A 57,671-nucleotide genomic window follows, 5' to 3' on the forward strand; every position below is an offset into this window, starting at 1 on the left:
TGTTTATACCTACCCTTACTGCCCACCACCTGACCGGCTGGGCAATATGGGCGTTGGCTACAACGCTGTACGGCCCGCTCCCTCAGCCGAGGAAGCGGGCCGTACAGCGTTACGGGTGGTCGGGGCTACTGCTTCGGACCCGACATGACTTCTACTATGTTCGCCGGTGAGAAAGCACTCAGTTATACTACCCGTAAGAATATGCCTTCTAGGTAAAAAATGTTGTGAGGCTGTTCGATTTCATAGTCGGCTGCTTCTTCTCCATCTTCCTGCACATTTATATCAAAGGGTTGTTCCTCCTCTTCCTCTTCCCCGAATAGGTCATCGGCTGGATAAGTGCAGGAGAGCTTTAGTGCCACGCTTGGTAATGGAATAGGGGCGCTGTCTTCGGTAGTATATTCTAGCAGACAGGGCCACTCCTGAACCGTGGCCAGTGCTTCTGCTATGTCCTCTTGCAGTACCGAGGAGCGAGGGCCTGCCAGGCGCAGAAGCGAATCGAGCTGCTGAAAGGGTAGGCCTAAGTGAAAGAAGTGCGTATCCCCATCGAAATCAGTAGTTGCCCAGATAGTTACGTCGTCGGAGTTGTCGAAAACGATGGCAGTCAGGTGTACCTGTTCGATAAAGAAATCCGTGTCATCGGCCAGCGCATCAATCAGTCTTCTCATCTTTTTTAGGTTGGCGGAAGGAAGCAACTGGTCAATGTTGCCGGTTACTCCTTTCAAAGAAATAACAAAAGAGGCAAAGCAGTGCTACTGCCCCCCAGAATGCCGGGGTAGTATTTCGTGCGTTAGTACCTGATGTGCGTTATCAGACTGCCTGAAACAACTCCAATATAATATGATCGGCCAAGAGCTTACCCGCATCAGTCAGCCGTAGCCAGCCGGCACTTAATGTTGCCAAGCCGGTAGTTTGAAGCTGGGCCAAGTAAGTGGCGCGGGTGGTCAGAAGGTCTACGCTCAACTGGTCGCGCAGGCGGTTCAGGTCGCAGCCGTGAGATGTACGTAGGCTGGTCATGAGGTATTCGTTGGCTTGGTCCAGCTGGCTGAGGACCTCTACAGTGGCTGGTACGGTACCTTCGTCGAGCACAGCAGCTACGTAGCGCGGGTTGTTGGCCAGCGTAGCGTGGCGGCTGTGGCCGTTGTATGAATGGGCGCTGGGCCCTAAACCCAGATAGGGTACCCCGGCCCAGTAAGCCGAGTTGTGGCGCGCTTCGCGGCCGAGCCGGCAGAAGTTGCTGATTTCGTACTGCTCGTAGCCGTGGCGGGCCATTTCGGTTAGCAGCATCTCAAACTGTCGCGCCACAAACTCGTCGGGCGGCGCCAGAAATTTCCCCTTGCGCAGTTGGCGGCCGAATACGGTATCGGGTTCGATGGTGAGGGCGTAGCAGGAAAGGTGCGGTACCTGGAGCGCAAATGCCGCTGCCATATCGATTTCCCAGATGCTGTGGTCGGACGCAGGGACTCCGTAAATCAAGTCTACCGATATGTTTTCGAAGCCGGCTTCCTGGGCCCGGCGTACGGCCTCGCCCGACTCCTGGGCCGAGTGTGCCCGGTTCATAAGACGTAGATGCGGCTCGTGGAAACTTTGTAACCCAATGCTCAGCCGGTTGACGGGCGAGGCTGCCAGCTCGCGCACTTTGGCAGCGGTCAGGTCGTCGGGGTTGGCTTCGAGCGTGATTTCTGCATCGGTGGCCACTGTAAACCGTTTGTTGATGGCCGTAAGCAGCTGGTCCAGCTCCGCCGCCGAAAGCAGGGAGGGGGTGCCGCCACCGAAGTAAATTGTTTCAATGGTTGCTCCCGGTTCCAGGTAAGCGGCCCGCAAGTCCATCTCAGCTACCAGCGCATCTACCAGACGACTCTTCAAGCCCATGCTGGTGCTGAAGTGGAAGTCGCAGTAGTGGCAGGCCTGCTTGCAGAAGGGAATATGGAGGTAGATGCCGGACAATGGGAGGAGACGGAAGGCTGCTGAAAAATGCACGAAACGGGCCTGTCGAGGCTCCACCCCGGTCGTATCACTCGTTATGCGGAGCCGCTCTGTAAGGCGGTGCCAACGATGGCAGAGGAGGTTCCGCTACCCAAAAAGTATCTTCGGGAAATTAAACGTCGCGGTTCGCGTTGCACTGGCACAAATGTACGTCCGCATCCTTGCTTTCTGGTATTTGCTGCTGAGCGCGGTCGGGTGGGCGGCGGCCCAGGGCAGCACGCCCCTGAACCCGGCTGCCCCGCCAGTTTCGGCTGTGCCCGCTATACCCCTACTACCCGATTCGGCCGGCAAGGCTGCACCCGCCCCGCTGCGCCCGGTGCGCCCAGTAATATTGCGCCTCGAAATAGAAGCCGCTGACGAGGGCCTATTACGTTCCTATCGTTACCGTCGGCAGTTGCCCGACTCGCTGGCGGCTCTGCGCGAGGTGCGTGCACTGGTGCTGGCTCTGCAGGCCGATGCCTACCTGACGGCCTCGGCTGATGAGCTGCGTTGGGGTGCCGCTGATACGCTACGTGTGCGCCTGTACGTGGGCGAGCAATTCCGATGGGCCCGGCTGCGCAACGGCAACCTCGGCGACGCACTGCTTGAGCGGGCCGGTTTCCGCGAAAAACTCTACCAGCAACAACCGTTGCGGCCCCAGGAATGGGTGAAATTCCAAGAGAATGTGCTTCATGAGGCTGAAAATCAAGGCTTCCCCTTTGCCACCGTCGGGCTCGATTCGCTGGCTCTACGTGGCTCCGATATTGAAGGTCGGGTAGTGCTGCGCCGGGGGCCGGCTATTCTATTCGATTCTATCCAGATTATTGGTCAGACCAAAACTAAGGCGCGCTTCCTGAGCAAATACCTGCAGATTGAGCCCGGCGAGCCGTTCAGCCAGCAGAGGCTGCTGGAAGCCGACCGCCGCCTGCGCCAGCTGCCGTATCTGCAGGTGAAGGCCGCGCCCGAAGTACGCTTTGCAAGAGGGCGGGCGCGCATATATTTTCTGCTCGATGACCGCACGGCTAACCAGTTTGATGCCATTGTGGGCGTGCTACCCAACCCCAGCCCGGGTCTGGGCCAGAAAAAGGTGCAGATAACCGGCGACGTAACCCTGAACCTGCGCAATATTGGGGGCGGAGGTAAGGGTATAGGTGTGCAGTGGCGCAAGCTCGATGCTACTTCCCAATTGCTCGACGCCCAGTACCTGCATCCCACCTTTTTTGGCACTCCGCTGGAAGTCAGTGCCTCCTTCAATTTGATCAAGCAGGGCGAATTGTTCCTGACGACCAAGCCACGGGTGCAGGTGGCCTATCCTACGGCCCAGGCTGGCCGGCTGGCCGTGTTTTTCGAGCAACGCAACTCCCGTCTGCTCAACCAGGATTCAACCCTGCAGCAGGCAAACCGTCTGCCCGACAACATCGACTCGCGCTTTGGCTCCTACGGCCTCGACTACACCTGGAATACGCTCGACGACCCGTATTTCCCACGCCGGGGGCTGCTGCTAAGCGGCCAAGCCGCCATCGGCACCAAGCGCCTCAGTCCTAACTCCGATGTGAAGCCCGAGCTCTACGACGGTTTGGCCCTGCGCACCCGCCAAGTGAGCCTGGGCCTGCGGGCCGAGCGCTACTTCCGTATTGGGCGGGCTGGGGTGCTGCTCACGCGGCTGCGAGGCGAGGCCTTGCTCAACGACCGGCTGTTTCTCAACGACCTGTTCCGACTGGGCGGGCTGGCGACGCTCCGTGGTTTCAACGAGCTGAATTTCTACGCCAGCCAATATGCAGTCGGCACGGCCGAGTTTCGCCAGTTCACTGGCCCCGATACCTACCTGTTCGTGTTTGCCGACCAGGCCTACCTGCGCCGCGACCTGCCTAACGACCCGTTTCCGCGCGACACGCCCACCGGACTGGGGGCGGGCCTGAGCTTTCGCACAGGCGCGGGCCAGTTCCAGTTCGTGTATGCCCTGGGCCGCAGCGAGCAGCAGCGTTTCGGGTTGGGCTCGGGCAAAATCCACTTCGGAATTACCAGCCGGTTTTAGTCTTCATAGAAAGAGCGGCCACCTAGGGTAGGAGGGCCGCTCTTTCTATGAAGACTCAAGAAAGCTATTTCAGTGCTTTCTTGAGTTCGTTGGCAGCCAATTCTTCGGCCTCGCGGGCTTGAGGTACCACGGCCCCCATTCCGAAGAACTCGTGCGTGACGTTGGGGTAGAGCTGGTAGGTAACGGGCACCCCGGCATTTTTTAGGTTATCGGCCAGCGTTTTGCCCTCGCTCATCAAGGGGTCGATACCAGCACCAATGATGGTAGCGGGCGGTAGGTTTTTTAGATTGGCGTTTACCAGATCAATCATAGGATTCTTGCCATCGGCAGGGCTACGCAGGTAGTATTTGAAGAACCAACCCATGAAGTCCTTGTAGAGCGGCTTGGCCTTGGTATATTCCTGGTAAGAGGGCGTGTTCATATCGTAGCCCGCAATTGGGAAGACGAGCAATTGGTGTTTAGGAGCTTGTATGCCTTTGTCGCGGGCCATCATGCTCACGGCGGCGGCAAGGTTGCCGCCGGCACTCTCGCCAGCTACCGCCACGCGCATCGGGTCGCCGTTAAAAGAGCCGGCATTTTTCAGCACCCATTGATAAGCGGTGAATGAATCATTGTGGGCAGTTGGAAATTTATGCTCGGGGGCTTGGCGGTAGGCTACCGAAGCCACAATAGCGCCGGTTTTAGCCGCCAGGGCGCGAGCCGAAGCATCGTAGGTATCGAGGTTGGCAATTACCCAGCCACCGCCGTGGTAATACACCACCACGGGCAGGGGGCCAGTGGTGCCGGCTGGCGTATAGAGGCGCACTTTCAGGCCTGGCTCCACCATTTTGCTCATCGTATCCACGTTGGCGTAAGGTGCCGGGATATTATATTTCTGCATTACGGCCATCAGGGCCTCCCTAAATGAAGGAGCCTTACGGACTTCGGCGGGCGTGAGCTTATGGGGCGGGGTGGAAGCGCTGAGGCTGTCGAGCTTTTCGATAACAGCCAGCATTTCCGGAGCAATGTTGGGTGCCCAGGCCGGGGCCGGGCCGGTAGGCGTAATGTTGGCAGTTCCGTCGCTGCTGGCTGCGGGTGTATTATCGGTAACGGCCCCTGCGTCACTTTCTGCGCTAGCGGTGGTCGTTTCAGCGGTTTGGTTAGGACCACAGGCGGTCAGGCTTAGGCTGGCAAGCAAGATGGGGGCCAGCCAGAGCCGGTGCGAATAAAGCGAGTTCTTCATCATACAGAGCGTCATCAATAAGAAAGAATGAATTTGGATTGGTGTCGTTTGGTACGTAATCCTTATTTAATTGGAGCGAATGTGACTGAATTGTGTACACCGCTGAAACGATACTGGTACTACGCAATAACTTTATGGCTGATAATCAACCGACAGGAGCCATTTCTGCGTTATTTAGGCCTGTTACTGGTAGGTTTCCGAAAAAACCCTGCTACATTTGTATTACCAAACAGTGCGGGGTGGAGCAGTTGGTAGCTCGTTGGGCTCATAACCCAAAGGTCACTGGTTCGAGTCCAGTCCCCGCTACCTAAAAGGGCGTTTCCATACCGGAAACGCCCTTTTCTTTTGTTCAGAGCAGCAGTTAGTATGCTATAAGATGGCCGGCTCAGCAGGACGGTCCGAACAGCTTCCCCGACTGGTGAGGTATTCCAGAAATGCAACAGGCCGCAACTGTAAGTTGCGGCCTGTTGCATTTTGGTAGTGGATATACTTTAAAACCAGACGGCAACCAATTGTGCCAGCTGCTCCAGGTAAAGCTGATCGGTGGTATCGAAGTCGTTGAGCTGGTCGCTGTCAACGTCGAGGACGGCTACTACGTGGCCATTCTGGATGATGGGTACCACGATTTCGGACTTTGAGGCGGAGCTACAGGCAATGTGGCCGGGGAACTGCTCCACATCGGGGACGAGCAGGGTAGTGGCCTGGGCCCAGCTGCTGCCGCACACGCCTTTGCCGTGTCGGATGCGGGTGCAGGCAATGGGCCCCTGGAACGGGCCGAGTACCAACTCATCATCTTTCACCAGATAGAAGCCTACCCAGAAGAAGCCGAATGCTTGTTGCAGGGCCGCGGCGGTGTTGGCCAGGTTGGCTATCAGGTCGGGTTCGCCGGTGGTGAGGGCCGTGAGTTGGGGCAGCAGCTGGCGGTATTGGTCGGCTTTGCTGAGGGTGGTATCGAGCAGGAGTTCTTCGGCCATAAGGAGGAAAACGGAAAATAACAGGTAGCAGGCATGGGGGTAGCCGCGCACCGGGCTAGTGCCGCCGCAAAGGTAAGGTATGCTTCCCCCAGGCTACACTTGATTTCGGGAGTTGCTACAAAATGTGGGCTTAAAAATGGAAATTAGCCTAACTGTAACAGGTGGCGGGCCGTTTGTGCCCATGCCTCGCCAATAATTTACGGCGCAGCGCCACCGGGCCCATACTAGCTGTGCTAGCATTGGGGCCGGTACGCCCTGCTTTACCAAGTTCTCGCTCTCCTCACCATCCAAACCCACTTTTGCATGCGTAAAGTTGTACTCTACATTGCGACCAGCCTCGACGGTTACATTGCCTCACCCGACGGCTCGGTGGAGTGGCTGCCCACGGCCGGCCAGGATTATGGCTATGCCGAATTTCTGGCCAGCGCCGATACGACGTTACTAGGCCGTGCCACCTACGAGCAGGTGCTCGACTCGGGCCCCTGGCCTTATTCCGGGTTCACCAATTACGTGTTCACCAATTACGTGTTCAGCCGCAAGCCTCCGGTCCTGACGCCCCACGCGTCGGTGCAGTTCGTTAGCGACGAGCCGGTAGCGTTTGTGCAGGCATTGCGCCAACAGCCTGGCCGTACCATCTGGTTGATTGGAGGGAGCACCCTGGCCTCACCGCTGCTCACGGCCGGATTGGTCGATGAACTGATGCTGCTGGTGGTGCCCCGCGTGCTGGGGTCGGGTATCCCGCTCTGGCGCCACCAGGCGCAGCCGCAGACGCTGCAGATGCTGCGCACCCAAACATGGCCTGATGGCACCGTGCTGCTGCACTATCAGCTGCCCAAAAAAGAGTAACTTCACCTTAACCCGATAAACGGAAAAACCGGCTAGCTTCACGGCTCCAGCCGGTTTTTCGTTTCTATGCTCTTCCGATTTCTCTGCCTACTCGCCGCCTCCGCCTTGGCCCACCCGCTCCAAGCGCAACGCGTCCTCACTGGCACCGTGCAGGATGGGCAGAGGGCTGCGGTGCCCTTTGCCGTGCTGGAACTGTCGGCCCAGAAACTGGGCGTGCAGGCCGATGACGAAGGCCACTTCTCCCTGCCACTGCCCGCCGGCCTCACGCCCACTGATTCGCTGACCATTTCAGCCTTGGGCTATGCCCGGCGGCGCGTACCGGTGCCCGCCGGGGCTACCGCCACGTTGCAGCTGGCCGCGTTGCCTGTGCCCTTGAACGAGGTGGTCGTGCGGCCGGGCGTGGCGCAGTGGGTGGGGTCTGAGGGTGAGTTGAAAAAGCGAGGAGGAGGTTTTGGCCAGAACAGGCTTTCGCAGGAAGTAAATACGGGCTGGCAAATAGCTCGACTCTGCCAGCCACCGACCAATGGCTACCTGACGGCCGTGCGCTTCTTCGTGAATCCCAGCTATAACTGTGGCAAGACGGGGTTACGTGCCCCTTTCCGGGTGCGCGTGTATGCAGCTGACGGGCCTGACAACGCGCCGGGCAGCGACTTGCTACCTGTTTCCGTGTTGGCAGCGGCCGACAACAGAGGATGGGTTTCTGTGGATTTGAGCCGCTACGAAATAATATTTCCGCTGCAGGGAGTGTACGTGGCAATGGAATGGGTCCATACTTCCGACGAATTTCTCTGCTCTTACACCTCCACCAGTCTTGAAACTCAACAGAAGACGCAGTCATTCTCCTACGGTCAATCATTGGCAGCAACCCAGTTGCCGGAAACAGTTGCTCAGACCTGGTATTACACCTTTAAATACGGCTGGCTGAAATTCAGTAGCCGCAACAGTGGCCAGAATGAGGTTCCCGATGCCGCCATTCAGGCACAGTTCCAACCCTAACCCTTAAAACAGCAGTGGCGGCCTCCGAATAGGGAGCCGCCACTGCTGTTTAATGCACCACCAATTGCCTAAAAAAGGCTTGGCGGTGGGGTTTTAAGCTGGGCTATAACAGTCTGGCCACCCTTTACTTTCTCGCCAATCTGCACCTTTACTTCGGTGTCGATGGGCACGAAGATGTCGACCCGCGAGCCGAACTTGATGAAGCCGAACTCCTCGCCTTGGCTTACCTCGTCGCCCTCGTTCACATACCACACAATGCGGCGGGCCATGGCGCCGGCAATTTGCCGGAACAGCACCAGTGGGCCGGCTTCCGACTCGACTACTACCGTGGTACGCTCGTTTTTAGTGCTGCTTTTGGGGTGCCAGGCTACCAGGTAGTTGCCGGGGTGGTACTTGAAGTAGCGCACGATGCCCGAAATCGGGTTGCGGGTGATATGCACGTTGATCGGCGACATGAAGATGCTGATCTGCATACGCATATCGTCGAAATACTCGGGCTCCTGCACGTTCTCAATCACCACCACCTTGCCGTCGGCGGGGGCGATAATCAGGTCTTCGTGGGTGAAGAGGCGGCGGGCCGGGCTGCGGAAAAACTGCAGCAAAATCAGGAACATGATAACCGAAATGCCGGCGAAAACCTTGTTGAAACCGCCGTTTTCAGCGTTGTAGCGGAACAGCAGCAGGTTCACGGCCAGCAGGGCCAGCAGCGTAAAAAACAGAATCCGTCGTCCTTCCTTGTGGATTTTCATACATCACTGATTTGCGCTTATCAACCTGATTACACTGATTCAGATGGCTCGCGGCCGGTCCGTAAGTGGACCGTTGGAGCATAGCGCGGATTATTGCTTACGTTGAGTTAGCCAATTTCGATGGTAGAATAGCGCTCAAAGCAGCTAGGCTACACAAAGATAGCCCGAACCAGCGGCTCGGGCTATCCGAAAACAAATATACGTGCGCAAGCCATATGTCGCGCCAGGGCCCGAAAACTGCCTGGCGCAGGCTGTTAACGGTCCGTCGGCCCGGTATGCCTGCACCAGCGGCAACCAGACACCCACGAGGCCAGGGCTTTAATAGCCGCCACGGAACTTGTAGGTCTGGGCTACTTTATCAATGGCTACCACGTAGGCGGCGATGCGCATGGGCACATCGTACTTCTTGCTGGTCTGATACACCTTCTCGAAGGCGTCATTCATGATGCGGTCGGCGCGCTCGGTTACCATTTTCTCGCTCCACTTGAAGCCCTGCTTGTTCTGCACCCACTCGAAGTAGGAAACGGTTACACCGCCCGAGTTGGCCAGAATATCGGGCACCACCATAATGCCCTTTTCGTTGATGATAGGGTCGGCTGAGGCCGAAGTAGGGCCGTTGGCACCTTCCACAATCAGCTTGGCCTTAATGGCGTGGGCGTTGTGTTCGGTAATCACGTCCTCCACTGCGGCTGGTACAAGCACATCCACGTCGGTGGTGAGCAGGTCGTCGGCGTTTTCGAGCATCGTGGCACCCTGGAAGCCGTCGAGGCGGCCGGCGTGGGCGTTTTTGTAGGCAATAGCCTCGTCGATGTCGATGCCGTTTTCGTTCCAGTAAGCGCCGCTCACATCCGAAAGACCCTTGATTTTTACGCCTTTCTCGCTGAGCAGCTTGGCCGCCCACGAGCCCACATTGCCGAAGCCCTGCACCGCCGCCGACACCGTGTGCGGGTCGAGGTCTAGCTTCTTGAGGGCCGCCATAGTGGCCACCATCACGCCGCGGCCGGTGGCCTCGGTGCGGCCCAGCGAGCCGCCCATTACCAGCGGCTTGCCCGTTACCACGGCTGGCGAGGTGCCGCCTACGGTCTTCGAAAACTCGTCCATTAGCCAGGCCATCTCGCGCGGGCCGGTACCCATGTCGGGAGCCGGAATGTCGCGGTCGGGGCCAAATACGTCCTTCATGGCCAGCGTGTAGCCACGGGTGAGGCGCTCAATTTCGCCGGCACTCATTTTGGTCGGCTCGCAGATGATACCACCCTTCGCGCCACCGTAGGGAATATCGACCACGGCGCATTTCCAGGTCATCCAGGCCGCCAGGGCCTTTACCTCGTCGAGGTGTACGTTCTTATCGTAGCGAATACCACCCTTGCTGGGGCCCAGAATGGTGTTGTGAATCACGCGGTAGCCCTCAAATACGCGCACCTTGCCGTTGTCCATCGTGACGGGAATATGCACGATGACCTGCTTGTCGGCCGCCTTGAGCACTTCGTACGTTTCTTCGTCGAGGCCGAGGATTTCGGCCGCCACATTGAAGCGCGACATCATCGATTCGAGCGGGTTTTCGGCATCAACGCGGGGAGCCGGCTCTTTGTACTTGTAGACCGTGGTAGCAGCCATACGGGTGGGGATTGGGTGGGGGGGAATAAGATAGCGGCCCCGAAAAAACGGAGCCGCGGGTGGAATTCGCAAGCAAAGGTAGGCCTTTACTTTGGAGTGGGGAAGGGGGCGGCAATGCAGGCGGGCGCGCTCCGCTTAGGGGCTGATTACGAACCGAAAACCAGTTGCAGCACGGCCAGCACGGGCAGGATAAACAGGAAGGCATCGAAGCGGTCGAGCAGGCCGCCGTGGCCGGGCATGATGCGGCCCGAATCTTTGACGCCAACGCTACGCTTGAGCATGGATTCAGCCAGGTCGCCGAGCGGCCCGAACACGGCTACCACGCCGGCCACTACCAGGCGGTAAGCCAGCGAGAGTTCGGGCAGCAGCCAGCCCAGGGCCGCACCTACCAGCAGCGTGAGCAGAAAACCACCAACGGCCCCTTCCCAGGTTTTACCGGGCGAGATTTTAGGCGCCAGCTTGTGCTTGCCCATGCTTTTACCCGCCGCGTAGGCCCCGATATCGGAAGCCCAAACCATGAACAGCAGCGCAAACACGCGGCGGTAGTCATAGCCGCCTGATCCGCTGAAGGCTACTATCGTGAGCAAGCTCATGGGCAGGCTCACGTAGAGCAGCCCCAGCAGCGCAACGCCCACGTTGGAAAACGGCGCAAACGGCTGGTTAGCGCGGGGCCAGGAGTACATTTCGCGCAGAATCAGTAGTACCGGCAGCAGCACGATGAGGCCCACCGCCGAGCTGCGCAGGTAGCCCATGTCGGCCACGGCCAGCGGGACGGTTGCGTTGGCCAGCGTCCGGAAATCGGTGAGGGCGGCCACGCTGGCAAATAGCAGCAGGCTGATGCCCACACCCAGTCCGGCGGCCGGTTTGTAACCTGCTTGGCGCATCATGCGGTAGAACTCCAGCAGCATGCGGGCCTGCACCACGGCGAAAAGCAGGGCAAACGTCCAGACGCTGAACCACACGCTGCCTAGCAGCAGCGCGGCTCCCAGCACGCCAAAAATAATGCGCTGGCTTAGGTTGGACATCGGGGCTTTGGCGGCGGCGGGCTCAGACAACGGTTTGTAGGCTATTAGCTGACAGCCAGTAGCTGTTCGCTTTTGAGGAATAGAAGAGTGAAATGCCAGGGAGGCAAAGCAATGGTCGGCGGCTCAATCTCCGCACAAAATCTGAAACCTGACCGGCATTATCTGGCGAAAATAGGATTTCAGCGCGAAAGCTCTCCGCTAATAGTTAAGGGCTCGATAACACTACTCTCGCGTTGTATCCACACCCGCGTGGCTGAGGGTGCGGGCGGGTGGTGGCGGGACGTCGGCGGCCTGCACCACGGAAACCCCACGGCGGCCCAGGGTGTGCATTTCAGTGGGCGGGCCGTCGGAGAAGGGGCGCTGCATGCGCTGGTAGAGGTACCAAAGCAGGAGCGTGCTTAGCAGCAGCGAAGCCAGCACCCAAGGCAGGGGCAGGGCCTCGGTCGAATCGGGGTCGAAGTCGGTGGCCGACCATTCGCGCTGCTGAGCATAGAGTAACACCAACTGGAAGGCGTTCTGGGCGAAGTGGGCCGCTATGGGCACCAGAATGTTGCCGCTCCACTCATATAAGTAGCCCAGCACTAGCCCCAGTACGAAGCGCGGGAAAAAGCCCAGAAACTGGAAGTGAATGGCGCTGAAAATGGCCGCCGCCAGCCAGATGCCCACGTGCCGCGAATTGGTCCACTGCACGAGGTTGCGCTGAATCACGCCCCGGAAAAACAGCTCCTCACTTACGGCGGGTATCACGGCAATAACCAGCAGTGCCACCACAAAGCGGGCCGGCGACGAGAACCGGGTCAGATACTTAATGGTATTCTGGGCCGTGGCTTCGGCCTGCCGGGCCAGCTCCTCCCAGTGGGCCAGGGCCTCGGGCAGGTGCAGCTTGGCATTCCAGGAAATCAGGACCGACATGGCCGGCATACTGGCCACAATGAGCACTGCCGCCAGCAGCAGCCAGCCAAGCGGTATCTGGCGGCGGGGAGTAAAGTAATCGGGCAGCTCGTAGCCCGTAAGCTTGGCCAGCGCTACGGCTGCCCCCCCAAACCCACCGAGTAGCAGCAGGCCCTGGCTGAGCATCGAAACTTCCCAGCCGTTGGCGTAGTTGCTGGGCTGCTGCTGCACATTGCCCAGCGCCGTGAAGCCCACCCCGTACAGCAGGTTGCTGATAATGGCAATAAGGAGTGTGCTAAGCACGCCCATTACGGCCAGCAAAATCAGCAGCAGACCCAGGTTGGCCAGCGGGTGCAGCCGGCTCGAAACGAAACCTTTCATGTCGGGGGCAAGGTTGGGGTGAATGGGGCTGGGCCCCTAACTAATCGTAAATTTGCGCAAAATACCAGTGCCGGCTCCAACCAGCCTGCGCCGGTGCCTTTTTCGTCATCAATCAAAAGCTACCAGCTAACCGCTGCCAGCTATCAGCTCAAAAATAAGTGGTCCATATCCGCAACATTGCCCTGCCCGATTTTCCGCTGCTGCTCGCGCCCATGGAGGACGTGTCGGACCCGCCGTTCCGGGCCGTGTGCAAGCAGGGTGGGGCCGATTTGATGTACACCGAGTTCATTTCGTCGGAGGGCCTGATTCGGGCCGCCGCCAAAAGCCGCCAGAAACTCGACGTGTTCGACTACGAGCGGCCCATCGGCATCCAGCTGTTCGGCTCCGACGTGGCCACGATGGGCGAGTGCGCCCGCCTCAGCACCGAGGCCGGCCCCGACCTCATCGACATCAACTACGGCTGCCCCGTGAAGCAGGTGGCCTGCCGGGGTGCGGGCGCGGCGCTGCTGCGCGACATCCCGAAAATGGTGGAAATGACGGCCGCCGTAGTGCGCGCCACCCACTTGCCCGTAACGGTGAAAACCCGCCTGGGCTGGGATGAGGACACCAAAAACGTAGAGGAAGTAGCCGAGCGGCTGCAGGACGTCGGCATCGAAGCCCTCACGGTGCACGGCCGCACCCGCGTGCAGATGTACAAGGGCGACGCTGACTGGCGGCTGATTGCGGCCATCAAAAACAACCCGCGCATCAAAATCCCCATCTTCGGCAACGGGGATATCGACTCGGCTCAGAAAGCCGTGGAGTACAAAAACCGCTACGGCGTGGATGGCATCATGATTGGCCGCGCCGCCATCGGCTACCCCTGGATTTTCAGGGAAGTGAAGCACTATGTGGCTACGGGCGAACTGCTGGCTCCGCCCACCGTGGAAGAGCGCGTGCAGGCCTGCCGCATGCACTTCGAGAAAAGCCTGGAGTGGAAAGGCCCTCGGGCTGGCGTGTTCGAAATGCGCCGCCACTATGCCCAGTACTTCCGCGGCCTCGAAGGGGCCCGGCAGTGGCGCAGCCGCCTCGTCGACACCAACGACCCGCTGGAAATCCACCGCATCCTCGACGAAATAACCGCCGCTGAGCCGGTGCTGGTGGGGTAAGGCTACGTGCTTATCAGAACGTCATGCTGAGCTGGCCAAAGCATCGCTACCGCTTCACTGAGGTTGTTCAGCGAAGCGGTAGCGATGCTTCGGCCAGCTCAGCATGACGTTCTTTTATTGCTTTCTTCATCCGTCCCGCTTCTACTCCTGCCCCTATGCCCACTACTACCCCCGCCAGTCCTACTGCCGCTCCATCCGTCGTTGCCGCGTCGCCGCCGCCCGCCCCAACGGCTACGGCATGGGCGTTGCTGCTGGTGCTGGCGGCCATCTGGGGTACGTCGTTTATTCTGATGAAGAAGGGGCTGCTGGTGTTTTCTGCGCTGGAGTTGGGGGCTGCCCGGGTGAGCGTGGCGGCGTTGCTGCTGCTGCCATTTGCCTTGCGCCACCTGGGGCGGGTAAACCGGGATAAGCTGAAGTGGCTGCTGCTGAGCGGCGTGGTGGGCACGTTGCTGCCGGCTTTCCTGTTTGCTTACGCCGAAACCCGGCTGGCCTCAGGACTTGCGGGCGTACTCAATGCCCTCACGGCCGTGTTTACGCTGGTGGTAGGGGCGGCTTTTTTCGGCCAGAAGCTTACCGGCCTACGGGTGCTGGGCATTGTGCTGGGCCTGGCAGGCACGTTGGTGCTGATGATATTAGGCGGTAGCGCCGCGGCCGGCACGGCCCCCGCCGGCGGGGCGGGCAACGCCTGGTACGGCCTGTTCATTGTGGCTGCCACGCTGGGCTACGGCGTGAGTGTGAACGTAATTAAGCGCCACCTGAGCGACATTCCGGCCTTGGCTGTAACCGGGCTGCTGCTGCTCTTCATAGGTGGTCCGGCGCTGGCGTTTCTACTGGTGGGTACCGGGTTTCTGGGCAAGCTGGCCACCGTGCCCGGGGCCTGGACGGCCTTCGGCTATATTGCGTTGCTGGCTACTATGAGCACGGCCGTGGCTATGGTGCTGTTCAACAAGCTCATCCAGACCTCTACGGCCCTGTTTGCCGCCTCCAATACCTACCTAATTCCAGTAGTAGCCCTGGCCTGGGGCGTGCTCGATGGCGAGGAGTTCAACCTCTGGCACCTGCTGGGCATGGTCATCATCCTAGTCAGCGTCGCCATTATTCACCGGGCTAAATAGACGATAGGCCTACTCACTCCGGCACGTACGGCCACTCGTGGAACCGTTCAGGCAGGCCCAAACGGGCCGGGTGGGCGGCCAGGTAGGCCAGTACGCGCTGCTGTTCGGCCTCATCCTGAATAGGTAATTCGTGGGAGCCGGGGTGCCAGAAGTCGGCCTCGGGCGGGAGCTGGCCGCGCAGCAGGCGGCGGGCCTGGGCGGCGGTGCGCTGGTGCAGCAGCTCAATGGTTTTGTAGAGCGAAAGGTCCGCGTCTGCTGGCAGTACCAGCACGGCATGCAGGTGGTTGGGCAGCAGCACGAAGCCCGGAACCCGCAAACCCTGCTCCTCCAGCATCAGCAACTCGCCGGCTACCAGCTCGGCAATTTTCTCGCGACTCAGATAATCGGGCCCCACGGAACGCGTGTCCAGGAGGGCATCGAAGGCGGCGAAGAACTGCTTTTCGGCGCGGCGGCCGGCGGCGGCGGGGTTGGGGGCGGTTCGGGCAGCGGCCTGGGCCGCCAGATAGTGGGCATGCAGCTCGCGGCCGGCGCGGGCGGGTACCGAGCCGGCCAGGCGTAGCGTCAGCAGAATGGTTTCGTTGGCGGCCACGGCAGGTGTAACTGGTTTTCAGGCAGGAAGATAAGCCGGAATGCCAGGCGTGCAAAACCGGTTTGCCTGCTTGCCGCCTGGTATGCCTCGGCCACCGGTCTGTTCTGCGCAGCTACCCCGCTGCTGGGTGGCTGAGCCGTCGGTCGAGGCACAGGCGGTTGTGCTGGGCGTGCAGGAGAAGGGCGAAAATGAACAGGCCGTAGAGCATCTGCGAGCCGACTGTTGCCCATTCTTCGAGCAGGCTGCTGCCCATCACCAGGCTCATCATCACCAGCATAGCCGCTACCAGCGCCGGGCGGGTGCGCAGGCCCAGCAGCAGCAGGCCAATACCGCCCTCCACGAAGGGAAGCGCCGCGGCGAATACATCTACCAGTGCCGTGGGCAGGGGTGTAGCGGCAAACTGCTTCACCAGCCCTGCCCGGAAGCCGGCCAGCTTGGGTAGGCGCACCAGGCAGTGCATCAGAAAATTCACACCCAGCAGCAGGCGTCCCAGCACAAAGGCTAGTTCGGGGTTGGTCAGGTTCGGCATACGTACCCATACGGCTAAATGGGCTCCAGAGTATGTAGCGGGGTAGCACGCAGGATATCTGCCAAAACCGATAAAGCTAAGTTCTGACCGGATTTATACCATGTTCATCGAAAAATACAGCGCCCCTGCTTAGCTGCAGCCTACGTTTGCGCCCCATTACACACCACACCCCCGGGCACTCTCACCTGTATGAAGTCTTATTACCCCTCCTTGCTGGTTACCACGGCCTTGTTGCCACAACTGGCTTCGGCTACCGCATTTCCTGCTGCAACCACCCCTTTCACTCCCCGTGTCGCCGTTGCCCCAAATCTGGTCGAAACGACTGTATCCGGCAAGGTGCTGACCGATAAAGGACAGCCTCTGCCGGGAGCTACCGTTTTCATTAAAGGCACCTTCATCGGTACCAGCACCGACCAGCAGGGTAGCTTCCGGGTAAGCGCCGACTTTGCCAATGGCCCGGTAACGCTGGTGTTTTCCTACGTAGGGTTTGATACCCGGGAAGTACTGCTTCAGGCGCCCGATCAGGCCCTGAATGTGGGCCTTTCGCCCAGCGCCACCCTGCTGAACGAAACCATCGTATCGGCCTCGCGCATCGAGGAAAGCATTTTGCGCGCGCCGGTAACCGTCGATAAGCTTTCGACCCGCCAGATTGAGCGTATTACCACGCCCGAGGTGCTGAGCGGTCTGGGCCAGGTAAAGGGCATCGATGTGAGTTCGGCCTCCATGTTGTTCACCAGCATAAGCACCCGCGGCTTCAATACGGCCAAATCGGAGCGCGTAATTCAACTGGTAGACTACATGGATACCCAGTTGCCTTCTCTCAACCTAAGCCCGGGCAACCTGGTAGGTATTCCGGAGCTGGATATGGAAAGCATCGAAATTATCCATGGCCCGTCTTCGGCCCTGTATGGTTCCAATGCCCTGAGCGGTGTAATCCTGTTCAACTCCAAAGACCCCTTCGTGTACGAAGGACTGAGTGTACGCCTGCGTGCCGGCCAGCGCGACCTGTTGGACGGGCAGGTACGTTACGCGAAAAAAATAACGGACAAACTCGCTTTCAAGGTCAATGCCAGTGCCTTCCGGGCCGATGACTGGCTGGCAATGAACTACGAAGCCACCCAAAGCTCGGCAAATCCGGCGGGCTCCACGCTGGGCTACAACGCCGTAAACCGTTACGGAGAAGGAGGCTACGCGTTCAATCCTTTTCAGCAGTTGCCGGGCGGCACCAACCCGGAGTTGTACGGAAAAACGGCCTACCTGCCGGGCTTCACGGAGCAGGAGCTGATTGCCAACGATAACCGGACGTCGTCGTACCGCCTGGGGGGTACTGTATCCTATCTGCTGCGCGACGACTTGAAATTAAGCATAGAGGCCAAACGCGCCGAGGGTACTGCCACCTACCAGAACCTGAGCCGTTTCCGGGTGAAGGGGCTGGGCTCGAACCAATACCGCGCCGAGCTAAAGAGCAATAAGGGCTTTATCCGCCTGTACAGCACAGAAGATTTCTCGGGCAACTCCTACGAATTCAATCAGTTGGGCTCCCTGATTCAGCAGGCACCCACTACCGAAGGCGGGAGCGTAAGCTACCAGAACCTGTTCTACGCCACCTACAACGCGGCCTACAGCCAGGCCCGCCAGGCCGGCCTGGCGCCCGATGCGGCGCTGGCGGCGGCTCAGTCGGCGGCCAATAGCACCCAGCTCAAAACCTCCGATCCACGCTTTGCCACCCTGCGCAACCGAATTATTGGCGACCGGAACCCAAGCACAGGCGCTCAGCAGTACTTCAACTCCTACCTGCACGATATCAGTGCTCAGAGGCAGTTTACCCTTGGGGAGGCGACCAACCTGGTAGTAGGCGGTGCCTACCGCCAGTACCGGCTGGGTTCCGATGGCCTGCTGTTCTCCGATCGGGATGGCAAGCGCATCGTCAACTACGAGTATGGCGCTTATGGGCAGCTCACCCAAACCGTATTCCAGGAGCGCCTGAAACTGGCGCTGGCCGGGCGGGTAGACGAGTTCAAGAACTTCAAGCCGGCTTTCTCGCCTCGAGCATCAGCCGTGTATTCGCTGGGCGAAAACAAGCAGCATAACTTCCGGGCCAGCTACGGACAAGCCTTCCGTGCTCCTTCGCAGCCCGAGCAATACCTGTACAGCGACATTCGAAACGCCATACTGGTGGGCAATGCCGCCAACGGATTCCGGGGGTACAACGAAGCGTTGTTTGCCTCGCCCCAAATCTTTGGCGCGGCTACCTCCAATCCCGATCTGCTGAGAACATACGAGGCCAACATCGACCCATTGAAGCTGGAGCAGGTGAAAACGGCCGAAATTGGCTACAAAGGCGCGCTGATTGCTAACCTGTACGCCGATGTAAGCTATTTCCGGAGCCGGTACGATGGGTTCATTGGTGGTCAGCTGTTTGTTGGCAACACCGATGGCAGCCAGCCAACCAGAGCACAGTTGCAGGAAGGCTACCCTACGCTCTACACCGACCAGAGCAAGCCCACCCGCGTACTGTACACCTACGTGAATAGCAATCAGGAAGTGAAAACCCAGGGCGTTACGGCGGGCCTGACGTATTATTTCAACCGGGGCATTAACCTGACCGGCAACTACTCGCTCAACGTTATCGACAAGAGCGACCTGCCCGCTGGCTTCCAGACCTTCTTCAATACGCCCAAGCACAAGTACAACGTGGGCATAAACGGCCAGCTCAGCAACCTGAGCTACTCCGTAAATTACCGCTGGGTGCAGGGCCACTTGCAGGAAATGCCCTTCGCCGTTGGCCGCATCCGCGACTACAGCACCACCGAAGCTTACCTCGGTTACCTGGTGCCGAAGTGGGGCACTACGTTCCAGGCTGGTATTTCCAACGCCTTCAATACCAACAACACGCAGGTATTTGGTGGCCCACAGGTTGGCCGCCTCGGCTACCTGGGCCTGCGCTTCGACTTGCAATAGAACGAAGCAGCGTACACGAAAAAGGCCCCGCGACAATTGTCGCGGGGCCTTTTTCGTGTACGCTGCACTGAGCGCGCAGCCAAGAGTATCGAAATGGGCAGCAGTTACAGCCTGCTACCTCCAACCTCAGGTTCTGGCGGGGCTACTTGCCCTTGCCCTTCTTGATTTTCACCTTGACCTTTTCCGGCTGGGCCGCTGCCGGAGCCATTGGCACGGCCGGCGTTGCTGGCGTGGCCGTTGTCATCGGGAAGCCGCGCTGCTTCATGAGCGCGTCGATTTTCGGGTCGCGGCCCCGGAAGGCGCGGTAGCCGGCGGCCGGGTCGACGGTGTTGCCCACCGTGAACACGTGCTGGCGCAGCCGCTGGCCCACGGCCTTGTCATACGCGCCGCCGCCCTCGGTGAAGGCGCTGAAGGCATCGGCCGCCAGCACCACCGACCACAGGTAGGAGTAGTAGCCGGCCGAGTACCCATCGGAAGCAAATACGTGGTTGAACTGCGGCGTGCGGTGGCGCATCACCAGCTCGGAAGGCATACCCAGTTGGGCCAGGGTTTCGCGCTCGAACTTGTCGGGGTCGATTTTCTGGTCGCCGGCTAGGTGCAGCTTCATATCAATAAGGGCGCTGGCCAGAAACTCGGTGGTGGCGAAGCCCTCATTGAAGGTGCTGGCCTTGTCGATGCGGTCAACCAGCTCCTGCGGAATGGGCTTGCCGGTCTGGTAGTGCAGCGCGAAGCGGTTGAGCACCTCGGGCGTCGGCAACCAGTTTTCGAGCACCTGCGACGGGAATTCTACGTAGTCGCGCACCACGCTCGTGCCCGCCAGGCCGGGGTAGGTGACGTTGCTCGACAGCCCGTGCAAGGCGTGGCCGAACTCGTGGAACAGCGTGGTGGCATCCGACCACGAAATGAGCACCGGCTCGCCGGGCTTGCCCTTTACGAAGTTGGAGTTGTTGGATACGATGGTGGTGATGTCCTTACCGTCCATGCGCTCCTGGTTGCGGTAGGCGTTCATCCAAGCCCCCGATTTCTTGCCCGGGCGGGCGTAGGGGTCGAAGTACCACAGGCCAATCTGCTTGCCAGTGGTCTTGTCGTTCACCTGCCACGCCCGCACATCGGGGTGGAACACGGGCACGTCGGTAACAGGCTGGAAGCTGAAGTTGAACAGCTCGCCGGCCATCCAGAACATGCCCTCGCGCATTTTGTCGAGCTGCAGGTACTGCTTCACCTCGTTCTGGTCGAGGTCGTAGCGCTCCTTGCGCACCTTCTCGGCGTAGTAGGCGTAATCCCAAGGCTCAATCTTGAAATCGGCCGGGGCACCTTCCTTTATGGCTAGCGCCTGCATGTCGGCCACTTCCTCTTTTACGCGGGCCACGGCCGGGGTCCAGACCTGCTCCATGAGCTCCATGGCGGCCTCGGGCGTTTTGGCCATCGTGTTGTCGAGGCGCAGGTGGGCGTGGGTTTTATAGCCCAGCAGCTTGGCGCGCTCGGCCCGCAGTTGCAGAATCTGAGTAATCAGGGCGTTGTTGTCATGGGCCCCGCCATTGTCGCCACGGTTGGTGAACATGCGCCAAGCCTTCTCGCGCAGCGGGCGCTGGTCGGAGTAGGTCAGGAACGGGTCGACGCTGGAGCGGGTGTTGGTGATAACGCCGGCGGCGGCCACTTTACGGGTGTCGGCGGCGGCTTTGGCCCCATCGCGCAGCGAAGAGGGCAGGCCGCTCATATCCTGCTCCGTTTTCAGCACCAGCGTCAGCTCCGACTCATCGGCCAGTACGTTCTGCGAGAACTTGTTGAAGAGGCCGGCCAGCTGCTGGTTTATCTGCGAAAGCCGGGCCTTAGCCGGGGCATCGAGCTTGGCGCCGGCCCGCACGAAGGCCTTGTAGCGCACCTCCGTCAGGCGCTGCTGTTCGGGCGTGAGGTTGCTGGTTGCCATCGAGTTGTACACGGCTTCAATGCGCTTGAACAACGCCGCGTTCTGGGTTATCTGGTCGCTGAACGCGGCCATGCGCGGGGCCATTTCGGCCTGCACCGCTGCAAATTTGGCGTCGTTGAGCGAGGTACCCCAGATGCCGTACACCGTCTGAACCCTATCCAGAGTGCTGCCGCTGCGCTCCATGGCCGCAATGGTGTTCTCGAAAGTAGGCGCGGCCGAACTGTTGGCAATGGCATTGATTTCGGCCAGATTCTCGGCCATCCCGGCTTCCAGCGCGGGCTTGAAATCGGCTACCTGCACCTTATCAAACGGCGGCACGCCGTTGTGGGGGCCGCCCCAGGTCTGCAGCAGTGGCATGGTAGCGGGCCGGCCGGCTACGGTTTTGCTGGTGGCAGTAGGTTGGGCCTGGGCCGCGGAGAATGTGGCACCGGCCAGACCGAGGCCGGCCAGCAGGGGCAGGGAAAGCGAAAAGAGTGGGTTCATGAAGTAACGTGTCGGGCGGAAAAACTGGTGATATGCGAAGATACAACGCGTCGGGCGGCTCAGAATTCCCGGCCCCGCCCAAAAGCTGCTTCCGGCAAACGCAAACGAGTACCCCGGAGGCAATCCCCGGGGTACTCGTTTGGGTAGGCGAATTACGCCTGCGCGTGCTTCAGGCGCAGTTTCGAGTGCTTGTAGCCGTAGTTGAAGTACAACGCTAGGCCAATCACCAGCCAGCCGAAGAACAGCAGCCAGTTATTCACGCCCAGCTGGGTCATCAAATACAGGTTGGTGAGCAAACCCAGGGTGGGCAGCAAGCTCAGACGCTTACGAAACGACACCCACGACAGGCCCAGGCAGAAGGCAAAAAACACCAGCATCGGGATGTAGTGGCGTCCTTCCTCATACGAGCCCAGTGCACGGGTGAACTCGCGGATACCGTCCTGATTGTACATGAGCACCAGCACCCCGCAGACGGCCAGAATGAGCGTCACCAAGAACTGGCCGTTGATATAGGGCACCTTAAAACGGGCGTCGGAGGTGCCGTGGGGGTCGATGATGAGGATGCCCCCGCACACCAGGGCGAAGGCGAACAGCGTACCAATGCTGGTCAAATCAATCACCAGATCCATGTTCAACAGCAGCGCCGGAATGCCCACGAACAGGCCCGTAACGATGGTGCTGAACGAGGGCGTGCGGAACTTGGGATGCACTTTGGCAAACACGGCCGGCAGCAGACCGTCGCGGCTCATGGTCATCCAGATGCGGGGCTGGCCAATCTGGAACACCAGCAGCACCGAGGCCATGGCAAACACCGCCGACACGGCCACTACGCCGCCCAGCCACTCCACGCCCACTTTATTGAACACGTACGCCAGCGGGTCGCCCACGGCCAGCTCCTTGTAGTTTACCATGCCGGTGAGAATCAGCGTCACGATTACGTACAGGATGGTGCAGATGATGAGGGCGTAAATCATGGCCCGTGGCAGGTCGCGCTGGGGGTTTTTACACTCCTCGGCGGTGGTCGAAATGGCATCGAAACCGATGTAGGCAAAGAACACGGCCGACACGCCCTTGAGCACCCCACCAATGCCGTTGGGCGCAAACGGGCTCCAATTTTCGGGCTTCACGTAGAAAGCGCCCACCAGAATAACCACGGCCACAACCACCAGCTTGAGGCCCACTAGAATGTTGGAGGCGTTCTTGGATTCCTTGATACCGATATACACCAGGGCCGTAATGGCGAGCGTAATCAGGCCGGCGGGTAGGTCGATGACCAGGCGCAGGCCGCCGGGCAGCTCGGGTGCCGAGTTCCAGGCGTTGTAGCCCAGCAGCTGGGTGGCCGTGGCTTCGGAAAGCGGCTGGCCGGACTGCATGATAGCCAGGACCTCGCCGTAGTAGCGGTGGGCGCTCTGCATGCCCATGGTCAGCCAGATGGGAATGTGCAGCCCAATGCCGTCCATGAGGCCGGTAAAGTAATCCGACCACGAAATGGCCACCACGATGTTGCCCACGGCGTATTCCATAATCAGGGCCCAGCCGATAATCCAGGCCGCCAGCTCGCCGAACGAGGCGTAGGCGTAGGTGTAAGCCGAGCCGGAAACCGGAATAGTGGCCGCGAACTGGGCGTAGCACAAGGCCGAAAACGCGCAGGCAATAGCGGTGAACACGAACAGCAGCGACACAGCCGGCCCGCCATCGTGGGCGGCATTACCAATGGTGCTGAAAATGCCCGCTCCAATCACGGCCGCAATGCCCAATGAGGTCAGGTCGCGGACGGTGAGGTGGCGCTCCAGGCCGTGCTGGTCGGGGTTGGCCCCGTGCATATCCAGGTCGACGGGCGGGTTAACAAGAAGGTCCGAAACGGTTTTGCGGCGGAACAGTCCGCTGAGGCGGGAGGGAGGTAGAGGGCTTGACAACGGATCGAAGAACAGGTTTAGAGGGCAAAAGATACAGAAATATGCCGGGCAGTTGCCCCATGCCGATGGCCACTAAGCACTAACCGGCAAATATTCTTATACTTATTGTTCTGCCCTAACCTCCTGCCGCTATGCCTGGCTTCTCTGTTCCGAACCCCTGCCCTCAGCCCTGGGCCACCATGACACCCACTGCTGCCGGCCGTTTCTGCGGGCAGTGCCAGCATCAAGTCGTGGATTTTTCGGCCCTAAGCGAAGCCGAGGTGCACGCGTGGCTGGCGCAGCCGGGGGTGGGCACCGTGTGCGGCCTGTTCCGGGCCGGGCAGTTTGCGCCTTCGGTACCGGCCGGCGCTGTGGCAACGGCCGCCCCGCGCTGGCGGCGCTGGTTGCTCACAGGGCTGGCCCTGCTCAGCCTCAAGCCGTTGCTCAGCTCCTGCCAGAACGCTCAATCGAACGCCACCGCCGCCAACGGGGCTACCGAGCAGGCCGATGAGTTAGCCACCGCGCCCCAGGGCCAGGTAACCATTCGGGGGCGGGTGCTCGACGATTCTACCGGCCTGGCCGTGGCGGGAGCCGAAATCTTCATTGCCGACACGCCCTACGGGGCCGTTGCCGACGAGCAGGGCAATTTCAGCTTTACGATGAAGCAGCAGTGGGAGGCGGTGCAGAATGGTTTGGTGAGCCTGCGCGTGTCGGGTAGCCCGTTCGTGTTCGTTCCCCAAACGCTAAGCGTGGCAGTAAGCCCGGCCCCAGCGCCGCTCACGGTGCGGCTGCAATCGGTGCCCGGCCGGGGGCAGATTATGGGCAAGGTAGCGGGCCACGAGCCCCCGCAAAAGCCGCCGCTGTAGCGGCGGCTGCTCAGGGTTGCAGTTGTTACGCTGAAAAATCTGCTGCATCTTGTGTGGAATCGGTTGCGGCCTGGCATCAGGTCAGTGAAGGTTGACCCTAAACTGCTGCCCGATGTCTAGTTCCCTTACCATCTCCGTTCCCCAGCCCTGCTCCGAAAACTGGGCGGCCATGACGCCCGCCGCCCAGGGCCGCCACTGCGCCGCCTGCGCTAAAACGGTGGTCGATTTCAGTTGCATGACCGATGCCCAGGTGGTGGCCTAGCTCACGCGCCCGGCCGCGGGCAGCACCTGCGGCCGGTTCGCGGCCCCGCAGCTGCACCGGCCGCTGGAGACGGGGGACACGACGGGCTGGCCCCGTACCCTGGCGACCCTGCTGGCGCTGCTGGGCCTGGGAGCCGCCGCCCCGGTCGTAGCGCAATCCCGCCCAGACAGCAGCCTAGTACAGCCTCTGCAAACACAATGGGGAGCCAATGACCCGGCGGCGACCCATCTGATACGGGGGAGAGTGGTAAATGCCCACGGCAGAGGCCTACCCGGGGCCACAGTGCTGGTAGAAGGGACCAGCAACGGCGTGTCTACTACTGCTGACGGCACCTACCAACTGGGGCTATCCGCTGCAGAATTGAGTGGTAAGCTGGTATTTTCGGCCATCGGCTTTGAGGCAGTTGTCAAACCGCTTGGGTCGGCTGATCGGCTGAAGCCTGTAGTCATGAAAGAATCCGGTGACGTGATGGGCATCTTCTACGTTTCCCCCTGGTACACGCCCCGCGGCCTGTGGCAGCGGCTGACGCGGCCGTTTGGGCGGTAGCAAAGGATAAGTTGTCCTTAAACCTTTCGGCCCCCGAAACCCTTATGGCAGCAGTATGAAAAACCTGCTGCTAGCCACCCTGATTCTGTTATTTGCCACTTCGGGCTGTGCCCTTAAGCCCACCAATAAGTACGACGTGTTCACGGAGCGCGCCGAACTGCCCCGCGAGGAAGCCGTCCACAAACAGAATTCCTTGGAATGGTGGTACTTCACCGGCCACCTGCGCGACAAGGCCACTGGCGAAATGTTCGGCGTCGAATACGTATTCTTCCACTTCAACATCAACGGTAAGCGCGACTGGCAGATGGTGAACTTCGCCCTCACCGATCCGCAAAACAAGCAATTCCGCTACGACTATAAAGTCACGCGCCTGCCCGAGCTAATGCCCTCGGTTTTGCCCCTCAACCTGAGCGCCCGCAAGAAAAACGAAACCTGGACCCTTACTGGCCAGGAAGGTCGCTACCGCCTGCAGGGCCGCATGGCCGAACATGCCGGCCAAGCCATCGACCTGACGACCACGCCCGCCAAGCCCGTGCTGCTGCACAACGGCACCGGCTACGAAAACTACGGCAACGTAGCCAAGGCTGGCTACTACAGCTACCCGCGCCTGGCCACCACCGGCACCCTCGAAATAGGCGGCAAAGTGCGGCAGGTGGAAGGTGAGTTGTGGTACGACCGCCAATGGAATGGCAACTCCGTAACCAACAAGGGTATCGGCTGGGATTGGTTTTCGGTGCAGCTCGATGAGCCTCGCACCGAGCTGATGGCCTACCAGCTATTCGACCGCAAAACCAATCAAACTGTGAGTGGCGGCACCCACTACGGGCCCGACCTGACCAATCTGCACCTGAACGCGGAGGATTTCCAGCTCGACGTGCTCGAATACTGGACCAGCCCGCATTCCAAGCTTCGTTATCCCAACAAGTGGCGCCTGCGCGTGCCTAGCCAGGGCTACGACCTTACCATCACGCCCGTGATGTCCGATCAGGAGCTGACGCTAAAGCTTATTGCCGGCATCAAAATGCACTATTGGGAAGGAATGTGCCGCGTAGAGGGTACGCACAACGGAAAACCCGTAAAAGGGAACAGCTACGTCGAGATAACGAATCGAGGCAAAGAGGAGAAGAAGTAAGACGTTAGGAGTGATAGGAAACCGTCATGCTGAGCTTGTCGAAGCATGACGGTTTCCTTCCCTTTCTCGCCTCGCCAACTCACCCGTTCAGAATCACCCGGAAGGTGGTGCCGCGGCCGGGCTCGCTCCATTTCACGAAGAGGCGGCCCTTGTGGTAGTTTTCGATGATGCGCTTAGCCAGGGCCAGGCCCAGGCCCCAACCGCGCTTTTTAGTGGTGTAGCCGGGCAGAAATACACGCTGCAGCTTGCTTTTAGAGATGCCCTTACCTGTGTCAGTGATGTCGAGGGCAATCTGGTTGTTACTGCCGCGCACCGGCCGGCGTATATGTAGCGTAATACTGCCGCGCCCGTCCATGGCGTCCACGGCATTCTTGCAGATATTCTCAATCACCCAGTCGAACAGCGGGATGTTTACCTGAGCTGGCGTATCGGTGGGCAGGTCTGTTTTTACCTCGAAGCTAACTTTGCGCGACACCCGGCTTTGCAGGTAGCTGATGGCATTTTCCGTCACACGCAGGATATTCTCATCGCCTAGCACCGGCACCGAGCCAATGTTGCTGAACCGCTCGGTAATAATTTCGAGCCTCCGAATATCCTTGCCCAGTTCCTCCACAATCGGCTCGTCCTTAAAGCGTTCCGAATCGCGCAGGTACTGTTGCCAGCCCACCAGGCTGCTGAGCGGTGTGCCTAGCTGGTGAGCAGTTTCCTTGGCCAGGCCCACCCACACACGGTTTTGCTCGGCCCGCCGCGAGTAGCTAAAGGCGAAGTAGGCAATAACGGCCAGGCAGCCGATAATGGCCAGTTGCACCAGCGGGTACAGCCGCAGCTGGGTCAGCAAATCTGACTCCTTGTAGTATAGGAAGTTGCGCAGGCCGGCGCCTATTTTTATTTCGATAGGCGGGTGTTGCTCCTGCATCTGGGCAATCTGGTTGCGCAGATACTGCGTCTTTTCTTCCTCATCTGCTCCCTCAGGCACGCGCACGTTGCGGGCGTCGATGATGTTATCGTCGCCGTCGGTGATGATGACGGGGATGGTTTTGTTGGCATCAATAATTTCGTCGTAGAGAAACGACAGGTTCGACTCCTCCTCAGTGTTGATGATGTAGCGCTGGGTTTTGGCGTAGAGGTCGATTTGCTGCTGCTCGCGCTCGGAAAGGCGCTGCACCAGCACGTTGGTATAAATGACGGTAGCGGCCCCAATCAGCAGGGCCACAGCCACAATGAGGAGCTTGATGCGCGACTTCTGGTCGTAGATGGCAATGGTAGGGAGCACGGCGGGCAGCAAAACAGCGAAAGGCAGACCCCCGATACGGCGGCGGCGGCCCCGAAGATACGGTCCCGGCCAAAGCCAGGCTCTACGGTTCGAAAAGATGAATTTCAGCAACCAGGTCCGGCTACAAACCGCGCTGGTAGCATTTCCCGCGGGTTTCGCCTGTAATAGTAGTTTGTCCCGAACCACTGACCCCTATCTGCTGTTTTTACCCTAGCAATTTGTATCGTAATTTTGCCCCCTGCTATCTGCCTTAGCTCTTGCTATGTCCCATCCTTTTCAAGCTGTCAGTCTCTCGTTCAAGAAAGCGCCGCTCGCCATCCGCGAGTTGATTGCGCTGGACGAGGCGGCCTGCCGGCGCCTGCTGCAAATCCTACACCATGAGCTCGACCTGACGGATTTGCTGGTGCTGAGCACCTGCAACCGTACGGAAGTATACTATTCGGCCGAGCACGACCATAGTGCCGCTGTTATCGGCGCCCTGGCCCGCCTGAAAAGCCTGCCTGATGCGGCCGGGTTTGCACCTTACTTCGACGTATTTACCGGCTCATCCGACGCCGTGCGCCACCTGTTCGAGGTAGCCATGGGCTTAGAGGCGCAGGTAGTGGGCGATTTGCAGATCAGCAACCAGGTAAAGCAGGCTTACCAATGGTCGGCCGATGCCGACGCGGCTGGGCCATTTTTGCACCGGCTGCTGCACACTGTTTTCTTCACCAATAAGCGCGTACAGCAGGAAACGGCCTTCCGCGATGGGGCTGCTTCTACCTCGTATGCCACGCTGGAGCTGGTGGAGGAACTGACCGCCGACGTGGCCAACCCTCGGGTGCTGGTAGTAGGCTTGGGCGAAATCGGGGCCGACGTCTGCCGCCACTTTGGCGACAGCAAGCTCTTCACCGACGTTACCATCTGTAACCGCACCCGCAGCAAGGCCGAAGCCCTGGCCGAAGAGTGTGGCCTGAAGGTGCTCGACTTTGAAGACTTGGCCGAGGGCCTCAAGGATGCCGATGTTATCATCAGCAGCATTGCCCGGCCCGAGCCGTTCTTCAGCAAGGCCCTGGTAGCCAACTTAGAGGTGCTGAGCTACAAATTCTTCATCGACCTGTCGGTGCCGCGCAGCATCGCGCCCGACGTGGAGCAGGTGCCTGGTGTGCTGGTCTACAACATCGACGCCATCCAGAGCAAGGCTTCGGCCGCGCTGGAGCGCCGGCTGAATTCGGTGCCGCAGGTGCGGGCCATCATCGAGGAAAGCATGGAGAGCCTGCGCGACTGGACCAAAGAGATGATGGTGTCGCCTACTATCCAGAAACTGAAAAACGCGCTGGAGCAGATTCGTCTCGAAGAGCTGGACCGCTACAACAAAAAGAAAATCAGCCCCGAAGAAGCCAAGCGTCTCGACGACATCACCCGCTCGCTGATGCAGAAAATCCTCAAGCAACCCGTGCTCCAGCTCAAGGCTGCCTGCAAGCGTGGCGAAGCCGACCAGCTCATCGATACGCTCACCGACTTATTCGACCTGGAGCGCCAACCGGCTTTTTAGGCTGTTAGCTGAGAGCCGTTAGCCGTTAGCTTCCGTTCTGAAATCATAATCCTAAACCAAAAAGAAGGCCCCGCACTCAACCGAGTGCGGGGCCTTCTTCGTTTTTTCAGCCAACAGCTAACAGCTTAGATAGACTCACAGCATTCTTCGAGCGAATCGATAACGTCGAGCAGTTTGGGGATGGAAAGAGAGTAGTAGATTTTGGTCCCTACTTTCAGCGACGACAGAATGCCGCGGTCTTTGAGGGTAATGAGGTGCTGGGAGGCAATGGCCTGGGGCAGGTCGAGGGTCCGGTAAATCTCCGTGACGGTCATCTTATCCTCTTTGCCCAGCAGGTCCACGATGGCCAACCGTTTGGGGTGAGCCAGTACCTTAAGAATGGCAGCGGCTTTATATGCTTTCTTCGATTCGACTCGGGCAAGTAGTGGCTTCATTTCGGCAATGCAAAGGTGGTATTACGGAACGGTAGGCGGGAATAGGGCTAATACGATATTAGGGGCCTGCAAAGTTCCTTTTACCAAAATACTATACTCGTAAATCTTAGATAAGCTCAACATTAAGCAGGCAAGACATTGGCGGCCGGGCTGCCCGCCTGATGGGGCCTGCCGCCCGTGTGCCTACCTTTGCTGCCCAAATACCCCTCTCATACCACCTTTTTCTACCTGATGAAAGACCTGCTGGCTAAGTTTGAAAATAAGCGTCCCGAAATCGTATTTGAATGGCAGGACGCCGAAACCGAAGCCGAAGGCTGGGTGGTCATCAACTCGTTGCGGGGCGGCGCGGCCGGTGGCGGCACCCGCATGCGTCTGGGCCTCGACAAGCGCGAGGTAGAAAGCCTGGCCAAAACCATGGAAGTAAAATTCACCGTATCGGGCCCGGCCATTGGCGGAGCCAAATCGGGCATCAACTTTGACCCCCGCGACCCCCGCAAGCGCGGCGTGCTGGAGCGCTGGTACAAGGCCGTTTTCCCGCTCCTGAAAAACTATTACGGCACGGGCGGCGACCTGAACGTGGACGAAATCCACGAAGTCATCCCCATCACCGAAGAATACGGCCTCTGGCACCCGCAGGAAGGGGTGGTGAACGGGCACTACCAGGCCACCGAGCCCCAGAAAATCCAGAAGCTGGGCCAGCTGCGCCAGGGCGTGGTAAAAGTGCTCGAAGACGTAGCCTACTCGCCCGATCTGCGCCGCCGCTACACCGTGGCCGACCTGATAACCGGCTACGGCGTGGCCGAGGCTGTGCGCCATTACTACGCGCTGTGGGGTGGGCGCTCGGTCGAGGGTAAGCGGGTTATCATTCAGGGCTGGGGCAATGTGGGGGCAGCGGCGGCCTACTACCTGGCCAGCCAGGGAGCCCGCATCACCGGCATTATCGATCGGGCCGGCGGGCTGCTGAGCACCGAAGGCTTTGAGCTGGAAGAAATCCGCCAGCTGATGCTTAATCGTGAAGGCAACGAGCTGAAGGCCGACAACCGGCTGTCGTTCGAGGAAATAAATGAGCAGATCTGGACCAGTGGGGCCGAGATATTTGTGCCCGCCGCCGCCTCGCGTCTCGTTACAAAGGCTCAGGTAGAAGCCCTGGCCGCCAATGGCCTCGAAGTTATTTCCTGTGGTGCCAACGTGCCGTTTCAAGACCCCGAAATCTTCTTCGGCCCTACCGGCGAGTTTGCTGATGCCCGGGTCAGCGTCATCCCCGATTTTATTGCCAATTGCGGCATGGCCCGCGTGTTTGCCTACCTGATGGAGTCGGATGCCGAAATTACCGATCAGGCCATTTTTGAGGACACCTCGCGCATCATCCGGGCGGCGCTGGAACGCACCCGCGCCCAGGGCGAGGAGCACACCGGCTTGGCCCAGAAGTCGTTCGAAATGGCCCTGCGCCAGTTGGTGTAGCTTCCGGGCGGCCGGTTGACCGGCCCGGTATTTGTAGCCGGGCTGTGCATAACGCGAAGCAAATCTTTGCGTTACAAAGTTTTAACAAGCCGTCTGCTTGCTGCCCGCCGGGGTGGTCGGCAGCCGGCTTGTTTGTTGCCCCTTTACCCTTTTTACCCGCACCTATGTCTCTTTCCGAAATCCTTCACTATCACTTACTCGGCATTGAAGTGCAGGAATACCTGACGGCCGCTGCCATTCTGGTGGCCGGTTTTGTATTGAAAAACCTGGTGTCGCGCCTGCTGACGAAGGTGTTGTTCCGGTTTTTCAAGAAGGTGGGAGAAGGCGTTACGGAGCAGCAGTTTCATGAACTGCTGATCAAGCCCATTAGCGTCGTTATCTTCTTTATCACCATCTTCATCGCCTACAGCGTGATGGATATTCCGGTGCGCTCTTCAGAACTGGGCCATGACACGCCGTGGTTTGCAGAACTGGCCTTCCGGGTATACCAGATTGCCTTTATAGCGGGTGTCACCTGGATTTTCCTGCGTATGATTGACCTAGCGGTGCTGGTGTTCATGAAACGGGCCCTGCGCGACCCTTCGCGGCTTACCAACCAACTCGTGCCTTTCGCCCGCGACCTGATCAAGCTGTTTGTGGCCATTATTGCCTTTCTGGTGGTGCTGGGCCGTGTATTCAGTATCGATGTAACGGCCCTGGTGGGTGGCCTGGGTATTGGCGGCTTGGCCGTGGCTTTCGCCGCCAAGGAGAGCCTCGAAAACCTGCTGGCCTCGTTTACTATCTTCCTGGACCGGCCCTTTGAGGTGGGCGACCTGGTGAGCGTGGGCGATTTGACGGGCTCGGTAGAGAAAATTGGTTTCCGTAGCACCCGAATTCGTACCGTGGAGAAAAGCTACGTGACGGTGCCCAACAAATCAATGATTGACAAGCCGCTCGACAACCTTTCGCGCCGCACTTCCCGCCGGGTGTTCTTCATGATGTCGCTCACCCAGATGACGACCAGCACCCAGTTACACCGCATCATCGAGCTGGTGCACAAGGCCATTGTAGAGCACCGCCTCATCGAGCCCGATGTGCAGGTAAAATTCACCTCCCTGACATCTAATTCGAAGGACGTGCGGGTACAGTACTACGTGCGTACCGACAGCTACGACGAGTACCTCGACGTGATGGAGGAAATCAACTTTAAAATCATTTCGGCCGTGGAGGAAGTTGGAGCCGACTTCGTTGACACTACCATGACCCGGCTATCGGGCGGTTCCAGTAACTCCGATTTGCCCAAAAGCCTGCAGCCACAAAGCGGCGGTCAGTCGATTGCCAGCTCCTGAATATTGGGTCGGCTGCCGCCAGTGTCTGAGCAAGAGCGCCGGATATCTTGTCAAAAGCCGCACAAAAAAGGGGGCCGCACTCAACTGAGTGCGGCCCCCTTTTTTGTTTTTCAGCTAATAGCCTAGCGCCTTCCGCCGCCGAGCAGGCCCCCGAGCAAGCCGCCGAGGCCACCGCCCATCAGGCCGCCGAGGCCGCCGCCACCGCTGCTACGAGGCTGCGAGTTGGGCTGGCCACCCAGGCCGCCCAGAATCGACATGAGGGAGCCGAGGCCGCCGCCGCCGGTGTGCGAGCCCTGCTGCGGATAGTTGTCGTACTGGCCTTGCTGTTGCTGGCCACCACCCATTCCGCCGCTCAGCAGACCGCCGCCCAGCAAACCGCCCAGCAGGCTACCCATGCCGCTTTGGGCCGCGCCGCCGAGCAGGCCGCCCATACTGCCGCCCATCATTCCGCCGCCGCCGCCGCTCTGGCCCCGGCCGCCCATCACCTTCGAAATCACCATGGGGGCCACAATGCCGAGCAGGCCCGCCATCAGGGCGTTTTTAGGAATGCCCGCACTTTCGAGCTTGTCGCCGATGCCGCCCAAAAAGCTCTGCTTGGCCGGGTCGCTGGCGTCGTGGGGTACGTTGGAAGCCTGGTCCACTACCTGCTCTAGCGTATGCTGCTGCTCCTCATTGATGCCCAGGTACTGCGAAATCTTGTTCACCATCTCTTCCTCGGTATTCGAGTAAGCACCATCGGCGCGGGCGAAGCTGATGAGGTCGGTAACGAGCGAGAAGCGCAGGTCGCTGCCGCGCAGCGTATCGAGGTTGCTCTTTACCGTTTCGTTGCTCGAGCTCTTGGCTGCCATCAGTACCTGTTGGGTAGCGGCACCACTAAGACCAGCTTGGTGGGAAAGCTGCTGCAAAAACTCGATTTCCGGTGCCGAAGCCTCACGGTCGGCCGAAGCCAGGCTGGCAATAGCACTCAGATAGGCGGCTTTTTCCTGGTCGGAATAGTTTTGGAGCAGTTGTGAGTCGTTCATGATTACAGTCAAAAGGGTGGAAAAACGTCTTCTGCTCCCTTAACGCGGCTTTAGGGTTGAGGTTGGCCCGGGCTCGAACAAGCCTCGCAAAATGATGCGCTGATTTGCCAAAAAGCCGCACGAAGGCCATAATCATAAACATACGCGGGGCCGGAAAGCAGTTCTGCGGCTACCAACGGCGGCGACGGCTCAGAATTCGAAAAATTCGCCTGGCTGGGGCTCAGCAGGCTTCGGGGTTGGTTTTTTTAGCTCCCACGAAGGCCGCGTTTTGGGTGTGGCTGGCACTGGGTCGGCTGGGGCAGCCGTAGCTGGGGTAGTTGCCGGCCTGCGGCCCGGCACGGCCCTGCCGGGCAGGCCGGTTTCGTAGCGCACTACAAAGTTGCTTTCGGTGCCTTTTATCCCCAGGCGAAGCGTGGGACCATCGGCGCGGGCGGCGGCGCGGGGCAGCAGGCCCGGCAGCAGCGGAATACGCACATGGTAGTCGAGCTGCTGGTCGAAGGTGTGCGTGCCCGTAACCCGGATAAGGGCCGCTGCCCGCACATTGGAGCGGATTTCCATCTCCGGAATGTACACCGTCCGGCTCTGGATATAGAAGTCGTTTTGCAGCTCGGCGAAGCGCAGGTGGCGCAGCGTAGCCCGGTCGGCTACCAGGCTCAGCTTCTGCAAAGGCTCGAAATTGAGCAGCTCGCCCTGCCGCACAGTAGCCTTCACCTGCGCTTCCAAGCGGTCGGTAAGCGGGCGCAGCTGGCCATCAAAGTAGGTGTCCGATTCGGCCGAGGCCGTGAGCGTGCCCCGCAGATGGCGGCTGGTGAGGAAGCGTTGGCCAAAATCCTCGAACACGTAAAACAAGCTATCCAGCCGCACCTGCTGGCAGCTGGCCACCGTGCTGGCTTTCAGCAGTTGGGGCTGTCGGGCATCTACGGTGCCGCGCACACTCAACTGACCCCCGGCGGCCGTCAGGCGCAGGCCCGGCGAACTGAACATTTGGTTTTGCAGCCGCAACGTGCCGCGCATCTCCCGGCCCCGCAGCCGCCGGTAGCGCACCTGCCGGGCCTGCAGCCCCACATCGAGCACCAGCCGACCCGGTACGCGCAGGCCTCCAGCCGGAGCCGCGCTGCCGTTGCCAGGGTTGCCGGCCTGCGGCTGGTAGGCGTACAGTAGCTGGTTGAAATCGAGTAGCTGAGAGGCAACCGTCGCCTCAATCCGTAGTGGCTGGCCCGGCCCCAGGGCCCAGCCGGTGGCGTTGCGCACGGTGCCCCGGCCCCGAAAATCGGAGTTGCCCAGGCGGCCCTGCAGGCTGCTCACAGCCACATCGGCTCCGCGTAATTCCAGCTGGCCCGTGAGGCCGCTGAAGGGCTGACGGAAGTCACGCAGCTGAAGTGTAACGCCGCGTAGTGCCAGCGTGCCGCTGGCCTGCCGGGCGCTGGGCCGCTGCCGGAGCACGGCCAGCGGCCCGTTTAGCTTCAGGCTCAGGCTGGCTTCGCCGGCACCCGAGCGCACAGCCGCCACCGGAAAAAACTTCAGTGCCCGGGCCACATCCAACTCGGCCTGCAATGCCAGCTGCACCGTTGGCTGCGCGAGGTTTTCGAGCCGCATACCGCCACCGAAAGGCTTGCCAGCCAGTTGCCCGCGCACCTGTTCCAAGGTCAGAACAGCTGTTTTAGCCGTCCGACCTACGCCATTGCTAAACTGTCCTGTCAGGCTTACGGCCTCTACCTGCTGGCGGTATTTGGGGTGAAAGAAGGAAGCCTGCCGGCAGCCGAACCGCACTTCCACGGCCGGATTGCGCTGCTCCGACCATTCGCCGCGTACGGTACCTTCAAAATACACCTGCCCTTGGCTTCGGTACCCGGCCAGCCGCTGCGTCAGGCGGGGCGGCAGCAGGGCCAGCACGGCCTGCACATCGGCTTGGCGGGCGGCGGCCTGCAAATTAAGCTGGGAGGCCTTCGTGTAATCAACGGTGCCCGAAACCGAATAGCTGGCCGGACCCACGGCAATAGTGGAGGGGCTGATAGAAACCAACTGCGCCGCCCGGTCCACGTCGAGCAGTACGTTCAGGTTCACATTCTTAGCCCGGAAGTAGTCGTCGGAGCCCAGCCGCACGGTTTCGATGCGGGCCGGGCCCGTCACGGCCACTTCCACACGCGGGCCAGCCAAGCGCACGGTGGCCCGCAAGTCGGGCGTTTGCAGGGCGAAAAACTGCTGGCGGGCCACATCAGTATAGGTGGCCCGCACCCGATCCAGCCGGATGCCGCGCAGCTCCAGCGCAAAGGGCTGCTCGCTGCTTGTGGTGGTATCAGGTTTAAGGATGTAGTAGTTGGGCTGGCCGGTGGCGTCGCGTCGCAGGTGCAGCTGTCCGTCGGCCAGCGTGAGGCGGCGGATGCGGTAGTGGCCACCCAGCAAATCGAGGGCGTCGAAGGCACAGTAGAGGTGGCGGGCCCGCAGCAGCCGGGTGGTATCGGCGGGCAACGAGCCCTGCATCACTACGTCGTGCAGCGTGATAGAGAGGCGCGGAAACTGGTCGAGCACCGACACATCGAGGCGGCTGGCGCGCACGGGCACGGCCAGGTGCTGGTTGAGTGCTACCACGAAGCGGCCAATCAGCCAGTCCTGGCCCAGCCATAGGCCCAGGACGGCTGCCAGCAGCAGGCTTAGCAGCGTCAGTCCCACAATTTTCAGCATTCTACCCACCAGCGGCCCTCTGTTTTTTGTAAGCGAAATTTCTGACTGGCAAGGGGTTCCCCGTAGAAGCGGCCCCGGTCAGCAAATTTCTTCTCCCAAAGATGGGGGAAAGTGTTGCGTTTTCAGAAATGAGCCCCCATCTTTGCCATCCCAAACAACGGGAAACGCCCATCGGGAGATTAGCTCAGCTGGTTCAGAGCATCTGCCTTACAAGCAGAGGGTCACTGGTTCGAACCCAGTATCTCCCACCATTTTTATAGTACGCTCACCCATCGGGAGATTAGCTCAGCTGGTTCAGAGCATCTGCCTTACAAGCAGAGGGTCACTGGTTCGAACCCAGTATCTCCCACACAGTAAAAGGACTGCCGGTAACGGCAGTCCTTTTTTGTTTTGGCCTAGTTTTCAGGCTTCTTTGTGCTGCATGTTCCGACCAGAAACCACGTCTGCCCCGCATGGGCTGCCATTGCTCCAGGAGCCCCAAAGCGGTCGAAAACTAGCCGAATGGCTGTTTTTTGGGTTGTTGCTGGCGCTAGGTACGCTGCTGGTCGCCGACTATGGCGTGTCGTGGGATGAAACCAACAACCACCTCAACGGCCTCGTCAACCTGAAATACCTAGCCAGCCTGCTGCCGGTGGGCGAGGGGCTGCGGCAGCACCCCACTTTCGCCAGCACCCCCGATATCCGCGACTTCTTCGATGCCCATCATGGGCCGCTGTTTGAAATGGCCGCCGTGGTGGTAAACTACCTGTTCACCGACCACGACTCCCGCTCTTACTTTCTGGTACGACACCTGATGGTGTTCGGCGTGTTTGTAGCCGGCGTATGGGCACTGTACCAATTGGCCCGGCGCTGGCTTGGCAGTTGGCGCTGGGGCCTGCTGGCGGCCGCGCTACTGGTGGCCTCGCCCCGCTTTTTTGCCGAGGCCTTCTACAATGGCAAGGACATCGTGTTTATGGCGTGCTTTACCCTGGCCATGCACACGTTGGCCCGGCTGCTGGCCCGGCCCACGCCGGGCCGGGCCCTGGTGCACGGCCTGGCAATAGCGCTGGCAGCTGGTATCCGGGTACAGGGCCTACAACTGCTGCTGTTTACCGCTTTGGGCCTGGCACTAACTGCCGTTGCGGGTCAGTACCGGCTGCAACCCGCAGCCCGGCCTGCCTATGCGCGAATAGGTGCCTTGGTGGTGGTGGCGGCGCTGGGGGGGCTTGTGAGTATCTGGCCCTATCTGTGGGTGCATTCGCTGCCGAAACTGCTCGACGTCAGTGCGCATGCCATGCATTATCCCTGGAAATTCACCAACCTGTACTGGGGGCAGTTTTACAAATCTGCCGGGGTTCCGTGGCATTACGTGCCGGTTTGGTTGCTGATAACGACGCCAGTGGGTTACTCGGTGGCAGCGGCCATGGGGCTGGGGGCGGTATGCTGGCGCTGGGGCCAGGCCCTAGCCCGGCGGGTATGGCCAGCCGGCTCAGAGCCTGCCCTCGATGCGCTAGTGGCTACCTGGCTGCTGGGTCCGATTGGGGTAGTGATACTAATGCGCGCCTCTATCTACGACGGCTGGCGGCACCTGTACTTTGTGTATCCGGCGCTGGTGCTACTGGCGGCCCGGGGCGTGCATGTGGTCTGGCGCCGTAGCGGGCAGCGGGGGCGGGGCCGGCAGCTGGCGCTGGCCGGGCTGGCCGTTTTCGGGCTCGCTACGGCCCACACGGTGTGGCGCATGGTGCGCATGCATCCGTTTCAGAACCTGTACTTCAGCTTTCTGAGCGCCCCGGCGGCCGAACGGCTGTTCGAGCGCGACTATTGGGGCCTTTCGTACCGTCGGGGGCTGGAGTGGCTGCTGGCAAACCAGCCAACCGGGCCAATACGCATCAATGCAACCGTGCCCAATTACTATCCGCTGTACAACAACAGCCTGATGCTACCTGCTACCCAGCGGCACCGTATCCAATATGTACCGCTGGCCGAAGCCGACTATTTTATGGGGGCTTACCGTTGGCATCCGCAGGCCTACCCCGATACGCTCGGCACCGAAATATATACGCTCCGGGTTGAGGGAATAAGAACACTGAGCATCTTCCGAAGGCCTCGTGCCGGAGCTGCCCGCCGGTAGCCCGCGCTTATCGGGTCAACCTCTCCCGTGCTAAACGCTAGCCGCTGACAACCAATAGCCCAGTTAATCATGCCCCTCCTCGAAGTCAATAGCCCCGCCCTTGTTCGCCAGTTTCTCGACCTGCCGGCCCGGCTCTATCAGAACCAGCCGAACTGGATTTCGCCCCTCGACCCGGATATTGAAGCCGTGTTCGACCCGGTCAAAAATGGCTTGCTTGCCCGCGGAGAGGCTATCCGTTGGGTGCTCACCAACGCGGCCGGTACGGCAGTGGGGCGGGTGGCGGCCTTCGTCAATCGTGATGCCGGGCCAGCCGACCCCACACTGCCGGTGGGCGGGATGGGCTTTTTTGAGTGTGAGGACGACCAGGCGGCGGCCAGCGAGCTGTTTGAAGCTGCCCGGCACTGGCTGGCGGCCCGCGGCATGGAGGCCATGGACGGGCCCATTAATTTTGGGGAGCGGGACCGGTTCTGGGGGCTGCTGACGGAGGGCTTTACCGAGCCCAACTACGGGATGTTCTTGCACCAGCCCTACTACCAGCAGCTGTTCGAGCGGTATGGCTTCGAGCTGTTTTTCCGGCAGTACACCTGCTACCGCGAAGTCGATATGCCCCTGCATCCGGCCTTCTACAAGGCCTTCGACAAGTATGCGCAACAGTATCCCACCTTCCGGTTCCAGCACGCCAACAAGCGCGACACTGAGAAGCTGGCCCACGATTTCCACCATGTGTACAACCTAGCCTGGGCCAACCACAGCGGCATCAATCCCATGAGCCTTGACAAGGCCCGCGAGCTGGTGAAGCAGATGCAGCCCGTGCTCGATGAGCGCCTGCTCTGGTTTGCCTATCACAACGACGAGCCGATTGCGTTCTTCGTGAGCCTGCCCGAGCTGAACCAGATTTTCAAGCACGTCAGCCGCCGGTTCGGGCTGCTGGCTAAGCTGCGCTTCCTCTGGGAAAAGCGCCAGTACATGCCGCGCCGCGATAAAAAGCTGTTTGGCGTCATCTTCGGGGTAGTGCCCGAGTGGCAGGGCCAGGGCGTCGAAAGCGCCCTGATGGTGCATGCCCGCGCCGAGTTCATGCGTGCCGGCTACCGCGAAATCGAAATGAACTGGATTGGCGACTTCAACCCCCGCATGCTGGCCCTCACGCGCTCCATTGGCGCCCGCATCTATAAAACCCACGTCACCTACCGCTACCTCTTCGACCGCGAACGACCATTCGAGCGCAGCCCGATTATCCGGTAGCTGACAGTGCCTTTACCTCTGCGTCCAGCTGCAGCACCTGCGGGATGAGCAGGTGTTCGTCGTCATTATAGATTACATAGTCGGCGCGGGCCAGCTTTTCGTCCTCGCTCAGCTGCTTGCCGATGATGGTAAGTACATCCTGGGCGCTGCGGTGGGGGTCGCGGAGTAGCACCCGCTGCTGGCGTAGGGTCTGGGGTGCGAAAACGGTGATGATCCGGTCGAGCTGCTTGTAAGCGCCTGATTCGTAGAGCAACGCGGCTTCTTTAAGCACGTAGGCGTGGCCCTCGGCATGGCGGGCCGTGGCCCAATCAGCAAAGTCGCGGCCGACGTGAGGGTGCACCAGGGCATTGAGGCGGGCCAGTTGAGCGGGGTCGGGGAAGGCGACGCGGGCCAGGTAGGCGCGGTCAAGGCGACCCTCGGCGTCGAAGGTTTCGGCGCCAAACGTTTCAGTCAGCTCTTGGCGCAGCTGCAGGTTGTGGGCCATTACCTCCTTGGCCCGGCTGTCGGAGTCGTAGAGGGGTACGCCCAGCACGGTAAACAGCCGGCCCACTATACTCTTGCCCGAGCCGATACCGCCCGTGATTCCTATTGTGAGCATCTGGCTAGCGTTTAGTAAGCGAATCGGGGTGAGGTACTACAGCGGTGCGGCCGGGGGAATTAGGCCGGCCAGCTGCCCGAAAAAGGGCATTCGGTGCTGCAGCGCAAAAGTATCGATATAGCCGCGCAGTTCCTGCTGCTCGGCTGTATCGACTGCAAAATGCAGCTCCACGAGCCATAGGTGTACCTGGTAATAATCGAGCAGCCAGCCGTGGGTATCGAGCATAAACAGCGCCCGCAGCCCCGTGGGACGGTGTACAGCTCCGCCCGTACGGTGGGCGGCTACTGCTTCAAAAGCATACAGCAGCTCGGTATACACGTTGTTTTCGAGTGCGGCCACGGCCGGAACCTCGGTCCAGGTAGCGGCCACCCATTCGCCGAGCGCCTGGTATTGTCCGGTCAGAAAAAGCGCTTCGGCTACCAGGAAATGAAACCCCGCCGGGAACAGGTTGTAGAAGGCCGGCAAAGCGCCCGGGGCAGCCACCGGGCGGGCGGCGTGGGCAGCGGCCTGCTGCCGTAGCCGGTTGAGCAACGCGGCTGGGGGCGTCTGTTGCGGCGCATCGTGGTGGGCGGCTACCAACTCGGCAAAAGCCCGGCGGCCGTGCGGAAACGCATGGCAGTTGGCGGGCACGGGCAGATCCAGCAACTGCGCCAGCCGCTGTTGCCAGGCCGGCTCGTCCTGGGCCAGAAACTCGCCCAGAAACAGCGCGCAATGCCCGAAAAGTTGGGCTTCGGGCGTGAATTTGTGCTGCAGATATGTGTGCACTACCTGGCCGTAGGCTCCGTTCAGATAAGCCAAATCCACGAACGATTCAACGTAGTACTCCTGCCCGGCCGGGTGGGCGGCCAGCCGCAGCGCCAGCGCCGGGGCCGGTGCTGTAGGCGTGGACGGCCGCGTGATGCGGCCCAGGAAATAGCCCAGCAGCAGGCGCTCGGGGTATGCCAGCTGCTGCATGGCCAGCAGCTCCGGAATGTCGGTTAGGTGGCTGGCTTCGACTTTCGCCTGTTGGCGCAACGCCTGCCCAAAGGCCGCAAAATCGGCGTGACCAGCATAGTGCGCCAATGTATCGAGCGTGTGCAGGTGGTAGCCGCCTTCTTTCTCCACGAGGCCGAAAAACCGGCGCAGCGTACTCGGGCTCAAACGCCGCCCGCCCGTAGCCGGTGCCTGGCGCAGCTCTTCCTCAAGGGCGTCGCAATGGCTGGGGTAACGCAGCAGCTGCCCAAAGCGGGTAGCCACAGCGGCCTGCAAAGCAGCATGAACGGGTGGGGATAAGCGGGGCACGGAAGAGCAGAGGGTGTTGAAATCCTGAAGAAAAAGAAATTTTTGGCCTTTGTGAATATGCGACTATAGGTTGAATTTCGTACTCGGCAAATAGGAAGAAGCTGGCCAACCTCTTCTGCTGTTACCTTCTCCAAAGCTGTAAGAAAGCTTTTCCAATGTGTAGCGCAAAGTGAAATCCGGCTCTGTTGACCGTAATCAGTGCTTATATGAAATGCCCCTATTGCGCCCGGAAAAATACGTATTTCGAGAACACCTGTTCACATTGTGGGACTCGAAACCACGATAACAGCAGTGTTTTAGGTGGTTCCTTAAACGCCTCTCCTCCCGATAAGCAAGTGAAGTCGCCAACCAAGTCTAGAAAGCCCTTTTTCAGCTGAATTCAGCAGTAGGCGGAAGATAAACTCAGCTTTTTAATCTTAAGACACCAGCATAAAAGCTTATTTATACATAGATAGTAGTGAGTGCTATATACCAATAAGGCCCCGCACAGGAGCACTGGTTGACAAACAGCCGGTGTTACCTCTGCGGGGCTTTGGCGTTTGCGAAAATGACGGTTTTTATGCGGCTCTGGTTACCAGATGAAGCCTACTGACTTGTCACCCGCACGCCGCGCGTAAGCACCAGATAGCCTCGTACCTGGGGTGGCTTACGCGACAGAAAGGGGCGCAATACTGAATCGGTGGGGTTGGCAAACTGGCCGTAGTGCAGCTGTACCCGCAACTGGTCGGGGCGGAAGGCCGCTGTGTCTTCGGGGAAGAACTGTAGCCGCACCCGTACCGTAGCCGGCGTAAAACGGAAGCGGCGGCCGGCGGGCGCGTCGAGCAGTTCGGGCACCACATCAACGGGCAGCGTTACTACGGGCCGGCGCACGAGGCGCACGCGCACATCGGTTACATCCGACTGTACCTGGTCGGGGCCGCCAATGGGCACCTGCACGTCGCCCTGGGTGGAACCGGCCGGAGCCTGGGGCAGGTGCAAGGGATAGGGGTCGGGCAGGGAGTTGACTTTGCTGGCGGGGCCGGTGAAGGTAACGGCATCGGGCTTGAAGCGGGCTTCGTAGGGCAGTGCGGCCCCATCGGTGGCCGGGCTCAGGGCCAGCGGCAGGCGGCGGCTTACCAGCCGATCGAGGTCAACCCACAACGTATCCGAAACCAGGTAGTTGAGCTGCAACCCGTCCATGGCCTGCTGCAGGGCCGGGCGCAGGTTGCCGGCCGTGAGGTAGCGGGTGGTCGGGTCGCGCAACACTATTTCGGCGGGGCGCACCTCCAGCGGCAGCTGGCCCCGCAGCAGCTTCCAGCCCCGGCCGGTTACGTTCACGGCTACTTCGTTGGGTAGCGGCTGCACCGGCACAAAGCGCGCATCGTCGTAGCGGCATACCAGCGGATAGCTGATGCGGGTGGTGTAGGTTTTGTTGAGCGCGTTGAGCAGCCAGAAAGTGCTGGCCACCAGAAAGCACGCCAGTACGGCCCGCCAATAGCTGCGCTCCTGCCCGAAAAACGGGCTCACGAACCAGCGGAGCAGACGAATACTGGGGCGGGCAGACGACACAGGAAATCAGCTGAAAAGGGTGAAGAACGCGGCGCAAACTGGTTCAGAAGCCAAAATTCCGGCCTCCGGTTGCACCCGAAGCCGGAATTCCGGAATCCACAAGATACTACAAGCGCCGAATTGGCGCCTCGCTGCAGGGGCTACTCGGCTGCTACGGTGGTTTTGCTGGCTACTTCGCGGGCAATGGCCGCACGGTCGAAGCGCAGGCGTACCGCCTTGTCAACTTCCACCGTCACCGATTCTTCGCTCAGGTCCACGATTTTGCCGTGCAGTCCGCCAATAGTTACCACATGGGAACCCTTGGCTAGGCTGGCCCGGAAGTTTTTGGCGGTAGCCGCGCGCTTCTGCTGGGGCCGGATCATGAAAAAGTACACCACCCCGGCCATGGCTACCAAGGGCAGGTATTGGATAAGACCTCCGGCACCGGCGGCGGGGGCTTGCAGCAAAAGAGAAGCGAACATAAGTGGGTGTTTCAGCAGGAGAGAAGCAGAATGGGCAATGCTAGGGGAACAGGCGTTACCGAATACTCCCCCAACGCTGGCTTACTGCCGGTAAGGACCGTTCTGGCCGTCGGGCAGGATGTTGGTCTTGATGACCACTTTGTTGATGCTGGGCTGGGTGTTGGCCTGAATAGCCACTTCCTTGTTCTGCATCCCCGTTTTGCCGTGGGCGTCAAACTGCACGTCAATCGTGCCCTTTCCACCGGGGGCAATTGGCTCCTTGGTCCAGTTGGGCGTGGTGCAACCACAGGCGGCCGTGGCGTTTTCAATAATGAGCGGCGACTTACCAGTGTTGGTAAACTCGAAAGTGGTCTTTACTATCGCATTCGGCTGGATGTCACCGAAGTCGTGGTCAACCTTGGCGAAGGTCATCACCGGCGCGTTGGGATTGGGCGCCTCTGTTTCCGAGCTCACATTGGGATTGTCGATGAGCGGAGCAGCCGTAGCAGCGTTGGCATCGGCAGCGGCGGCATTCATGCCCTCGGTGCCCACCTCGCTGGGGTTGTTGTTGCAGGCGCCCAGCAGCAGCGCGCCGGAAAGCAGCAGAGAAGAAAGCAGTGTACGTTTCATAGGGAACTGAAAGTCAAAATGAGAAGCCGGTATGCGGCTTCCGAAAGACAAATATAAGTAAGGTTGAGTTGCAGTAAGAAATGAAGCCACACAGTAGCCCTACCATTCCGAAGGAGCAGAGGCCTAGGTTAAGCCGTTGAGCAGCAACGCTAAAACGGCTTAATCCGGCCTCCTTCTTAGCTGGAACGACAGGGCTACTATCTCACCTTTCGCACTTACTTGCCCAGGTTACCGATAATGGCCTGGGTGAACTCGCTGGTGGAGGCCGAGCCACCCAGGTCGCCGGTGCACTTGCTCTTGTCCAGAAGCGTCAGGTGCAGGGCTTTCTCGATCTGGTCGGCCTTGGCATGCTCGCCGATGTGGTGGAGCATCATCAGGGCTGAGCGCAGTAAGGCGGTAGGGTTTGCCTTGCCCTGGCCGGCAATGTCGGGAGCCGAGCCGTGGACGGCCTCAAAAATGGCCATATCGTCGCCGATGTTGGCACCGGCCACCACGCCTAAGCCGCCTACCAAACCAGCGCACAGGTCGGAAAGGATGTCGCCGAACAGGTTGGTGGTCACAATCACGTCGAACTGCTCGGGCCGGATAACCAGCTGCATGCACATGTTGTCGATGATTTTCTCCTCATACTGAATCTGCGGAAACTCGCGGGCCGCTTCCTGGGCCGCGTCGAGCATCACCTTGCCCGCTACCTTCAGAATGTTGGCCTTGTGGGCCATGGTTACCTTTTTGCGGCCGTGCTTGGCGGCGTAGGCAAATGCGGCGCGGCAAATGCGGCGCGCACCAACCACCGTGTTGCGGGCTATCGAGTCGGCAATACCGTTGTGCTCATCATACATTTCGAGGCCCGAGTACAGCCCTTCGGTATTCTCGCGAAACAGCACTAGGTCGATGCCCGAGTCGGCGTAGCGCGAGGCAATACCTGGGGTGGTTTTAGACGGGCGTACGTTCTGGTAGAGATTGTACTTCTGGCGCAGCGTTACGTTGATGCTGCGGAAACCCTTGCCTACGGGCGTAGTAATAGGGCCCTTCAGGCCTACCCGATTTTTCTCCAGCGAATCGAGCAGGGCCTGCGGAATCAGCTCGCCCGAAGCGTCAAAGGTCGTCTGGCCCGCGTTCTGCTCCTCCCACTGCACCGGAACCTCGGCGGCGGCAAAAATATCGGTTACTGCTTTTGTGATTTCGGGACCAATACCGTCGCCGGGGATAAGGGTGATGAGTTGCATTACGTTGAAGAGTTGATGGTTTGAAGAGCGGCCCGGCCGCTCGGGGAAGCATGACCGGGAACGTTTCCGTAAAGGTACCGATACCGAAGCGGAGCGGGCAACGAAAAGTGCCGAAGCCCCGACAGTTGCGTCAGTTCTCCGGCACTTTTGTGCATATAATCAGCAAAAAAAGCAGAAAGCACCCGCAACATTGTGCCGGCTACCCGGCGCGTGGTGGGGCTGTTTACAGCGTTTTGCGCGAGTTGATCTGTTCGATGAGCTGGTCGACGTCGCCCAACAGCTGTTCGGCCTTGCTCTTGGCATCCTGAATTACGCGCTGGCCCTCACTTTTGGCCGAGCTGGGCCCTTGGTCGGAGCGGCTCGTTACAAGATTCTCGGTGAGGTCGGCCAGGGTTTCGCGGTACTTTTCGAGCTGGTAGCTGAGCCAGCTACGAGTCTCACGTCCCTTTTCGGGGGCATACAACAGGCCAACTACGGCCCCGGTGAGGGCGCCGCCGGCAAAGCACAGAATACCAGTGGTGGTTTTGCTACTCATGGGAAAGGTGAGTACGGAGAGGTGAGAGATAGAGTATTAGCCCTAAGTACGGGAACGGACGGGTAGTAGTTGGAAGAACGTTCCTCCAACTACATCACGGCTACTGGTTGTCCAGCAAGCCGCGGCCCGACTTGCGGATGGCACCGCTGGCCGTCAGGTCCTGGGCCAGCTTGTCGAGGATGCCATTGACGAACTGCTTGCTTTTAGGCGTGCTGTAGTTCTTGCTGATTTCGATGTACTCGTTGATGGTCACCTTCACCGGAATAGCCCGGAACAGGTGCATCTCGCAAAGCGCCATTTTCAGCAGGATCTTGTCCGTCAGGGCTACGCGGTCCACGTCCCAGTTCTGCGACGAGTCGGCGATGAGTTGCTCGTACTGCGCGTCGTCGGCCAGCGTCTGCTGGTAAAGGCTCTCGGCAAACTCCTTGTCTTCGGTCCAGTTAGCCGACAGCGACATAAGCACCATGTTCTCGTCGGCCGCCTCATCGAGCATCTTCACCGTTTTGATAACCAGGTTTTTCACTACCGAGCGGTTTTCCTCCCAGTTCTGGTCGTCCTCCTCAATGTACTCGGGCAGGGCCGTGCCCTTAAACACGAACTCCTTGTAGAGGTGCTTGAGCATTTCCTGGTCTTCGGCGTAGCTGCCGGCCGGAGCGGCCAGGTAGCTCAGCAGCTCGGGATCCTGCTTCATCTCATTGCGCCAAGCCGCCCGCAGCGCATCCAGCTCAGGCTGGCCGTGCCACTTTTGGTTGCGCCGAATAGTCAGGTCCTGCAGCTGCAGATTCTCCATCAGTTTGCTGATGGCCTGGTTCTCCGAGAGCCGGGTGGTGTCGAGTAACGGCTCCGGGGAGGCCGTCAGCCGCCGCGAGTCGCGCCCACGCTCTTGCTCCAGAATCTGCAGCAGCACCTCCGGAATATTGAGCAGGTGCAGGTACTGGTCGTGTATGGCTTCAGCTCCGCTCACCAGTTGGCCGGCGTAGTAGGTTTTATCCTTGGCTACGGCCTTTTGGTAGAACTTGATGGCCTCCTGCACCGCGTCGTTTACGTCAGCATCGTCGGTCGGCTCCGGGGTTTCGCCCGACTTATGCCACTCCTTGAAAATAACCTCGCCCATCTTGCGCTGGCCTTGCAGCAGCTTGCGGTCGGGGGCTTCAGCCGCCGTCAGGTCGGGCACGAAGGCTTCCGCAATCCGCTCAAGAGCCAAAGAATAATCGGACCCGACGGCCTGATGGTAGGCGTACAGGGCCTGCATGACCTTGATGCGGAGCGTGCGACGGTTGAGCATTTGGTAGAAGTGGTTTAGCGCTTGGTGGTTAGTGCGTAGTACTTAGGCTGTTCTATTGAATCCTCGGCACTTTGCAAAAATCACCAAGCGCTAAAAATTAATAGGTTGATTTTACCTTGCCGACGGCGGCGATGCGCTCTTCGGCCTGGCGGGTGGCGGCGGCCTGCGGGTGGCTGCCTTCCTGCTCGGCCTTTGCCAGCACCTGCGTAGTGATGTCGTAGATTTTCTCGGTCTGGATGAGGGCCGCCTCGCGGTTGCCGCCCACTACTTCCGAATACACGTTGATGAGGCCACCGGCATTGATGAGGAAGTCGGGAGCGTACACGATACCACGCTTCACCAGAGCTGGTCCGTCGATGTTTTCATCGGCGAGCTGGTTGTTGGCGCATCCGGCCACTACCTGGCACTTCAGGCGCGGAATAGTGTCGGAGTTGAGCGTGGCACCCAGCGCGCAGGGCGAGTAGATGTCCACGTCCTGGTCGTAGATGTCGTTGAGGCCGACCATCTGGGCACCGAAACGGTTGGCCGCGTCGAGGGCCCGGTCTTCGTAGTAGTCGCTCACGATGAGTTGAGCGCCTTCTTTCTGCAGATATTCCAGCAGGTAGGTGCCCACGTGGCCCATGCCCTGCACGGCAATGCGCTTGCCGGCCAGCGAGTCGGAGCCGAAGGCGCGCTTGGCGGCGGCTTTCATGCCCATGTAGGTACCGTAGGCCGTTACGGGCGACGGGTCACCGGAACCACCCATGCTCTCGGGCAGGCCCGAAACGTGCTTGGTTTCCATCCGGATGAACTCCATGTCGCGGGTGGTCATGTTTACATCTTCGGCCGTGATGTACTTGCCGTTGAGGTTCTGCACGAAGCGGCCGAATTTGCGCAGCAGCGCCTCGGTTTTCATCGTAGCGGCGTCGCCGATGATGACTGCCTTGCCACCGCCCAGGTTCAGGCCCGAAATAGCTGCCTTGTAAGTCATGCCGCGGCTCAGGCGCAGCACATCGTTCAGGGCCTCGGCATCCGAAGCATAGTGCCACATGCGGGTGCCGCCGAGGGCGGGGCCGAGTACGGTGTTGTGAATGCCGATGATGGCTTTCAGACCCGTTTCGTGGTCGTGGCAGTACACTACCTGCTCGTGCTGGAACTCGGCAATCTGCCCGAAAACGGAGGCCTCGGTTACTATTTGCGTTTCAACCATAACGTGGGGGAGATGGAAAATGGGTGGGTGGGAAGGGGAGGATTGGCGTACCTTCGCGGTGGTGGCGGCCCGCTGCCAGCGCCCGGCAGTCGTTAAACGATGGGGAATGGCCTTCGGCTGTTTCCTCTTCGCTCAATGAACGCCCCGCGCGGCTCGGCCCGATGCCCCCGCAATTCGGGTGCAAAAGTACGCCGATTTGCGGGAGTTTAGAAGTTGGCCGGCCGAGAAGTTAAGAAGGGCCTGGCACGTAGCCCAACGGTAAGCTGGCGCGGCCACTGCCCCGGATTCAGCCAGTGAAACCCTTTTCGCCGTTTTTAACTTTCTACCTTCCTATACTATACCACTTCCCAACTTTTCGCTGGTGCCCGCACTTTACGCAACCAACAAATACCTGCTGCGCTACAAATGGCACTTCCTCGGAGGCGTGCTGTTCGTGGCCCTGAGTACGCTGCTGGCCATCTTTCCGGCCCAAATCGTGCGCTACGCCTTCGATCTGGTAGGCGAGGGTATTGACTTGTATCACCTGTATGGCGGCACCCGGGCCCAAACGCAGGTCTACGAGCTGTTTGGGCGCAACGTGCTGCTCTACGCGCTCCTGATTCTGCTGATGGCGCTGCTACGGGGCATCTTCCTGTTCTTCATGCGCCAGACGCTGATTGTGATGAGCCGGCTGGTGGAAAACGATCAGAAAAACGAAATCTACCAGCACTACCAGAGCCTGCCGCTGAGCTTCTACCGCCGCCACAGCACCGGCGACCTGATGTCGCGCATTTCCGAGGATGTAGGCCGGGTGCGCATGTACATCGGGCCGGCCATCATGTATTTTATGCAGCTCGTGCTGCTGTTCGTGCTCATCGTGCCGCTCATGCTCATGGTGAACGTGAAGCTGACGCTCTACACGCTGCTGCCGTTGCCGGTGCTGAGCATCAGTATTTTCTACGTCAACAACATCATCCAGCGCAAGTCCGACGAAATCCAACGCTCGTTGTCGGGCATGACGACCTTTGTGCAGGAGGCGTTTTCGGGTATCCGGGTCATCAAGTCGTTCGTGCGCGAGCAAGACTCGCACCGGCAGTTCACGGCGGCCTCCAACGAGTACAAGGAAAAGTCGCTGAGCCTGAACTTCGTCAACTCGCTGTTTTTTCCGCTGATTCTGTTTCTGGTGGGCCTGAGCACGATTATTACCGTGTGGGTGGGCGGCCAGGAAGTTATCCGGGGCACGATTACCACCGGTAGTATTGCCGAGTTTCTGATTTACGTGAACCTGCTTACCTGGCCCGTTACGGCCCTGGGCTGGACTTCCTCGCTGGTGCAGCGCGCCGAGGCCTCCCAGGCGCGCATCAACGAGTTCATGGATCAGAAGACCGACATCGTTTCGCGCCAGCACATCGAACTGGATATTAAAGGCGAAATCAACTTCGACCATGTGTCGTTTACTTACCCCGATACCGGCATCCAGGCCCTGCGCGACGTGTCGTTCCGCATCCGGCCGGGCCAGACGCTGGCCGTTATCGGTAACACCGGCTCGGGCAAAAGCACCGTGGCAGCCCTGCTCTCACGCCTATATGATGTAACTGAAGGCAGCATCAGCGTCGATGGCGTGGATGTGCGTGACCTGGCCCTCACTTCGCTCCGGAGCCAGATCGGCTACGTACCGCAGGATGTGTTCCTGTTCTCTGATTCCATCCGCAACAACATCAACTTCGGCCTCGACGAGCCTGACGAAGCCCGCATGCTGCAGGCCGCCCGCGACGCCAACGTTTACAACAACATCATCGACTTCCCCCAGGGCTTCGATACCAAGCTCGGCGAACGGGGCATTACGCTTTCGGGCGGGCAGAAACAGCGCGTCAGCATTGCCCGGGCCCTGGTAAAGGAGCCCAAAATCCTGATTCTGGACGACGCCCTCTCGGCCGTAGATACCGACACCGAAAATGCTATTCTGGGGGCGCTGCAGCGTATTATGCATAACCGCACCAGCCTCATTATCAGCCACCGTGTGAGCTCGGTAAAGCTGGCCGATGAAATCCTGGTGCTCGACGACGGACACATTGTGCAGCACGGCACCCACGAAGCCCTTATGCGCGACGAACAGGGCCTCTACCGCGCCCTCTACGAGCGGCAGCTTCAGAGCGAGGAGGCGTAGGTTCTGTAAGTCAAAGTGAAAAGGTCAAAAGTAAAAGCTGTCGAACGAGCCACATGGCAACATTCAACGGCTTTTACTTTTGACCTTTTCTTGTTGACTTCTAAAAGCTACTGCCCCAGAATCACGCGTTTCATGCCGCGCCGTTCGCCGGCCACGCATTTCACGATGTAGGCGCCGCGGGGCAGGTTGGCCACGCTGAGCACCACCGCCGACTCGCCGGCCAGCAACACGTCGCGGGTGATGACGGGACGTCCATCGGCGCCGTTGACCTCGATGCGGGTGGGACCCGTGGCGTCGGTATGTACGGTTAGGGCATTGGTAATAGGATTGTGATTAAGCCGCAGCTTCAGCGCTTCGTTGTGAGCCGCTGGCGTCTCCGTGTTGCTGGTAATCAGGGCTGGGGGAGCTGTGGCTACGGTGGTAGCGGCCGGGGCCTGGGCCCGCGCTATGGTGCCAACTGCCAGCAACGCCAGCAGGCAAACCAGGAAAGTAGAGGTTTTCATAGACGTGCTGAAAAAACAAGGTTCAATACGAGTAGGGAAGATACGATGAACACCCCTGCTACTGGTTTTACCGACCTAAAAGTAAGCCGCTTCTACCGGACAAGAAGCGCGCCAAATCAACTTTTTTGGCGGTCCTTTCTTCTTCAACAGGAGACAACCGGCACGCAAACAGTTGCATATGGTATTCTGCCGGCAAATAGCCTGCTGAGGTGCAAGAAAAACCGCCGGGTTGCTTGCGTTTTACCGTTTGGGTGGCGTACATTTGCATCATCATTCATCGGGGTGTAGCGTAGCCTGGTATCGCGCCAGCATGGGGTGCTGGAGGTCGTAGGTTCGAATCCTGCCACTCCGACGACGAATGTTTTTCGATTAAGCCTCCGGGAACCCCACCCGGAGGCTTTTTTTCGGGGTGTAGCGTAGCCCGGTATCGCGCCTGCTTTGGGAGCAGGAGGCCGCAGGTTCGAATCCTGCCACCCCGACCTCACAGTACCCTCTCTTTCAAACTGCCCGCTGAACTTTGGTTCGGCGGGCAGTTTGGCGTTTAGGGATTAGCGGCGCGAAAAATAGCAGCTAATAGCTGTCAGCTAACAGCTTAAAAAAACCTACTTCACCACCGCGAAAACTTCCGGGTCGCCTTGGTCGGGGAAACGCTCCAGATACACGTGCGCCAACGACAGCTTCTGGGCTTCGGCGGCGGCCGTGATGCCGGAGTAGAGCTTGTCGGGGGCTACGAGGTAGCTGGCCTGGATGCGGGCGTGCAGCACGCGCTGGCCGGCTGGGAAGACGCGGTAGGAGTAGCCCTTGGGCAGCGGCTGGCTGGTGGTGTCGGCCACGAGTACGCCCACAAACACGCGGGCCGAGTCGCGGGTGCTTTCGGGACTGTTGTAGAAGATGTTACCGAAGTCGCCGCGCAGCTTGCCCGATTTGCGCACGTTGTAAGCCTCCCGGGTCAGGTCGCCAAAGGCCTCGTCGTTGGCTGGGCCGGCGTAGTAGCGGCCGGCTACAAAGTAGGGCTGGGTGGTGGTTTCGAGCGTAACGGTAGCGGCCTTGAAGCCGCCCATCTGCCAGTACACCACCGAAAAGCCAACAATCAGCAGCAAAGCAAGGGCAAGTAGAATTCGATTCATGGAACAAATAAGATAAAATGCTGTCGAAAAGAACGTCATGCAGAGCGTAGCGAAGTATCTCGCGTGCTGGCGTTGAATCACTTTGGCAGCGTCTGCGCGCGAGATGCTTCGCTGCGCTCTGCATGACGTTCTGATAGGCTCAAAACTACGCGTACTGCATCTGGTAAAGGTTGGCGTAGAAGCCTTGGTGGCGCAGCAACTCCTCGTGGGTGCCCGACTCCTTGATTTCGCCCTTGTCAAGCACGATAATCTGGTCGGCTTTCTGGATGGTGCTCAGGCGGTGGGCAATCACGAGGCTGGTGCGGCCCTGCATGAGTTTCTCAATGGCCTGCTGAATCAGCTCCTCGGTTTCCGAATCGACCGACGAAGTGGCCTCATCGAGAATGATGATGCGCGGCTGGTACACCATGGCCCGCACGAAGCTGATAAGTTGGCGCTGGCCCACCGAAAGCGTGGCCCCGCGCTCCATCACGGCGTAATCGAGGGCGCCGGGCAGCCGCTCGATAAAGCGGCGGGCGCCCACCAAGTCAGCCGCTTCCCAGATTTGGGCGTCGGTGATGTCGGTTTTGCCCAGCGTGATGTTGTCGCGGATGGTGCCGGCGAACAGAAACACGTCCTGGAGTACCACACCGATGTGGCGGCGAAGGTCTTTGAGGTCGTAGTCGCGCAGGTCGTGGCCATCGATATTGATGGTCCCTTTGTTGATTTCGTAGAAGCGGCTCAGCAGGTTGATAATGCTGGTTTTGCCGGCCCCGGTGGCTCCCACAAAGGCGTAGGTCTGGCCCGCTTTGATGTCGAAATTCACGTCGCGCAACACCCAGTCCTCGTCGTTGTAGGCAAACCAGACGTGCTCGAACTGCACGTCGCCGCGTAGCTGCTCAGGAGCATAGGTCCCATTGTCGGCCATCAGTTCCTTGCTGTCGAGTAGCTTGAGCAGGCGCTCAGTGCTCACCAGGCCCAGCTGCAGTGTGTTAAAACGGTCGGCAATCTGGCGGATGGGCCGGAAGAACAGGGCGTTGTACATGATAAAGGCGATAAGCGCGCCCTTGGAAATTGTGCCCTCAATCTGGCCTTGGGCAGCGTACCACACCAGCAGGCCTACACCGGCGGCGGCTAGCACCTCGGCCACCGGGAAGTAGATGCTGTAGTAGAGCACCGAGCGGATATTGGCGCGGGTGTGCTCCTGGTTGATGGCCTCGAACTTGCGTTGCTCGCGGGCCTCGTTATTGAAAATCTGCACCACGTTCATACCCGTCAGGTGCTCCTGCACGAAGGAGTTGAGGCTGGAAACGGCCGTGCGCACCTCCTGGAACGACTGCTTGATTTTCTCCTTGAAGACGTAAGTACTAATGAGCAGCGGCGGAATCACCGACAAGCTAATCAGCGTCAGCCGCCAGTCGATGTAGAACATGAAGCTCACGATGAACACGAGCTGCAGAATGTCGCCAATCATGGCCGCCAAACCCTCGCTGAACACGTCCGACAGCGTTTCGACATCGGAAATATTGCGCGTGACGAGCTGGCCAATGGGCGTGCGGTCGAAGAACTTGAGGCGCAGGTCGAGGATGTGCTGGTAGAGGTCGACGCGGATGTCGCGCACGATGTACTGGCCCAGCCAGCCGCCGAAATAGGTTTGCAGGTAGCTAACGATGGCGTGGCCCACCAGCAGCACCAGCAGCAGCCCGAACATCTTGTTCAGGCCCGCCACATCGCCCTGCTCGATGCTCACATCGACCATCTGCTGAATCAGGAAGGGCCGCAGCGTGCCCAGCGCGGCCGTGGCAACGGTGAGGAAAATCAGGAAATAAAATACGCGCCGGTAAGGGCGCACGTACTTCATCAGCCGGCGCAGCACCTGCCAGTCGAATACGTTGCCGGTTTTGGTGGCGGGTTTAGCTTGCTCCATTGGGTTTCTAAAGGAATGCAAAGGTAACTCTAGAAAGGAGCTAGAAGTTAGAAGCCAGGAGTTGAAAGTGGACGTTATTAAGATTATAATGCGCTTAGAGCAGGAATGAAAAATCTTACGGACTCACCTTGGGGTATTGTATCTGCCCATTAACAGCCATCAACAAAATTTCTTCCGGAGTTAATTCTGGCGTGAGAACAACGGGCTTCTGCAATAGGGTAGACACCTGCAGCAAATAATGCATAAGCGTGTTATGCCCCTCAATAGTGTGAATTTCCTTTGGCGCTATATCATTGTCCAACTCATCTTCTATAAAGAAAAAGCAGTTAACAATACAGCCGCCGACATTGATTGAAGCACGTGCATATTGCTCAGAAAGGCCGTCCCACACAGCAAAAACATTGGCTATATCAATTGCGGTTTCTGTTTTATCTGTATCGTAATACTTGTATTCCACCGAATATTCTGAATTTACCAGTTTAGCCCATTTAGCCCAGTCATCCCGGTTTGTATTAAAAACAAAAATATCCCGCAACGAACCATCACGATAATAAACAGTCCTAGCTAAGTGCTCCCAATTCATATAAGAAACGCCTGAGATGATATAATCAAGATGTTAGGAATATAAACACCGAATTTCACACCCCCTTAAAATACGGCACTCCCGCCGGCAGCACCGCCGCATCCACCAACTCGGCCGGGTACTCTACGCGGCATAGGAACAGACCACCGGCCAGGGCCGCGCCGCTGGCGTGCACCCGGCTCAGGCTCCGGAAAATCTCGCCGAACTGCGCCGGACTCAGCTTACCGCGGCCCACGCTCAGCAGCGTGCCCACTACCAGTCGCACCATGCCGCGCACGAAACGGTTGGCCCGGATGCGGAACACCAGCCCGCCCGGCTCCTCGTGCCAGCCGGCCTCGAAACAGGTGCAGTTGTAGTGCTTTTCGGCGCCTTTCACCTTGGAAAAGCTGGTGAAATCGTGAGTGCCGACCAGTAGGGCCGCGGCCTCATTCATGGCGGCCAGGTCGGGGGCACGGTCGAGGTAGAGGCTGAAGCGGGTGGCGAATGGGTCGGGCAGCAGGCGCACGTGGTACTCGTAGGTGCGGGCCCGGGCCGCAAAGCGGGCGTGGGCGTTGGCCGGCACCGGGTGCAGCACCTGCCCCCGAATGCCGGTGGGCAGCGCCCGGTTTAGGCGGTAGAGCAGCGTGGGCAAATCGAGGGTGTCGGGCAGGTCGGCATCGAAGTGGGCCACCTGGTGGCTGGCATGCACGCCCGAATCGGTGCGGCCGCTGCCCAGGCAGTACACCGGCTGGCGCAGCACCTGGCTCAGGCAGCGGTCCAACTCCTGCTGCACCGTCGTCACCCGCGGCTGAATCTGCCAGCCGTGGTACTCAGTGCCGTCGTAGGCTAGGTGCAGGAAGTAGCGCATGTTTTTGAGCTGTTAGCCATTAGCTGAGGGCTGTTAGCTTGTAGCGCGAAGCTCCAGCTTCGCGTTTCGTTGAACGGAATCGTAGCAAAGTCAGCAGCGAAACGCGAAGCTGGAGCTTCGCGCTACAAGCTAACAGCTCAAGGACGCTATACCACCAGCGCGTAGAGCAACGAATCCAGGGTTTGGTCATCCTTTACTACGCTGCGGCGCATGCGGCCTTCGAGCTCGTAGCCGGCCTTTTCGAGCACCCGGGCTGAGGCGGGGTTGTTGGCGAATACTACCGCGTAGAGCCGGCAGACGTCGAAATGGGCCAGCACGTAGGCCGAGGTGGTGCGCACGACGGCCGTGGCCAGCCCCCGGCCCCAGCAGGCGGGCGTGAGCCAATATCCGATTTCGGCTGAGCGGCGGCGCACATCGGTTTTGAAGTGGACGCCAACGCTGCCCACCGGCTCGCCATCTACCTCAATGGCCAGAAACAGGTCGCGGGTGCTGTCGGCCACCAGACACAGGAAAAACTCCGCGTCGCCGGCCGAGTAGGGAAACGGAAACGTGTCGCGCATGTGGCGCGCTACCCGGTCGTCGTTGGCGTGGCGGGCCAGGGCCGGCGCATCGGCAAACGTCCAGGGCCGCAGCCGGGCCCCGGCTAAGGGCAGTTCCAGCGTCGGGTTCAGCAGCGGGTCGGGCATGAATGAAGTCTACTATCGGCTGTAGCGCGAAACTCCGGCTTCGCGTATCGTTGAACGATTACACGCGGCGCGGCAGTCAGAAATGATAGGCGAAGCCGGAGCTTAGTTTCACTGTGCTGCGGTTCGCGCTACAGCTCGTACCTACATCTTCTCGTAAATAATAGCCGCGCCCTGGCCGACGCCCACGCACATGGTAGCCAGGCCGTAGCGCACATTGTCGCGGCGCTGCATTTCGTGCAGTAGCGTGGCCGTTATGCGGGTGCCACTGGCTCCCAGCGGGTGGCCGATGGCAATGGAGCCGCCATTCACGTTCACTTTGGCCGGGTCGATACCTAGCTCGCGCATGGAGGCCAGGGCCTGGGCGGCAAAGGCTTCGTTGAGTTCGAACAGGTCGATGTCGTCGATGCTGAGGCCGGCGCGCTCCAGCACCTTACGGGTAGCCGATATCGGCCCGATGCCCATGTAGGCGGGGTCGACGCCGGTAACGGCCGAGGCCACTACCCGGGCCATGGGCTTGAGGCCATACTTCTCCAAAGCAGTTTCACTTACCAGGAGCAGGGCGGCGGCCCCGTCGTTGATGCCGGCCGAGTTGCCGGCCGTTACGCTGCCGTCTACCTGGAAGGCGGGCCGTAGCGTAGCCAGCTTTTCGAGGGTAGAGAGGCGCGGGTGCTCATCCTGATCGAAGAGGGCCGCATGGCCCTTAGGATTCGCAATGAATACGGGCACGATTTCGCGGCGGAAGCGGCCCTTCTCGAAGGCGCGCTGGTACTTGCGCTGCGAGTCGAAGGCGAACTGGTCCTGGTCGGCGCGGCTCACGTTGTACTGGCGGGCTACGTTTTCGGCCGTTTCGCCCATGGCGTAAGGGTGGTGCAGCTTCGAGAGCTTGGGGTTGACGAAGCGCCAGCCCAGCGTGGTGTCGTGGGCCGTAAAGTCGCGGTCGAAGGCCGTCGTCGATTTGGCCATTACGAAGGGCGCGCGGGTCATGCTTTCGGTGCCGCCGGCCAGGTAAACGTCGCCCTCGCCGGCCCGGATGGCGCGCGAGGCGTCCATGATGCTCTGCAGGCCCGAGGCGCACAGGCGGTTGACGGTATTGCCGGGCACCGTAACGGGCAAGCCAGCCAGCAGCGCAGCCATACGGGCCACGTTGCGGTTGTCTTCGCCAGCCTGGTTGGCAGCCCCCAGAATCACGTCTTCAACGGCGCTGGGGTCGAGGGTGGGGTTGCGGCGGAGCAGCTCACGCAGGACGTGGGCGGCCATATCGTCGGGGCGGACGCTGCTGAGCGCCCCGCCAAATTTGCCAATGGGAGTGCGGACGGCGTCCACGATATAGGCGGTAGGCATGGAGAGGAATCCTGTTTTTCTGGTCGCAGTTGGCTACTTTTGTCGTCCCGCAGGGGCGTTTTTAGTCAGCCGAACAGTCAATCCACAAAGATGATACAAAGAATCCAAAGCGTATTTCTGCTGCTGCTGGCCCTGTCCATGCTCAGCGTACTGGTGGTGCCCATCTGGACTAAAACCGACCCTGCCAGCCAGGGAACGGCCCTGCTAACGGCCTTTACGCTCAGTTTCGCCAGCGCCGCGCCGGGCGGCAGCACCCTCGGCGCAACCAATACCTGGGCCATTGCGGCACTGGCCGGGGCTTCGGCGGCCGTGGCGTTGCTATCCATCTTCCAGTTCCGCAACCGCTTCAACCAGCTCAAGCTGGGCATGCTCAACTTCCTGCTGATTGTGGGCACCATCGCCGCCAACTTTTACTACTCCAGCCAGGGCGAGCAGCTGCTTAACATCAAGCTTATCGGCACTTATGAGGCCGGGTTCTACCTGCCCACGCTGGCCCTGATGCTTAACCTGCTGGCCAGCCGCTTCATCCGCCGCGACGAGCGGCTGGTTCGCAGCATGGACCGGCT

At 59.8% G+C, this 57,671-nt stretch carries 48 protein-coding genes, 5 tRNA genes and 1 pseudogene (1 of these 54 running past the window's edge); 22 read left to right on the forward strand and 32 right to left on the reverse strand.

Features of this window, described 5'->3' with window-relative positions; translation table 11 throughout:
• Positions 1-182: 182 nt before the first annotated feature.
• Both HW556_RS08345 and hemW read right to left on the reverse strand, forming a co-directional pair.
• Positions 183-722 carry a hypothetical protein gene (locus HW556_RS08345; protein WP_176899573.1) on the reverse strand — a complete coding sequence of 180 codons (540 nt, stop codon included), beginning with the start codon at positions 720-722 and terminating at the stop codon, positions 183-185.
• Positions 723-807: 85 nt separating this feature from the next.
• On the reverse strand, positions 808-1,944 hold the full coding sequence (gene hemW, locus HW556_RS08350) for a radical SAM family heme chaperone HemW (RefSeq protein WP_176899574.1): 1,137 nt from the start codon (positions 1,942-1,944) through the stop codon (positions 808-810).
• A gap of 184 nt (positions 1,945-2,128) precedes the next feature.
• Between hemW and HW556_RS08355 the strand changes: the two genes are divergently transcribed.
• Entirely contained in the window at positions 2,129-3,997 is a 1,869-nt protein-coding gene (locus HW556_RS08355) for a BamA/TamA family outer membrane protein (protein ID WP_176899575.1), read from the forward strand.
• 64 nt (positions 3,998-4,061) lie between these two features.
• Here the strand turns inward: HW556_RS08355 and HW556_RS08360 are convergent, their stop codons facing one another.
• A complete protein-coding gene (locus HW556_RS08360; RefSeq protein ID WP_246289572.1) occupies positions 4,062-5,222 on the reverse strand; it encodes an alpha/beta hydrolase in 1,161 nt (386 codons plus the stop codon).
• A gap of 230 nt (positions 5,223-5,452) precedes the next feature.
• Here HW556_RS08360 and HW556_RS08365 point away from each other — a divergent pair.
• A tRNA-Met gene (locus tag HW556_RS08365) sits at positions 5,453-5,525 on the forward strand.
• Between the two features lie 185 nt (positions 5,526-5,710).
• Here HW556_RS08365 and HW556_RS08370 read toward each other — a convergent pair.
• The gene (locus HW556_RS08370; RefSeq protein ID WP_176899576.1) at positions 5,711-6,193 is read right to left on the reverse strand and encodes a GAF domain-containing protein; all 483 of its coding nucleotides are present in this window, start codon (positions 6,191-6,193) and stop codon (positions 5,711-5,713) included.
• A 303-nt stretch (positions 6,194-6,496) separates the two neighbouring features.
• Here HW556_RS08370 and HW556_RS08375 point away from each other — a divergent pair, with 303 nt between their 5' ends.
• Both HW556_RS08375 and HW556_RS08380 read left to right on the forward strand, forming a co-directional pair.
• Entirely contained in the window at positions 6,497-7,039 is a 543-nt protein-coding gene (locus tag HW556_RS08375) for a dihydrofolate reductase family protein (protein ID WP_176899577.1), read from the forward strand.
• Between the two features lie 66 nt (positions 7,040-7,105).
• Positions 7,106-8,035, forward strand: a complete 930-nt coding sequence (locus HW556_RS08380) for a carboxypeptidase-like regulatory domain-containing protein (protein ID WP_176899578.1) — start codon at positions 7,106-7,108, stop codon at positions 8,033-8,035.
• 68 nt (positions 8,036-8,103) lie between these two features.
• Here the strand turns inward: HW556_RS08380 and HW556_RS08385 are convergent, their stop codons facing one another.
• The 4 genes from HW556_RS08385 to HW556_RS08400 all read right to left on the reverse strand — a co-directional run bounded on the left by HW556_RS08385 (position 8,104) and on the right by HW556_RS08400 (position 12,695).
• Positions 8,104-8,784 carry a phosphatidylserine decarboxylase family protein gene (locus tag HW556_RS08385; protein ID WP_176899579.1) on the reverse strand — a complete coding sequence of 227 codons (681 nt, stop codon included), beginning with the start codon at positions 8,782-8,784 and terminating at the stop codon, positions 8,104-8,106.
• Between the two features lie 318 nt (positions 8,785-9,102).
• Positions 9,103-10,398 carry a Glu/Leu/Phe/Val family dehydrogenase gene (locus tag HW556_RS08390; protein WP_176899580.1) on the reverse strand — a complete coding sequence of 432 codons (1,296 nt, stop codon included), beginning with the start codon at positions 10,396-10,398 and terminating at the stop codon, positions 9,103-9,105.
• A 146-nt stretch (positions 10,399-10,544) separates the two neighbouring features.
• Positions 10,545-11,453, reverse strand: coding sequence for a phosphatidate cytidylyltransferase (locus HW556_RS08395; protein ID WP_176899581.1), 909 nt, complete (start codon positions 11,451-11,453; stop codon positions 10,545-10,547).
• Between the two features lie 192 nt (positions 11,454-11,645).
• Positions 11,646-12,695, reverse strand: a complete 1,050-nt coding sequence (locus HW556_RS08400) for a CPBP family intramembrane glutamic endopeptidase (RefSeq protein ID WP_176899582.1) — start codon at positions 12,693-12,695, stop codon at positions 11,646-11,648.
• 158 nt (positions 12,696-12,853) lie between these two features.
• On the opposite strand from HW556_RS08400, the gene dusB reads away from it, so the two are divergent.
• Positions 12,854-13,843, forward strand: a complete 990-nt coding sequence (gene dusB, locus HW556_RS08405) for a tRNA dihydrouridine synthase DusB (RefSeq protein WP_176899583.1) — start codon at positions 12,854-12,856, stop codon at positions 13,841-13,843.
• Positions 13,844-13,998: 155 nt separating this feature from the next.
• Positions 13,999-14,958, forward strand: coding sequence for a DMT family transporter (locus HW556_RS08410; protein ID WP_176899584.1), 960 nt, complete (start codon positions 13,999-14,001; stop codon positions 14,956-14,958).
• A 13-nt stretch (positions 14,959-14,971) separates the two neighbouring features.
• Here the strand turns inward: HW556_RS08410 and HW556_RS08415 are convergent, their stop codons facing one another.
• Together HW556_RS08415 and HW556_RS08420 are read right to left on the reverse strand one after the other, a co-directional pair.
• On the reverse strand, positions 14,972-15,547 hold the full coding sequence (locus HW556_RS08415) for a hypothetical protein (protein ID WP_176899585.1): 576 nt from the start codon (positions 15,545-15,547) through the stop codon (positions 14,972-14,974).
• A 112-nt stretch (positions 15,548-15,659) separates the two neighbouring features.
• Positions 15,660-16,076, reverse strand: coding sequence for a DoxX family protein (locus HW556_RS08420; protein WP_176899586.1), 417 nt, complete (start codon positions 16,074-16,076; stop codon positions 15,660-15,662).
• Positions 16,077-16,265: 189 nt separating this feature from the next.
• On the opposite strand from HW556_RS08420, the gene HW556_RS08425 reads away from it, so the two are divergent.
• On the forward strand, positions 16,266-19,037 hold the full coding sequence (locus HW556_RS08425) for a TonB-dependent receptor (protein ID WP_176899587.1): 2,772 nt from the start codon (positions 16,266-16,268) through the stop codon (positions 19,035-19,037).
• 142 nt (positions 19,038-19,179) lie between these two features.
• Here HW556_RS08425 and HW556_RS08430 read toward each other — a convergent pair whose 3' ends face one another.
• Both HW556_RS08430 and HW556_RS08435 read right to left on the reverse strand, forming a co-directional pair.
• Positions 19,180-21,447: a M3 family metallopeptidase gene (locus tag HW556_RS08430; protein ID WP_176899588.1), complete on the reverse strand. Its 2,268-nt coding sequence runs from the start codon at positions 21,445-21,447 to the stop codon at positions 19,180-19,182.
• Between the two features lie 152 nt (positions 21,448-21,599).
• The gene (locus HW556_RS08435; protein ID WP_176899634.1) at positions 21,600-23,270 is read right to left on the reverse strand and encodes an amino acid permease; all 1,671 of its coding nucleotides are present in this window, start codon (positions 23,268-23,270) and stop codon (positions 21,600-21,602) included.
• 224 nt (positions 23,271-23,494) lie between these two features.
• Between HW556_RS08435 and HW556_RS08440 the strand changes: the two genes are divergently transcribed.
• The 4 genes and pseudogenes from HW556_RS08440 (at position 23,495) to HW556_RS08455 (ending at position 26,148) form a co-directional block, all read left to right on the forward strand.
• Positions 23,495-24,208 carry a peptidase associated/transthyretin-like domain-containing protein gene (locus tag HW556_RS08440; RefSeq protein WP_176899589.1) on the forward strand — a complete coding sequence of 238 codons (714 nt, stop codon included), beginning with the start codon at positions 23,495-23,497 and terminating at the stop codon, positions 24,206-24,208.
• Between the two features lie 112 nt (positions 24,209-24,320).
• The gene (locus HW556_RS08445; RefSeq protein ID WP_176899590.1) at positions 24,321-24,470 is read left to right on the forward strand and encodes a hypothetical protein; all 150 of its coding nucleotides are present in this window, start codon (positions 24,321-24,323) and stop codon (positions 24,468-24,470) included.
• Positions 24,471-24,713: 243 nt separating this feature from the next.
• Positions 24,714-24,881: pseudogene (locus tag HW556_RS19005) on the forward strand (carboxypeptidase-like regulatory domain-containing protein); the annotation flags it as partial.
• Positions 24,882-25,071: 190 nt separating this feature from the next.
• Positions 25,072-26,148, forward strand: a complete 1,077-nt coding sequence (locus HW556_RS08455; protein ID WP_176899592.1) for a lipocalin family protein — start codon at positions 25,072-25,074, stop codon at positions 26,146-26,148.
• A 79-nt stretch (positions 26,149-26,227) separates the two neighbouring features.
• Here HW556_RS08455 and HW556_RS08460 read toward each other — a convergent pair whose 3' ends face one another.
• Positions 26,228-27,421, reverse strand: a complete 1,194-nt coding sequence (locus HW556_RS08460; RefSeq protein ID WP_317170492.1) for a HAMP domain-containing sensor histidine kinase — start codon at positions 27,419-27,421, stop codon at positions 26,228-26,230.
• A 262-nt stretch (positions 27,422-27,683) separates the two neighbouring features.
• Between HW556_RS08460 and hemA the strand changes: the two genes are divergently transcribed.
• Positions 27,684-28,955 (forward strand): glutamyl-tRNA reductase, encoded by a 1,272-nt coding sequence (gene hemA / locus HW556_RS08465; RefSeq protein ID WP_176899593.1) that lies wholly within the window; start codon positions 27,684-27,686, stop codon positions 28,953-28,955.
• A gap of 125 nt (positions 28,956-29,080) precedes the next feature.
• Here hemA and HW556_RS08470 read toward each other — a convergent pair whose 3' ends face one another.
• Complete coding sequence (locus HW556_RS08470) at positions 29,081-29,389, reverse strand: ArsR/SmtB family transcription factor (protein WP_176899594.1); 309 nt, start codon at positions 29,387-29,389, stop codon at positions 29,081-29,083.
• A 231-nt stretch (positions 29,390-29,620) separates the two neighbouring features.
• On the opposite strand from HW556_RS08470, the gene HW556_RS08475 reads away from it, so the two are divergent.
• Positions 29,621-30,850 carry a Glu/Leu/Phe/Val dehydrogenase dimerization domain-containing protein gene (locus tag HW556_RS08475; RefSeq protein WP_176899595.1) on the forward strand — a complete coding sequence of 410 codons (1,230 nt, stop codon included), beginning with the start codon at positions 29,621-29,623 and terminating at the stop codon, positions 30,848-30,850.
• A gap of 164 nt (positions 30,851-31,014) precedes the next feature.
• Positions 31,015-32,178 carry a mechanosensitive ion channel family protein gene (locus HW556_RS08480; protein ID WP_176899596.1) on the forward strand — a complete coding sequence of 388 codons (1,164 nt, stop codon included), beginning with the start codon at positions 31,015-31,017 and terminating at the stop codon, positions 32,176-32,178.
• A 122-nt stretch (positions 32,179-32,300) separates the two neighbouring features.
• On the opposite strand, the gene HW556_RS08485 is transcribed toward HW556_RS08480, so the two are convergent.
• A complete protein-coding gene (locus HW556_RS08485) occupies positions 32,301-33,200 on the reverse strand; it encodes a TerB family tellurite resistance protein (protein ID WP_176899597.1) in 900 nt (299 codons plus the stop codon).
• Between the two features lie 189 nt (positions 33,201-33,389).
• Positions 33,390-35,882, reverse strand: coding sequence for an AsmA-like C-terminal region-containing protein (locus HW556_RS08490; RefSeq protein ID WP_176899598.1), 2,493 nt, complete (start codon positions 35,880-35,882; stop codon positions 33,390-33,392).
• Between the two features lie 173 nt (positions 35,883-36,055).
• Here HW556_RS08490 and HW556_RS08495 point away from each other — a divergent pair.
• The 4 genes from HW556_RS08495 (at position 36,056) to HW556_RS08510 (ending at position 39,234) form a co-directional block, all read left to right on the forward strand.
• Positions 36,056-36,133: transfer RNA gene (locus HW556_RS08495), tRNA-Val, on the forward strand.
• Between the two features lie 23 nt (positions 36,134-36,156).
• Positions 36,157-36,231, forward strand: a tRNA-Val gene (locus HW556_RS08500).
• Between the two features lie 72 nt (positions 36,232-36,303).
• Positions 36,304-37,992, forward strand: coding sequence for a glycosyltransferase family 39 protein (locus tag HW556_RS08505; RefSeq protein ID WP_176899599.1), 1,689 nt, complete (start codon positions 36,304-36,306; stop codon positions 37,990-37,992).
• A gap of 69 nt (positions 37,993-38,061) precedes the next feature.
• Positions 38,062-39,234, forward strand: a complete 1,173-nt coding sequence (locus HW556_RS08510) for a GNAT family N-acetyltransferase (RefSeq protein WP_176899600.1) — start codon at positions 38,062-38,064, stop codon at positions 39,232-39,234.
• Here HW556_RS08510 and coaE read toward each other — a convergent pair.
• The 9 genes from coaE to HW556_RS08555 all read right to left on the reverse strand — a co-directional run bounded on the left by coaE (position 39,224) and on the right by HW556_RS08555 (position 47,966).
• Complete coding sequence (coaE, locus tag HW556_RS08515) at positions 39,224-39,832, reverse strand: dephospho-CoA kinase (RefSeq protein ID WP_176899601.1); 609 nt, start codon at positions 39,830-39,832, stop codon at positions 39,224-39,226. The two genes, HW556_RS08510 and coaE, sit on opposite strands and share 11 nt — an antisense overlap.
• Positions 39,833-39,868: 36 nt before the next feature.
• The gene (locus HW556_RS08520) at positions 39,869-41,113 is read right to left on the reverse strand and encodes a hypothetical protein (protein ID WP_176899602.1); all 1,245 of its coding nucleotides are present in this window, start codon (positions 41,111-41,113) and stop codon (positions 39,869-39,871) included.
• A gap of 585 nt (positions 41,114-41,698) precedes the next feature.
• Complete coding sequence (locus tag HW556_RS08525; RefSeq protein WP_176899603.1) at positions 41,699-42,661, reverse strand: YbbR-like domain-containing protein; 963 nt, start codon at positions 42,659-42,661, stop codon at positions 41,699-41,701.
• 140 nt (positions 42,662-42,801) lie between these two features.
• On the reverse strand, positions 42,802-43,122 hold the full coding sequence (yajC, locus tag HW556_RS08530) for a preprotein translocase subunit YajC (RefSeq protein WP_176899604.1): 321 nt from the start codon (positions 43,120-43,122) through the stop codon (positions 42,802-42,804).
• A gap of 81 nt (positions 43,123-43,203) precedes the next feature.
• Positions 43,204-43,731 (reverse strand): DUF1573 domain-containing protein, encoded by a 528-nt coding sequence (locus HW556_RS08535; RefSeq protein ID WP_176899605.1) that lies wholly within the window; start codon positions 43,729-43,731, stop codon positions 43,204-43,206.
• A gap of 215 nt (positions 43,732-43,946) precedes the next feature.
• The gene (locus tag HW556_RS08540) at positions 43,947-44,957 is read right to left on the reverse strand and encodes an isocitrate/isopropylmalate dehydrogenase family protein (protein WP_176899606.1); all 1,011 of its coding nucleotides are present in this window, start codon (positions 44,955-44,957) and stop codon (positions 43,947-43,949) included.
• A 223-nt stretch (positions 44,958-45,180) separates the two neighbouring features.
• Entirely contained in the window at positions 45,181-45,492 is a 312-nt protein-coding gene (locus HW556_RS08545; RefSeq protein WP_176899607.1) for a YtxH domain-containing protein, read from the reverse strand.
• 100 nt (positions 45,493-45,592) lie between these two features.
• Positions 45,593-46,777: a transcription antitermination factor NusB gene (nusB, locus tag HW556_RS08550; RefSeq protein WP_176899608.1), complete on the reverse strand. Its 1,185-nt coding sequence runs from the start codon at positions 46,775-46,777 to the stop codon at positions 45,593-45,595.
• 97 nt (positions 46,778-46,874) lie between these two features.
• On the reverse strand, positions 46,875-47,966 hold the full coding sequence (locus HW556_RS08555; RefSeq protein WP_176899609.1) for a Glu/Leu/Phe/Val dehydrogenase: 1,092 nt from the start codon (positions 47,964-47,966) through the stop codon (positions 46,875-46,877).
• Positions 47,967-48,327: 361 nt separating this feature from the next.
• Here HW556_RS08555 and HW556_RS08560 point away from each other — a divergent pair, with 361 nt between their 5' ends.
• Entirely contained in the window at positions 48,328-50,112 is a 1,785-nt protein-coding gene (locus HW556_RS08560; RefSeq protein WP_176899610.1) for an ABC transporter ATP-binding protein, read from the forward strand.
• 107 nt (positions 50,113-50,219) lie between these two features.
• Here the strand turns inward: HW556_RS08560 and HW556_RS08565 are convergent, their stop codons facing one another.
• A complete protein-coding gene (locus HW556_RS08565; RefSeq protein ID WP_176899611.1) occupies positions 50,220-50,615 on the reverse strand; it encodes a T9SS type A sorting domain-containing protein in 396 nt (131 codons plus the stop codon).
• 278 nt (positions 50,616-50,893) lie between these two features.
• Between HW556_RS08565 and HW556_RS08570 the strand changes: the two genes are divergently transcribed.
• Positions 50,894-50,967, forward strand: a tRNA-Pro gene (locus HW556_RS08570).
• 53 nt (positions 50,968-51,020) lie between these two features.
• Positions 51,021-51,094, forward strand: a tRNA-Pro gene (locus tag HW556_RS08575).
• Positions 51,095-51,217: 123 nt separating this feature from the next.
• On the opposite strand, the gene HW556_RS08580 is transcribed toward HW556_RS08575, so the two are convergent.
• The 6 genes from HW556_RS08580 to HW556_RS08605 form a co-directional block, all read right to left on the reverse strand.
• Positions 51,218-51,742 (reverse strand): hypothetical protein, encoded by a 525-nt coding sequence (locus HW556_RS08580; RefSeq protein ID WP_176899612.1) that lies wholly within the window; start codon positions 51,740-51,742, stop codon positions 51,218-51,220.
• 145 nt (positions 51,743-51,887) lie between these two features.
• Complete coding sequence (locus HW556_RS08585) at positions 51,888-53,648, reverse strand: ABC transporter ATP-binding protein (RefSeq protein WP_176899613.1); 1,761 nt, start codon at positions 53,646-53,648, stop codon at positions 51,888-51,890.
• A 115-nt stretch (positions 53,649-53,763) separates the two neighbouring features.
• Positions 53,764-54,231, reverse strand: a complete 468-nt coding sequence (locus HW556_RS08590; RefSeq protein ID WP_176899614.1) for a hypothetical protein — start codon at positions 54,229-54,231, stop codon at positions 53,764-53,766.
• A gap of 55 nt (positions 54,232-54,286) precedes the next feature.
• A complete protein-coding gene (truA, locus tag HW556_RS08595; RefSeq protein WP_176899615.1) occupies positions 54,287-55,078 on the reverse strand; it encodes a tRNA pseudouridine(38-40) synthase TruA in 792 nt (263 codons plus the stop codon).
• Positions 55,079-55,224: 146 nt separating this feature from the next.
• Complete coding sequence (locus HW556_RS08600) at positions 55,225-55,764, reverse strand: GNAT family N-acetyltransferase (RefSeq protein ID WP_176899616.1); 540 nt, start codon at positions 55,762-55,764, stop codon at positions 55,225-55,227.
• Positions 55,765-55,905: 141 nt separating this feature from the next.
• On the reverse strand, positions 55,906-57,105 hold the full coding sequence (locus tag HW556_RS08605) for a thiolase family protein (RefSeq protein ID WP_176899617.1): 1,200 nt from the start codon (positions 57,103-57,105) through the stop codon (positions 55,906-55,908).
• Positions 57,106-57,195: 90 nt separating this feature from the next.
• Between HW556_RS08605 and HW556_RS08610 the strand changes: the two genes are divergently transcribed.
• Positions 57,196-57,671, forward strand: the 5' portion of a protein-coding gene (locus tag HW556_RS08610; protein WP_176899618.1) for a DUF4293 domain-containing protein. The gene runs 7 nt beyond the window's last position; the window shows 476 of its 483 coding nt (coding positions 1-476); the start codon lies at positions 57,196-57,198; the stop codon falls past the right edge of the window.

Source organism: Hymenobacter terrestris (genome assembly GCF_013377905.1).
Taxonomy (GTDB): Bacteria; Bacteroidota; Bacteroidia; order Cytophagales; family Hymenobacteraceae; genus Hymenobacter; species Hymenobacter terrestris.

Coding starts and splice junctions, on each gene's coding strand:
- HW556_RS08355 (WP_176899575.1), top strand. CDS start 2,129: ATGTACGTCCGCATCCTTGCTTTCTGGTATTTGCTGCTGAGCGCGGTC.
- HW556_RS08360 (WP_246289572.1), bottom strand. CDS start 5,222: ATGATGAAGAACTCGCTTTATTCGCACCGGCTCTGGCTGGCCCCCATC.
- HW556_RS08370 (WP_176899576.1), bottom strand. CDS start 6,193: ATGGCCGAAGAACTCCTGCTCGATACCACCCTCAGCAAAGCCGACCAA.
- HW556_RS08375 (WP_176899577.1), top strand. CDS start 6,497: ATGCGTAAAGTTGTACTCTACATTGCGACCAGCCTCGACGGTTACATT.
- HW556_RS08380 (WP_176899578.1), top strand. CDS start 7,106: ATGCTCTTCCGATTTCTCTGCCTACTCGCCGCCTCCGCCTTGGCCCAC.
- HW556_RS08385 (WP_176899579.1), bottom strand. CDS start 8,784: ATGAAAATCCACAAGGAAGGACGACGGATTCTGTTTTTTACGCTGCTG.
- HW556_RS08390 (WP_176899580.1), bottom strand. CDS start 10,398: ATGGCTGCTACCACGGTCTACAAGTACAAAGAGCCGGCTCCCCGCGTT.
- HW556_RS08400 (WP_176899582.1), bottom strand. CDS start 12,695: ATGAAAGGTTTCGTTTCGAGCCGGCTGCACCCGCTGGCCAACCTGGGT.
- HW556_RS08410 (WP_176899584.1), top strand. CDS start 13,999: ATGCCCACTACTACCCCCGCCAGTCCTACTGCCGCTCCATCCGTCGTT.
- HW556_RS08420 (WP_176899586.1), bottom strand. CDS start 16,076: ATGCCGAACCTGACCAACCCCGAACTAGCCTTTGTGCTGGGACGCCTG.
- HW556_RS08425 (WP_176899587.1), top strand. CDS start 16,266: ATGAAGTCTTATTACCCCTCCTTGCTGGTTACCACGGCCTTGTTGCCA.
- HW556_RS08430 (WP_176899588.1), bottom strand. CDS start 21,447: ATGAACCCACTCTTTTCGCTTTCCCTGCCCCTGCTGGCCGGCCTCGGT.
- HW556_RS08435 (WP_176899634.1), bottom strand. CDS start 23,270: ATGCACGGGGCCAACCCCGACCAGCACGGCCTGGAGCGCCACCTCACC.
- HW556_RS08440 (WP_176899589.1), top strand. CDS start 23,495: ATGCCTGGCTTCTCTGTTCCGAACCCCTGCCCTCAGCCCTGGGCCACC.
- HW556_RS08445 (WP_176899590.1), top strand. CDS start 24,321: ATGTCTAGTTCCCTTACCATCTCCGTTCCCCAGCCCTGCTCCGAAAAC.
- HW556_RS08455 (WP_176899592.1), top strand. CDS start 25,072: ATGAAAAACCTGCTGCTAGCCACCCTGATTCTGTTATTTGCCACTTCG.
- hemA (WP_176899593.1), top strand. CDS start 27,684: ATGTCCCATCCTTTTCAAGCTGTCAGTCTCTCGTTCAAGAAAGCGCCG.
- HW556_RS08470 (WP_176899594.1), bottom strand. CDS start 29,389: ATGAAGCCACTACTTGCCCGAGTCGAATCGAAGAAAGCATATAAAGCC.
- HW556_RS08475 (WP_176899595.1), top strand. CDS start 29,621: ATGAAAGACCTGCTGGCTAAGTTTGAAAATAAGCGTCCCGAAATCGTA.
- HW556_RS08480 (WP_176899596.1), top strand. CDS start 31,015: ATGTCTCTTTCCGAAATCCTTCACTATCACTTACTCGGCATTGAAGTG.
- HW556_RS08485 (WP_176899597.1), bottom strand. CDS start 33,200: ATGAACGACTCACAACTGCTCCAAAACTATTCCGACCAGGAAAAAGCC.
- HW556_RS08490 (WP_176899598.1), bottom strand. CDS start 35,882: ATGCTGAAAATTGTGGGACTGACGCTGCTAAGCCTGCTGCTGGCAGCC.
- HW556_RS08505 (WP_176899599.1), top strand. CDS start 36,304: ATGTTCCGACCAGAAACCACGTCTGCCCCGCATGGGCTGCCATTGCTC.
- HW556_RS08510 (WP_176899600.1), top strand. CDS start 38,062: ATGCCCCTCCTCGAAGTCAATAGCCCCGCCCTTGTTCGCCAGTTTCTC.
- coaE (WP_176899601.1), bottom strand. CDS start 39,832: ATGCTCACAATAGGAATCACGGGCGGTATCGGCTCGGGCAAGAGTATA.
- yajC (WP_176899604.1), bottom strand. CDS start 43,122: ATGTTCGCTTCTCTTTTGCTGCAAGCCCCCGCCGCCGGTGCCGGAGGT.
- HW556_RS08535 (WP_176899605.1), bottom strand. CDS start 43,731: ATGAAACGTACACTGCTTTCTTCTCTGCTGCTTTCCGGCGCGCTGCTG.
- HW556_RS08540 (WP_176899606.1), bottom strand. CDS start 44,957: ATGCAACTCATCACCCTTATCCCCGGCGACGGTATTGGTCCCGAAATC.
- HW556_RS08545 (WP_176899607.1), bottom strand. CDS start 45,492: ATGAGTAGCAAAACCACCACTGGTATTCTGTGCTTTGCCGGCGGCGCC.
- nusB (WP_176899608.1), bottom strand. CDS start 46,777: ATGCTCAACCGTCGCACGCTCCGCATCAAGGTCATGCAGGCCCTGTAC.
- HW556_RS08555 (WP_176899609.1), bottom strand. CDS start 47,966: ATGGTTGAAACGCAAATAGTAACCGAGGCCTCCGTTTTCGGGCAGATT.
- HW556_RS08565 (WP_176899611.1), bottom strand. CDS start 50,615: ATGAAAACCTCTACTTTCCTGGTTTGCCTGCTGGCGTTGCTGGCAGTT.
- HW556_RS08580 (WP_176899612.1), bottom strand. CDS start 51,742: ATGAATCGAATTCTACTTGCCCTTGCTTTGCTGCTGATTGTTGGCTTT.
- HW556_RS08585 (WP_176899613.1), bottom strand. CDS start 53,648: ATGGAGCAAGCTAAACCCGCCACCAAAACCGGCAACGTATTCGACTGG.
- HW556_RS08590 (WP_176899614.1), bottom strand. CDS start 54,231: ATGAATTGGGAGCACTTAGCTAGGACTGTTTATTATCGTGATGGTTCG.
- truA (WP_176899615.1), bottom strand. CDS start 55,078: ATGCGCTACTTCCTGCACCTAGCCTACGACGGCACTGAGTACCACGGC.
- HW556_RS08600 (WP_176899616.1), bottom strand. CDS start 55,764: ATGCCCGACCCGCTGCTGAACCCGACGCTGGAACTGCCCTTAGCCGGG.
- HW556_RS08605 (WP_176899617.1), bottom strand. CDS start 57,105: ATGCCTACCGCCTATATCGTGGACGCCGTCCGCACTCCCATTGGCAAA.